The sequence below is a fragment of the Streptomyces sp. NPDC056347 genome, assembly GCF_042262625.1.
GTDB lineage: Bacteria > Actinomycetota > Actinomycetes > Streptomycetales > Streptomycetaceae > Streptomyces.
In genome coordinates, this window is record NZ_JBHJQP010000050.1 from 1 (window position 1) to 45,986 (window position 45,986).

At 71.7% G+C, this 45,986-nt stretch carries 42 protein-coding genes, 1 pseudogene and 1 riboswitch; of the genes and pseudogenes, 27 read left to right on the plus strand and 16 right to left on the minus strand.

Annotation, left to right across the window (positions count from 1 at the left end; translation table 11 throughout):
* Positions 1 to 360 precede the first annotated feature (360 nt).
* Positions 361 to 527, plus strand: a riboswitch (cyclic di-AMP (ydaO/yuaA leader).
* Positions 528 to 530: 3 nt separating this feature from the next.
* Positions 531 to 1,004: a C40 family peptidase gene (locus ACFCV8_RS14235; RefSeq protein ID WP_376685612.1), complete on the plus strand. Its 474-nt coding sequence runs from the start codon at positions 531 to 533 to the stop codon at positions 1,002 to 1,004.
* Between the two features lie 26 nt (positions 1,005 to 1,030).
* Here ACFCV8_RS14235 and ACFCV8_RS14240 read toward each other — a convergent pair whose 3' ends face one another.
* On the minus strand, positions 1,031 to 1,462 hold the full coding sequence (locus ACFCV8_RS14240; RefSeq protein WP_376685652.1) for an ATP-binding protein: 432 nt from the start codon (positions 1,460 to 1,462) through the stop codon (positions 1,031 to 1,033).
* Between the two features lie 202 nt (positions 1,463 to 1,664).
* Here ACFCV8_RS14240 and ACFCV8_RS14245 point away from each other — a divergent pair, with 202 nt between their 5' ends.
* Both ACFCV8_RS14245 and ACFCV8_RS14250 read left to right on the plus strand, forming a co-directional pair.
* Positions 1,665 to 2,525 (plus strand): helix-turn-helix domain-containing protein, encoded by an 861-nt coding sequence (locus tag ACFCV8_RS14245; protein WP_376685613.1) that lies wholly within the window; start codon positions 1,665 to 1,667, stop codon positions 2,523 to 2,525.
* 23 nt (positions 2,526 to 2,548) lie between these two features.
* Entirely contained in the window at positions 2,549 to 2,755 is a 207-nt protein-coding gene (locus ACFCV8_RS14250) for a DUF397 domain-containing protein (RefSeq protein ID WP_376685614.1), read from the plus strand.
* Between the two features lie 50 nt (positions 2,756 to 2,805).
* On the opposite strand, the gene ACFCV8_RS14255 is transcribed toward ACFCV8_RS14250, so the two are convergent.
* Positions 2,806 to 3,948: an 8-amino-7-oxononanoate synthase gene (locus ACFCV8_RS14255; protein WP_376685615.1), complete on the minus strand. Its 1,143-nt coding sequence runs from the start codon at positions 3,946 to 3,948 to the stop codon at positions 2,806 to 2,808.
* A 142-nt stretch (positions 3,949 to 4,090) separates the two neighbouring features.
* Here ACFCV8_RS14255 and bioB point away from each other — a divergent pair, with 142 nt between their 5' ends.
* The 3 genes from bioB to bioD are packed head-to-tail and all read left to right on the plus strand — an operon-like array spanning position 4,091 to position 7,237.
* Positions 4,091 to 5,257, plus strand: coding sequence for a biotin synthase BioB (gene bioB / locus ACFCV8_RS14260; RefSeq protein ID WP_376685616.1), 1,167 nt, complete (start codon positions 4,091 to 4,093; stop codon positions 5,255 to 5,257).
* Positions 5,250 to 6,554: an adenosylmethionine--8-amino-7-oxononanoate transaminase gene (locus ACFCV8_RS14265; protein ID WP_376685617.1), complete on the plus strand. Its 1,305-nt coding sequence runs from the start codon at positions 5,250 to 5,252 to the stop codon at positions 6,552 to 6,554. The genes bioB and ACFCV8_RS14265 overlap by 8 nt, the downstream gene beginning before the upstream one ends.
* 2 nt (positions 6,555 to 6,556) lie before the next feature.
* Positions 6,557 to 7,237: a dethiobiotin synthase gene (gene bioD / locus ACFCV8_RS14270; protein ID WP_376685653.1), complete on the plus strand. Its 681-nt coding sequence runs from the start codon at positions 6,557 to 6,559 to the stop codon at positions 7,235 to 7,237.
* Between the two features lie 63 nt (positions 7,238 to 7,300).
* Here bioD and ACFCV8_RS14275 read toward each other — a convergent pair whose 3' ends face one another.
* Together ACFCV8_RS14275 and ACFCV8_RS14280 are read right to left on the minus strand one after the other, a co-directional pair.
* Positions 7,301 to 7,672, minus strand: a complete 372-nt coding sequence (locus tag ACFCV8_RS14275; RefSeq protein WP_376685618.1) for a fic family toxin-antitoxin system, toxin component — start codon at positions 7,670 to 7,672, stop codon at positions 7,301 to 7,303.
* Positions 7,669 to 7,896: an antitoxin gene (locus tag ACFCV8_RS14280; protein WP_376685619.1), complete on the minus strand. Its 228-nt coding sequence runs from the start codon at positions 7,894 to 7,896 to the stop codon at positions 7,669 to 7,671. Before ACFCV8_RS14280 ends, ACFCV8_RS14275 begins: the two co-directional genes overlap by 4 nt.
* Before the next feature lie 482 nt (positions 7,897 to 8,378).
* Here ACFCV8_RS14280 and ACFCV8_RS14285 point away from each other — a divergent pair, with 482 nt between their 5' ends.
* The 7 genes from ACFCV8_RS14285 (at position 8,379) to mug (ending at position 15,047) form a co-directional block, all read left to right on the plus strand.
* Entirely contained in the window at positions 8,379 to 8,888 is a 510-nt protein-coding gene (locus ACFCV8_RS14285) for a transglycosylase SLT domain-containing protein (protein ID WP_376685620.1), read from the plus strand.
* 111 nt (positions 8,889 to 8,999) lie between these two features.
* Positions 9,000 to 9,425, plus strand: a complete 426-nt coding sequence (locus tag ACFCV8_RS14290) for a GNAT family N-acetyltransferase (protein ID WP_376685621.1) — start codon at positions 9,000 to 9,002, stop codon at positions 9,423 to 9,425.
* A gap of 190 nt (positions 9,426 to 9,615) precedes the next feature.
* The gene (locus tag ACFCV8_RS14295; protein ID WP_376685622.1) at positions 9,616 to 10,953 is read left to right on the plus strand and encodes a hemolysin family protein; all 1,338 of its coding nucleotides are present in this window, start codon (positions 9,616 to 9,618) and stop codon (positions 10,951 to 10,953) included.
* Positions 10,950 to 11,969, plus strand: a complete 1,020-nt coding sequence (locus ACFCV8_RS14300; protein ID WP_376685623.1) for a hemolysin family protein — start codon at positions 10,950 to 10,952, stop codon at positions 11,967 to 11,969. Before ACFCV8_RS14295 ends, ACFCV8_RS14300 begins: the two co-directional genes overlap by 4 nt.
* A 105-nt stretch (positions 11,970 to 12,074) precedes the next feature.
* Positions 12,075 to 12,923, plus strand: coding sequence for an SGNH/GDSL hydrolase family protein (locus ACFCV8_RS14305; protein ID WP_376685624.1), 849 nt, complete (start codon positions 12,075 to 12,077; stop codon positions 12,921 to 12,923).
* A gap of 96 nt (positions 12,924 to 13,019) precedes the next feature.
* Positions 13,020 to 14,462: an adenylosuccinate lyase gene (purB, locus tag ACFCV8_RS14310; RefSeq protein ID WP_376685625.1), complete on the plus strand. Its 1,443-nt coding sequence runs from the start codon at positions 13,020 to 13,022 to the stop codon at positions 14,460 to 14,462.
* A gap of 21 nt (positions 14,463 to 14,483) precedes the next feature.
* Positions 14,484 to 15,047 carry a G/U mismatch-specific DNA glycosylase gene (mug, locus tag ACFCV8_RS14315; protein ID WP_376685626.1) on the plus strand — a complete coding sequence of 188 codons (564 nt, stop codon included), beginning with the start codon at positions 14,484 to 14,486 and terminating at the stop codon, positions 15,045 to 15,047.
* Between the two features lie 70 nt (positions 15,048 to 15,117).
* Here the strand turns inward: mug and ACFCV8_RS14320 are convergent, their stop codons facing one another.
* From ACFCV8_RS14320 to ACFCV8_RS14330, 3 genes are all read right to left on the minus strand, one after another.
* Entirely contained in the window at positions 15,118 to 15,555 is a 438-nt protein-coding gene (locus tag ACFCV8_RS14320) for a hypothetical protein (protein WP_376685627.1), read from the minus strand.
* A gap of 100 nt (positions 15,556 to 15,655) precedes the next feature.
* Positions 15,656 to 16,393 (minus strand): ABC transporter permease, encoded by a 738-nt coding sequence (locus ACFCV8_RS14325; protein ID WP_376685628.1) that lies wholly within the window; start codon positions 16,391 to 16,393, stop codon positions 15,656 to 15,658.
* 2 nt (positions 16,394 to 16,395) lie between these two features.
* Positions 16,396 to 17,334, minus strand: coding sequence for an ATP-binding cassette domain-containing protein (locus ACFCV8_RS14330; protein WP_376685629.1), 939 nt, complete (start codon positions 17,332 to 17,334; stop codon positions 16,396 to 16,398).
* 108 nt (positions 17,335 to 17,442) lie between these two features.
* On the opposite strand from ACFCV8_RS14330, the gene ACFCV8_RS14335 reads away from it, so the two are divergent.
* The 3 genes from ACFCV8_RS14335 (at position 17,443) to ACFCV8_RS14345 (ending at position 20,638) form a co-directional block, all read left to right on the plus strand.
* On the plus strand, positions 17,443 to 18,624 hold the full coding sequence (locus tag ACFCV8_RS14335) for a sensor histidine kinase (protein WP_376685630.1): 1,182 nt from the start codon (positions 17,443 to 17,445) through the stop codon (positions 18,622 to 18,624).
* A 108-nt stretch (positions 18,625 to 18,732) separates the two neighbouring features.
* A complete protein-coding gene (locus tag ACFCV8_RS14340; RefSeq protein ID WP_376685631.1) occupies positions 18,733 to 19,383 on the plus strand; it encodes a response regulator in 651 nt (216 codons plus the stop codon).
* Positions 19,384 to 19,480: 97 nt separating this feature from the next.
* Positions 19,481 to 20,638, plus strand: coding sequence for an ROK family transcriptional regulator (locus ACFCV8_RS14345; protein WP_376685632.1), 1,158 nt, complete (start codon positions 19,481 to 19,483; stop codon positions 20,636 to 20,638).
* Positions 20,639 to 20,681: 43 nt separating this feature from the next.
* Here the strand turns inward: ACFCV8_RS14345 and ACFCV8_RS14350 are convergent, their stop codons facing one another.
* Positions 20,682 to 21,449, minus strand: coding sequence for a GntR family transcriptional regulator (locus ACFCV8_RS14350; RefSeq protein WP_376685633.1), 768 nt, complete (start codon positions 21,447 to 21,449; stop codon positions 20,682 to 20,684).
* Between the two features lie 610 nt (positions 21,450 to 22,059).
* On the minus strand, positions 22,060 to 22,953 hold the full coding sequence (sigJ, locus tag ACFCV8_RS14355; RefSeq protein WP_376685634.1) for an RNA polymerase sigma factor SigJ: 894 nt from the start codon (positions 22,951 to 22,953) through the stop codon (positions 22,060 to 22,062).
* Between the two features lie 152 nt (positions 22,954 to 23,105).
* On the opposite strand from sigJ, the gene ACFCV8_RS14360 reads away from it, so the two are divergent.
* The gene (locus tag ACFCV8_RS14360) at positions 23,106 to 23,936 is read left to right on the plus strand and encodes an alpha/beta fold hydrolase (RefSeq protein ID WP_376685635.1); all 831 of its coding nucleotides are present in this window, start codon (positions 23,106 to 23,108) and stop codon (positions 23,934 to 23,936) included.
* Positions 23,937 to 24,077: 141 nt separating this feature from the next.
* Here the strand turns inward: ACFCV8_RS14360 and ACFCV8_RS14365 are convergent.
* Positions 24,078 to 24,878: pseudogene (locus tag ACFCV8_RS14365) on the minus strand (DMT family transporter); the annotation flags it as partial.
* A gap of 47 nt (positions 24,879 to 24,925) precedes the next feature.
* Here ACFCV8_RS14365 and ACFCV8_RS14370 point away from each other — a divergent pair.
* The 5 genes from ACFCV8_RS14370 to ACFCV8_RS14390 all read left to right on the plus strand — a co-directional run bounded on the left by ACFCV8_RS14370 (position 24,926) and on the right by ACFCV8_RS14390 (position 33,785).
* The gene (locus ACFCV8_RS14370; protein ID WP_376685636.1) at positions 24,926 to 26,413 is read left to right on the plus strand and encodes a PLP-dependent aminotransferase family protein; all 1,488 of its coding nucleotides are present in this window, start codon (positions 24,926 to 24,928) and stop codon (positions 26,411 to 26,413) included.
* Between the two features lie 93 nt (positions 26,414 to 26,506).
* Entirely contained in the window at positions 26,507 to 28,087 is a 1,581-nt protein-coding gene (locus tag ACFCV8_RS14375) for an alkaline phosphatase D family protein (protein WP_376685637.1), read from the plus strand.
* Positions 28,088 to 28,159: 72 nt separating this feature from the next.
* Positions 28,160 to 29,533, plus strand: a complete 1,374-nt coding sequence (locus ACFCV8_RS14380; protein WP_376685638.1) for an SWIM zinc finger family protein — start codon at positions 28,160 to 28,162, stop codon at positions 29,531 to 29,533.
* Positions 29,530 to 32,199, plus strand: coding sequence for a DUF6493 family protein (locus ACFCV8_RS14385; RefSeq protein ID WP_376685639.1), 2,670 nt, complete (start codon positions 29,530 to 29,532; stop codon positions 32,197 to 32,199). The genes ACFCV8_RS14380 and ACFCV8_RS14385 overlap by 4 nt, the downstream gene beginning before the upstream one ends.
* Positions 32,200 to 32,351: 152 nt before the next feature.
* Positions 32,352 to 33,785 carry a GNAT family N-acetyltransferase gene (locus tag ACFCV8_RS14390; protein ID WP_376685640.1) on the plus strand — a complete coding sequence of 478 codons (1,434 nt, stop codon included), beginning with the start codon at positions 32,352 to 32,354 and terminating at the stop codon, positions 33,783 to 33,785.
* On the opposite strand, the gene ACFCV8_RS14395 is transcribed toward ACFCV8_RS14390, so the two are convergent.
* Positions 33,756 to 34,976 (minus strand): trans-sulfuration enzyme family protein, encoded by a 1,221-nt coding sequence (locus ACFCV8_RS14395; RefSeq protein ID WP_376685641.1) that lies wholly within the window; start codon positions 34,974 to 34,976, stop codon positions 33,756 to 33,758. The genes ACFCV8_RS14390 and ACFCV8_RS14395 overlap by 30 nt on opposite strands.
* Before the next feature lie 59 nt (positions 34,977 to 35,035).
* Here ACFCV8_RS14395 and ACFCV8_RS14400 point away from each other — a divergent pair, with 59 nt between their 5' ends.
* Together ACFCV8_RS14400 and ACFCV8_RS14405 are read left to right on the plus strand one after the other, a co-directional pair.
* Positions 35,036 to 35,533, plus strand: coding sequence for an Lrp/AsnC family transcriptional regulator (locus tag ACFCV8_RS14400; protein WP_376685642.1), 498 nt, complete (start codon positions 35,036 to 35,038; stop codon positions 35,531 to 35,533).
* A 47-nt stretch (positions 35,534 to 35,580) separates the two neighbouring features.
* Complete coding sequence (locus tag ACFCV8_RS14405) at positions 35,581 to 37,266, plus strand: DUF885 domain-containing protein (protein WP_376685643.1); 1,686 nt, start codon at positions 35,581 to 35,583, stop codon at positions 37,264 to 37,266.
* Positions 37,267 to 37,399: 133 nt separating this feature from the next.
* On the opposite strand, the gene ACFCV8_RS14410 is transcribed toward ACFCV8_RS14405, so the two are convergent.
* From ACFCV8_RS14410 to ACFCV8_RS14420, 3 genes are all read right to left on the minus strand, one after another.
* Positions 37,400 to 40,438 carry an AAA family ATPase gene (locus tag ACFCV8_RS14410; protein WP_376685644.1) on the minus strand — a complete coding sequence of 1,013 codons (3,039 nt, stop codon included), beginning with the start codon at positions 40,436 to 40,438 and terminating at the stop codon, positions 37,400 to 37,402.
* Positions 40,435 to 41,601, minus strand: a complete 1,167-nt coding sequence (locus ACFCV8_RS14415; protein ID WP_376685645.1) for an exonuclease SbcCD subunit D — start codon at positions 41,599 to 41,601, stop codon at positions 40,435 to 40,437. The genes ACFCV8_RS14410 and ACFCV8_RS14415 overlap by 4 nt, the downstream gene beginning before the upstream one ends.
* Positions 41,602 to 41,794: 193 nt before the next feature.
* On the minus strand, positions 41,795 to 42,421 hold the full coding sequence (locus tag ACFCV8_RS14420) for a YigZ family protein (protein WP_376685646.1): 627 nt from the start codon (positions 42,419 to 42,421) through the stop codon (positions 41,795 to 41,797).
* A 58-nt stretch (positions 42,422 to 42,479) separates the two neighbouring features.
* Between ACFCV8_RS14420 and ACFCV8_RS14425 the strand changes: the two genes are divergently transcribed.
* Positions 42,480 to 42,890: a CoA-binding protein gene (locus ACFCV8_RS14425; RefSeq protein WP_376685647.1), complete on the plus strand. Its 411-nt coding sequence runs from the start codon at positions 42,480 to 42,482 to the stop codon at positions 42,888 to 42,890.
* A gap of 73 nt (positions 42,891 to 42,963) precedes the next feature.
* Entirely contained in the window at positions 42,964 to 43,812 is an 849-nt protein-coding gene (locus ACFCV8_RS14430) for an aminoglycoside N(3)-acetyltransferase (RefSeq protein ID WP_376685648.1), read from the plus strand.
* A 27-nt stretch (positions 43,813 to 43,839) separates the two neighbouring features.
* Here the strand turns inward: ACFCV8_RS14430 and ACFCV8_RS14435 are convergent, their stop codons facing one another.
* The gene (locus tag ACFCV8_RS14435; RefSeq protein ID WP_376685649.1) at positions 43,840 to 44,412 is read right to left on the minus strand and encodes a helix-turn-helix domain-containing protein; all 573 of its coding nucleotides are present in this window, start codon (positions 44,410 to 44,412) and stop codon (positions 43,840 to 43,842) included.
* 55 nt (positions 44,413 to 44,467) lie between these two features.
* The gene (locus tag ACFCV8_RS14440) at positions 44,468 to 45,223 is read right to left on the minus strand and encodes an acyltransferase (protein ID WP_376685650.1); all 756 of its coding nucleotides are present in this window, start codon (positions 45,221 to 45,223) and stop codon (positions 44,468 to 44,470) included.
* Positions 45,224 to 45,407: 184 nt separating this feature from the next.
* Between ACFCV8_RS14440 and ACFCV8_RS14445 the strand changes: the two genes are divergently transcribed.
* The gene (locus ACFCV8_RS14445) at positions 45,408 to 45,938 is read left to right on the plus strand and encodes a gamma carbonic anhydrase family protein (RefSeq protein WP_376685651.1); all 531 of its coding nucleotides are present in this window, start codon (positions 45,408 to 45,410) and stop codon (positions 45,936 to 45,938) included.
* The last annotated feature ends 48 nt before the right edge of the window (positions 45,939 to 45,986 follow it).

Below are 45,986 nucleotides of genomic sequence, written 5' to 3' on the forward strand. Positions count from 1 at the left end.
CGACCGCACCGCCCACGGCCTTCACCCCGCTCCCGTAACCGACACACCCGACACGGTGATCGGTTTTCCTCGCTCGTTCGGCGTAGGAAGTCCCTCTCGCGAGGGACCGCTCAACTTGCGTGTTTCGCGCGGACAGTGTTCGGAATCAGTGCTTCCGCCGCTGGTACGGCACCGGCCCGGCACTTCGACAAAGGCCCGGGAAGCACCATGTCCACCTGAATGGATCAGTCGTGAGGAGCCTCACATATCCCTTTTTCAGCTCGGAAATCCGTCGGTCCGTGAGTCAAGATCCCTGGGACGACAAGCCCCCGCCACCGCGGCGGGGCGGTCCGGGCGGACGCCGAGTCCTGCCGCCGCCCGGATGTCTGGTCGACGAAAGTGGATCGGCAGGAGTGGAGGACCCGAGCACAACGGGTCGGCCCGGACACACCGGACGACCCTCGGGGTGAAGCCGCACCACGCGGCCGGGCGACTTCGCAGGCCCGAACCCGACAGGTCATCCTTCACAGGCGGCTGACGAAGGGTTGCGCATGTCTGCGCAGGTTCATGTCCCGTCTCTGCTCGTCCGGGCCGGAACGGCCTCGGTTCTCACACTCGCCGCCGTCGGCAGCACCGTGTTCGCCCCGGGTGTCCAGGCGGACGCCCAGGCCGCCACCGTGTCGATGAAGGCGCTCGGCATCGCGGCGTCGAAGAAGGGGTCACCGTACCGCTGGGGCGCCGCCGGACCCCACCGCTTCGACTGCTCGGGCCTGACGCTCTACGCGTTCAAGAAGGCGGGCAGGAAGCTCCCTCGTACGACGCAGCAGCAGTACAACCGGACCCGCCACATCTCGGCCTCCCGCCGCCAACGCGGCGACCTGGTCTTCTTCCATTACGGCAGCAGCATCTACCACGTCGGGATCTACGCCGGGGACGGCAGGATCTGGCACTCGCCGAGGACCGGCGCGGTGGTGCGGCTGGAGAAGATCTGGACCAGAAGCGTCTACTACGGCCGGGTCGGCTGAGCCGGGCCGGCCCCCGAAGGTCCTGGTCAACGCTGCACGGGCACCTGCCACGGCAGCGTGACCCTCACCGTCTTGCCGCCGTCGGCGGTGGCGGTGACCGTGAGCCGCCCGCCGCGCTGCTGGGCCAGGCAACGGATGATTCCCATGCCGCGTCCGTTGTCCTGCCGCACCGCGGCGGGCAGTCGCCTGGGCCGCTGCGGATGGCTGTCCGTCACCCCCACATGGAGTCCCCCCTCCTGATCCAGCCGGAGATCCACCGTGAAGGTGGGCGACTGCCCGAAGGTGTGCTGCACGGCATTGGTCGCGAGCTCGGAGACGATGAGCCGGATGCCGTCGACGAAATCGGCGTCGGCGGCCAGGCCCCAATCGCCGAGCACCCCGGCCACGTATCTGCGCGCGGCCGGAACCGAGACCGGCTCGCTCGGCAGGGTGATGCGTGCCTTCTGATGGTCTGCCACGGCGAGCCGTCCCTTCCCGCCCGGGCCGAACCGAGATCGGACCGGGTCGCGCTTGGCGCCGGATTGCCCCTGATGCTGCCGTCTGTGACGGTGCTGCACCACGATATGCATATATCTATCGCTCAATGCGGTGAACCCTGCCACATATGCCCGTGAACGGCGGCACACTGTCCGGTCGGCGGAACACGGAGGGAGGCCGCGCATGCAGCACGGCCCTGCGGTACGGCGCCGCAAGCTCGGGGAAGAACTGCGGAGCCTGCGCCACGCGTCGGGGCTCACCAGCCGGGAGGCGGCCCGGGTGCTCGGCTGGCACCAGTCGAAGGTGAGCCGGATCGAGACCGGGGTGAGCGGGGTGCGGCCCGCCGACGTCACCCGGCTGCTGGACACGTACGGCGTGGACGACCCCCGGCTCCGCGACCTCCTGGCCGCGCTGGCGGGCTCGGCCGGCGGGGGCGGTACGGGCTGGTGGCACGCCTATCGCGGCCTGCTTCCCTCCCAGTACCGCGACTTCATCAGCCTGGAGTCGCAGGCGCGCACCGCACGCACGCTGGAGACCTCCGTGGTGCCGGGACTCCTGCAGACCGCCGACTACGCGCGTGCGGTGACCCGGGCGTCGCTCGACGGGCTGCCCGCCGGTCAACTGGACTCACTGGTGGAGGTGCGGCTGGCCCGCCAGGGGGTGCTGCGGACCGATCCGCCGCTGCGGCTGAGTGCGGTGCTGGACGAAGCGGTACTTCGGCGCGAGGTCGGGGGCCGCCGGGTGATGCGGGAACAGCTGCGCCATCTGACCAGGGTCGCCCAGCTGCCCCATGTCCGGCTCCAGTTGCTGCCGTTCTCGATGGGCGGCTACACCGGACTCACGGGACCTTTCGTTATCTTCTCTTTTCCGAACACTTCAGATCTAGATGTGGTCGTTCTTGACCATTTGACGAGTAGCCTTTACCTGGAGCGGAAAGAAGACCTCGAGGCGTACAGCTCGGCCTTCCGCACCATGCAGGCGCACGCGCTGTCGCCGGAGCACTCGTTGGATCTCATCGCCGCGGTCAACCGTGGCGCACAGTGACCCGGACCGCCCGGAGGGGACCCATGTCGGACTGCCTGGCACAGCACGACTCGTACTGGCGGCGCAGTAGCCGCAGCACAGGTATGAACAACTGCGTGGAGACCGCGCCCTTCTCCGACGGGCGGCTCGCCGTGCGGGACTCCAAGGACCTGTCCAGGGCGCCGCTGAGGTTCTCCGCGACGGCCTGGACCGCCTTCGTCACCGGTCTGCACCGGGCTCCGGCCGACTGACGCCCCCGTCTCCCCGTCCGCCGGTCCGTCCGGTCGGTCGGCGGGCGCGGTCAGCCTGCGGGCGCGGTCCGCCGGACGGTCGACACGGCGGTGGTGATCTGCTCCTCGGTCAGGTCGGCGCGCGCGGTCAGCCGGAGCCGGGACACCCCGTCCGGAACCGACGGAGGCCGGAAGCAGCCCACGGCGACACCGGCCGCACGGCAGTCGGCCGCCCAGCGCACCGCCGCGTCCGCCGAGGGCGCCCGCACCGACACCACGGCCGCGTCGGGCCGTACGGCGGCCAGCCCGGCCGCGGTCAACCGCTCGTGGAGCGCGGTGGCCACCGCCCGGGCCCGGCCGGCCCGTTCGGGTTCGCGGCGCAGCAGTCGCAGACTCGCCAGGGCGGCACCCGCGGCGGCCGGGGCGAGGCCGGTGTCGAAGATGAACGTCCGGCCCGTGTTGACGATGTGCTCGATGACCCGGGCCGGCCCGAGGACGGCTCCGCCCTGGCTGCCGAGGGACTTGGAGAGGGTCAGCGTGGTCACGACCCCGGCGGCGCCGGCGAGTCCGGCGGCGGCCGGCGCGCCCCGGCCGCCCGCTCCGAGCACGCCCAGTCCGTGCGCGTCGTCCACGAGCAGCGCGGCGTTCTCCGTACGGCAGATCTCGGCCAGTTCGGCCAGTGGTGCCGCGTCGCCGTCGACCGAGAAGACCGAGTCCGTGACGGTGAGCGCCCGCCCGTCCCGCGTCCGCAGGGCCTTGCGTACGGCCTCGGGTTCGGCGTGCGGCACGACGGCGGTCCGCGCGCGGGAGAGCCGGCATCCGTCCACGATGGAGGCGTGGTTGCCCGCGTCGGAGACGATCAGCGAGCCGTGTCCGGTGAGCGCCGTGACGGCCGCAAGGTTGGCCGCGTAGCCGGAGGACAGCACCAGGGCCGCCTCGAAACCGCAGAACTCGGCCAGTTCCTCTTCGAGTGCGGCGTGGAGTTCGGTGGAGCCGGTGACCAGACGTGAACCGGTCGCGCCCGCACCCCATTCGCGTGCCGCCGCGGCCGCGGCTCCGGTGATGCCGGGGTGTCTGGCCAGCCCCAGGTAGTCGTTGCTCGCGAGGTCCAGGAGCCCGGAGGCGGCGGGCCGGGGGCGGAGGACACGGACGAGTCCGGCGTCGGCACGACGGCGCTCCTCGGCGTCGATCCAGCCGAACGGGTCGAAGGGCATGAGCAGTCCCTTTTGTAGGCAGCTCACAGAGCCTAACCGGGAGCACCACAGGTCATGGTGTGGCAATACACACACCATCGACAGGCACTGTTGTCCGGTTCCTCCTTGGCTGTGTGGCGTGTGTTAGGACAGGATCTTGGCCATGGACCTCCTGACCACGCTGGTGGACAAGGGCCTGCGGCGCGAGCTGCCGACCCGTGAAGAAGCCCTCGCCGTGCTGGCGACCTCGAACGACGATCTGCTCGAAGTGGTGGCCGCGGCCGGGAAGGTGCGCCGCCAGTGGTTCGGGCGTCGCGTGAAGCTGAACTACCTGGTCAACCTCAAGTCCGGCCTGTGCCCCGAGGACTGCTCGTACTGCTCGCAGCGGCTCGGCTCGAAGGCCGGGATCCTCAAGTACACCTGGCTGAAGCCCGACGAGGCCTCGAAGGTCGCCGCCGCCGGAGTGGCGGGCGGGGCGAAGCGGGTGTGCCTGGTGGCGAGCGGGCGCGGCCCCACGGACCGCGACGTCGACCGGGTCTCGGAGACCATCGAGGCGATCAAGGAGCAGAACGAGGGCGTCGAGGTGTGCGCCTGCCTCGGCCTGCTCTCCGACGGCCAGGCCGAGCGGCTGCGGTCGGCGGGCGCCGACGCCTACAACCACAACCTCAACACGTCCGAGGGGACGTACGGGGAGATCACCACCACCCACACCTACGCGGACCGGGTGGCGACGGTGCGCCAGGCCCAGTCCGCGGGGCTGTCGGCGTGCTCCGGGCTGATCGCGGGCATGGGCGAGAGCGATGCCGACCTGGTCGACGTCGTCTTCGCGCTGCGCGAACTGGACCCGGACTCGGTGCCGGTGAACTTCCTGATCCCGTTCGAGGGAACGCCGCTGGCCAAGGAGTGGAACCTCACCCCGCAGCACTGCCTGCGCATCCTGGCGATGGTCCGGTTCGTCTGCCCGGACGTGGAGGTGCGGCTTTCGGGCGGGCGCGAGGTACATCTGCGCTCGATGCAGCCACTGGCCCTGCACCTGGTGAACTCGATCTTCCTGGGCGACTACCTCACCAGCGAGGGCCAGGCCGGTCAGGTGGATCTGGACATGATCGCGGACGCCGGTTTCGAGGTGGAGGGCGCGGGCACGACGACGCTGCCCGCGCACCGGGCGGATCGGAGTGGCGGATGCGGCTCGCACGACGGCGGATGCGCCCCCTGCGGTGACGCGCCCGAGGCGGAGCCGGCCAGGACCGCCGAGGTTCCGGACGCGCGCACCGACCTGGTGGCGGTCCGCCGTCGCGGCGCGGGAACGGATCTCGCCCCCAATGCCTGACGCGCTCTCCCCGGCCGAGCTGCGTGCGCTGGACCGGGCCCATGTCTGGCATCCGTACGGCCCGATGCCGGGCCGTACGGAGCCGCTGGTCGTGGAGTCCGCGTCCGGGGTACGGCTCAGACTGGCCGAACCGGCTTACGGACGGACCGAGTTGGTCGACGGCATGTCGTCCTGGTGGTCCGCGGTGCACGGCTACAACCACCCGGTCCTCAACGAGGCGGCCCGCGAGCAGCTGGACCGGATGAGCCATGTGATGTTCGGCGGACTCACCCATGAGCCCGCCGTGCGGCTGGCCACCCGGCTGGTCGCGATCACCCCGGAGCCGCTGAGGCACGTCTTCCTCTCCGACTCGGGGTCGGTCTCCGTCGAGGTCGCGGTCAAGATGTGCCTGCAGTACTGGCGTTCGGCCGGCCGGCCCGCCAAGCAGCGGCTGCTGACCTGGCGCGGCGGCTATCACGGGGACACCTGGCAGCCGATGTCGGTGTGCGACCCCGAGGGCGGCATGCACGAGCTGTGGTCGGGCGTCCTGCCCCGCCAGATCTTCGCCGACGAGCCGCCGTCCGGTTTCGACGCGGAGCCGGACGCCGCCTACGCGCGGCATCTGCGGGAGTTGATCGCCGGGCATGCCGATCAGCTGGCGGCGGTCATCGTGGAGCCGGTGGTCCAGGGCGCGGGCGGGATGCGCTTCCACTCCCCCGCGTATCTGCGGGTGCTTCGCGAGGCGTGCGACGCGAACGACGTGCTGCTGGTGTTCGACGAGATCGCCACCGGGTTCGGCCGGACCGGGAAACTGTTCGCCGCGGAGCACTCCGGCGTCTCGCCCGATGTGATGTGCGTGGGCAAGGCGCTGACCGGCGGCTATCTGACGATGGCGGCGACGCTGTGCACCTCCGGGGTGGCGGAGGGCATCTCACGGGGTGAGGTGCCGGTGCTCGCGCACGGCCCGACGTTCATGGGCAATCCGCTCGCCGCCGCGGTGGCGTGCGCCTCGATCGACCTGCTGCTCGGCCAGGACTGGGAGCGAGAGGTGAAGCGGATCGGGGCGGGGCTGCAGGAGGGCCTCGCCCCGGCGTCCGGGCTGCCCGGGGTGCGGGACGTGCGGGTCCTGGGCGCGATCGGCGTCGTGCAGCTCGATCACGAGGTGGACATGACGGCCGCGACCCGGGCGGCGGTACGGGAAGGGGTGTGGCTGCGGCCGTTCCGCGATCTGGTCTACACGATGCCGCCGTATGTGACGGGCGACGAGGACGTGGCGCGGATCTGCCGGGCCGTGTGCGCGGCCGCGCGGGAGGGATGAGAGTGACGATTCTGGTGGTGACAGGTACGGGCACCGAGATCGGCAAGACGATCGTGACCGCGGCCGTGGCGGCGGCGCACGCGGACCGCCGCGTCGCGGTCCTCAAACCGGCTCAGACCGGCCTGGCCCCCGGCGAGCCCGGCGATGCCGCCGAGGTGGCGCGGCTGGCCGGTGATCATGTCACGGCGGTCGAGCTGGCCCGCTTCCCCGAGCCGCTGGCCCCGGCGACCGCTGCCCGCCGGTCCGGGCTCCCGCCGGTGCGGCCGTACGACGTCGCCGACGCGGCGCGGAAGCTGGCGACGGAGCACGATCTGGTCCTGGTGGAGGGGGCGGGCGGGCTGCTCGTCCGGTTCGACGACGAGGGTTCGACGCTCGCCGACGCCGCCCGGCTGCTGGCCGCGCCGGTGCTGGTCGTGACGCCCGCGGGGCTCGGCACGCTCAACTCCGCGGCGCTGACCTCGGAGGCCCTGAGGTCCCGGGGGCTGGAGTGCCGGGGCGTGGTGGTGGGCAGCATGCCCGCCGAGCCTGATCTCGCGGCGCGCTGCAATCTGGCGGACCTTCCCGTGGTGACGGGTGCCCCGCTGCTGGGCTCGGTGCCGGCCGGCGCGGGGGCTCTGGACCCCGCAGACTTCCGGGCGCGGGCCCGGGGCTGGCTCTCGGTGGAACTGGGCGGGGAGCGCTGAGCAGGGCCGTCGGCGCCGGACGGCCGTATCACCGGGCCGCGGACCGCACGGCTCCCATCCGTGTCACAGGCTCCACTGGCGGAGCTCGTCGGCGATGGCCCGTACGTCGGCCTTGCCCTCCTTCACCAGTCTGGCCAGGTCACGGACCTGCTCGGGCGAGGTGACGACCTTGAGCCCGGAGGCGACGAGATACCCGTACGCGACGGCCGAGGAGAACATCGCGTTGGAGTGTTCGAGCGCCGGGACGTGAAGCAGCAGCTGGAGGAGTGCGGCGGCCCGGGAATGCGGGTCGCTGTACACGGGACTGCCGAAGATCTCGGCCTCGTGACGGGCCACCGCGGCCACGAGCGCGCCCCAGTCGACGACCTGCGGATCACCGGGGGTCTTGTGCTCGGCCACCATGAGCAGCCAGGAGAGGTCGATCTGCAGGTTCAACGCGTGCCTCTGCGCTCCGGGCCGAACTCCTCGGCGAACACCGACTCGTACTGCTTCATGAAATCGGCCGCTGCCTCGACGAAGGTGTGGCCTGCCTCGCCCGCGTCCTGCCGTACGAGCTCCTCTATATAGCGGTTCACGCTCATCCCCCTCTGCAGCGCGCGTTGCCGCGCGGCCTCGGCGGTGGCCTCGTCCACTCTCACGTTCAGCTGAGTCTTGGGCACATCACCACGCTAGCGCCGGGCCGCTAGCACCGGCAAGAGGAGCCCGCCGGTGCTCCGTACACAGGGTCCGGGGCACGGGGTCCGGGGCACGGGGTCCGGGGCACGGGACCGGACCCGAGGACGCGCCCGGGATCGCTCTCCGACGGGCCGCGAACGGGCCCGAAACGGCCCGTTCCATGTGACGCCACCCATAGGGGCCAGATCACATACGAGGCCGGATAGTAGCTGCCCGGGTCCATGGAAAGCGGGAAAGAACTATTCCGAAACGGATCATTTCGGACATTACTCCGTATTGGGGTAGTACGTCACATCATTGACCCCTGGCCGGGGCGCCGCTAACCATGGTTGTCATCACGGGGAGCCACGGCAGGCCCGGACACACCACCGGCCCCGCCCGCCCCGTACCGCATCCCGCGGATCCGCCCCATCGCCGACACCGGCACCCGGGCGGCCTCGTCCCACCCCACAGGAGTTACTTCCGCATGACCGCTCGCGCCCTGAACCGCACCAGCCGCATCCGCAACCTGGCCATCACCGCCCTCACCACCACCGCCGCCGCGGCGGCAGCCCTCACCCTGACCCCCGCCTCCGCCCACGCCGCGGAGACCAAGCAGATCGCCGCCGCGGTCACGACCGGTGACAGCCAGAGCCAGCAGACCGGCAAGGCCTACGCGAACAACCTCGACGGCTGGATCAAGGAATCCCTGGACATCATGAAGGCCAAGGGCATCCCCGGCAGCTACGAGGGCCTGCACCGCAACATCATGCGCGAGTCCAGCGGCAACCCCAACGCCGAGAACGGCTGGGACGTCAACGCCCAGAACGGCACCCCGTCCAAGGGCCTGCTCCAGGTCATCCAGCCGACCTTCAACGCCTACCACGTCGCCGGCACGGCCCACAGCCTCACCGACCCGGTCGCCAACATCACCGCCGCGGCCAACTACGCCGCCAACCGCTACGGCTCCATCGACAACGTCAACTCGGCCTACTGAGCCGGGTATCCACACCGGCACGCGCAGCCGTGACGCGTCCGCACCACAGCGGACCGTCCACAGCGCGAAACACGCTCGCCCGGCCGACCCCCGCTCTGCTTGGCTCGGCCCATGAGCGATCTCCACATCCGCCACGCCGACCTCAGTGACATCGACGCCGTACTGGACTTCTGGCGCGAAGCCGCGGAGGGAACGAGCATCAGCGACGACCACGACGGGGTGACCCGGCTCATCGGCCGGGACCCCGAGGCCCTGCTCCTCGCGGAGCACGACGGCCGCCTCGTGGGAACCGTCATCGCGGGCTTCGACGGCTGGCGGTGCTCGGCCTACCGACTGGCCGTGCACCCCGACTTCCGCCGCAAGGGCATCGCCACGGCCCTGACGCAAGCGGCGGAGCAACGCTTCCTGGCCCTCGACGGGCGACGCGTCGACGCCATGGTCCTTCAGACCAATGAACGCGCGCACCGCACCTGGGGCACGAACGGCTACCGGCGCGAGGACCACTGGCGGCGCTGGGTCAAGCCGCTCACCGACTGACATCCCGGCCACCGGGCCGGACGGATCACTGGAGGATCGGGGAACTTTGCCGATCCTTTACTATGGGTACTTCCCTGTCCGATCCTTCCGAAAGGTGTGAGCGTCCGCCCATGGGCGAGCCTCCCAGTCGACACAACCGGCACCGAGCGGTCCTTCTGTCCCTGCCCGATCATGGGACGGAGGTGAACCGATGACCGAAGTGCTCCTGCTGCTCGTGGCCGTACTGCTCTCCCTGGCCTGCGGCGCCTTCGTCGCGGCCGAGTTCTCGCTGACGACGGTCGAGCGCGGCCAGCTGGAACGGGCCGTCGAGCGTGGTGAACGGGGCGCCGCCGGCGCCATGAAGGCCGTACGCAGCCTCACCTTCCAGCTCTCCGGCGCGCAGCTCGGCATCACCGTCACCAACCTGGTGGTCGGCATGCTGTCCGAACCGTCCATCGCCAAGCTCATCCGTGGCCCGGTGGAGGCGGTCGGACTCTCCCCGAGCGTGGCCTCCTCGGTCGCACTCGTCCTGGGCACGGCGCTGTCCACCGTGTTCCTGATGATCGTCGGCGAGCTCGTCCCCAAGAACTGGGCGATCTCCTCGCCGCTCGCCGTGGCGAAGGCCGTGGCCACCCCGCAGCGCATCTTCACCGCGGTCTTCCGCCCCTTCATCAGCCACCTCAACAACACCGCCAACCGGATCCTGCGCCGCATGGGCCTGGAACCGGCCGAGGAGCTGGCCTCCGCGCGCAGCCCGCAGGAACTCGCGGCGCTGGCCCGGCACAGCGCGAAGCAGGGCGCCCTGGAAGCGGACACGGCGGAGTTGTTCGTCCGCACGCTGAACCTGTCGGAGCTGACGGCGGAGAACGTGATGACGCCCCGAGTCCAGGTCACCGCCCTGGAAGCGCAGGCCACGGCCGAGGACGTCGCGAACGCCACCCGGGCGACGGGACTGTCCCGCTTCCCCGTGTACCTCGGCAATCTGGACACCGTCGTCGGGGTGGCACACATCAAGGACGTGCTCGCCATCCCCGCCGAGCAGCGCCCCCGTACTCGTGTCTCGGAGATGCTGCGCGAACCCCTGCTGGTCCCGGAGACCCTCACCGTGGACCGGCTCCTCGACCGGCTGAGCGGAAAGCTCGCCATGGCCGTCGTCATCGACGAGTACGGCGGCACCGCCGGGGTCGTGACACTGGAGGACATCGTCGAGGAGGTCGTCGGCGAGGTGCGCGACGAGCACGACCCGCACGAGACCGCGGATCTCGTTCCGGCCGGCGAGGACGCCGACGGACGGATCCTGTGGTCGGCCGACGGCGCCGCCCGCATCGACCAGCTCAAGACGATCGGACTGCGAGTGCCGGACGGACCGTACGAGACGCTCGCCGGGCTCATCGCCACCGACGTCGGCCGGATCCCCGCCGTGGGCGACACCGTGGAACTGGTCGGCTGGCGGATCGACGTGGTCGACGCGTCCGGACGCCGCGCCGCGCGGGCCCTGCTGCACGCGCCGCCGCCTGGTGACGACGATCGGGCGGAGGACGCACGATGATCGCCGTCCAGCTCCTCATCGGCCTGATGACCCTGGTCGTCAACGCCTTCTTCGTCGGGGCGGAGTTCGCCCTGATCTCCGTACGCCGCAGTCAGATCGAACCGGCGGCCGAGGCCGGGAACCGTCGCGCGCGCAGCGTGATCTGGGGCCTCGAACACGTCTCGGCGCTGCTCGCGGCGGCTCAGCTCGGCATCACGCTCTGCACGCTTGTGCTCGGCATCGTCGCCGAACCGGCCATCGCACATCTGCTGGAGCCCGTCTTCGACGCGGTGGGCGTGCCGGTCGGGCTGATCCATCCGATCTCGTTCGTAATCGCGCTGAGCGTGGCGACGTATCTGCACATGCTGCTCGGCGAGATGGTGCCGAAGAACATCGCGCTCGCCGAGCCGGTCCGCGCCGCGTTGCTGCTCGGGCCGCCGCTGGTGACGCTGGCCAGGGCGCTGCGGCCGGTGATCTTCGCGATCAACGCCTTCGCCAACGCCCTGCTCAAGATCCTCCGGGTCGAGACGAAGGACGAGGTGTCCGCCACGTTCTCCGACGACGAACTGGCCCGGCTGGTGACGGACGCGGGGGACGCCGGTCTGGTCGACGACCGCTCGGCCGAGCGCCTGCGCCACGCCCTCGAACTGGGCCGGCGCCCGGTACGGGACGTGGCGATGCCGGTGAACCGGGTCACGTACGCCAGGATCGGGACCACTCCGGAGCAGCTGGAACGGCTCTCGTACGAGACCGGCTTCTCGCGCTTCCCGGTGATGGACGGCGAGGGACGGATACTGGGCTACCTCCACGTGAAGGACGCCCTCGACGCCACGCCGCGCGACGTGCCCTTCCCGGTGACCGCGATGCGGCCCATCGCGCGGGTCCGGGCGGACACTCCGCTCGACGACGTCCTGACCGCATTGCGGCGCAGCCGTACGCATCTGGCGGCGGTGCTCGACGAGGCCGACCGGCCGGCCGGGATGGTCACCATGGAGGACGTGCTCCGCGAGCTGGTGGGGCGTCCGAAGGCCCGTTGACGGGGGCGCGGGCGCGGCCGGATCCGATCCGGTCGCGCCCGCCGTCCGTCCGGCGGCCGCAGGCTCCGGGAGGGGCCCGGCCCACCGCGATACGATCGCTCCGCCATGGAAATGAATGCCTCGTACACCAGTCTTGTCGCGGTCGGCGACTCGTTCACCGAAGGCATGTCGGACCTGCTGCCCGACGGGTCGTACCGCGGCTGGGCCGATGTGCTGGCCGGGCGGCTCGCTTCCCGCACGCCGGGGTTCCGCTACGCGAACCTCGCCGTGCGGGGCAAGCTGATCGGCCAGATCGTCGACGAGCAGGTCGACGCTGCCGCGGCCATGCGCGCCGATGTCGTCACACTGGTCGGCGGGCTCAACGACACGCTGCGGCCCAAGTGCGACATGGGCATGGTCCGCGGGCGTCTCGAAGAGGCCGTGGAGCGTCTCGCGCCCTCGTGCGGAACGCTCGTGCTCATGCGCAGCCCGGGACGCAACGGCCCCGTACTGGAACGCTTCCGTCCGCGGATGGAGGAGCTCTTCTCCCTGGTGGACGATCTGGCGGCCCGGCACGGTGCGGTCGTCGTCGACCTGTACGGGGCACCGGTGCTGGGTGACCCCCGGCTGTGGGACGTCGACCGCCTGCATCTGACGGCCGACGGTCACAGCAGGGTGGCCGAGGCGGTCTGGCAGACGCTGGGGCTGCCGCCCCGGAGCGACTGGCGTACCCCATTGCCGACCGCCGTGCCGCCGAGGTGGGCCACCCGGCGCGTCGAGGACGTCCGCTTCGCCCGCGAGCACCTGATCCCGTGGATCGGCCGTCGCCTGACCGGCCGCTCCTCCGGAGACGGGCGCACGGGCGCCCAGTACAGCGCCGAGCTGGGCCGGGCATTCTGGGTCACCCCCGAGAACGGCCACGCTCCCGGGCCCGTGGCGGCCTGGCGCCGCATCGAGCCGACGCCGCCCGCGTAGCGACACGCGCCCCGGCCGTCGTCGCTGTCCTGACCTGGGCCGTACCGATCGTGGACGCTCAAGAACCGCTGCAGGCGGCAGGTAAACTCTGGACACGTGACTGCTGTGTCTGCGAAGCCTCGCATCCCCAATGTCCTGGCCGGCCGCTATGCCTCCACGGAGCTGGCCGTCCTCTGGTCCCCCGAGCAGAAGGTGAAGCTGGAGCGCCGGCTGTGGCTGGCGGTGCTGCGCGCTCAGAAGGACCTCGGGATCGAGGTACCGGACGCCGCCCTGACCGACTACGAACGCGTCGTCGACCAGGTCGACCTGGCCTCGATCGCCGAGCGCGAGAAGATCACCCGGCACGACGTCAAGGCCCGGATCGAGGAGTTCAACGCGCTCGCCGGCCACGAGCAGGTCCACAAGGGCATGACCTCGCGGGACCTCACGGAGAACGTCGAGCAGCTCCAGATCCGACTCTCCCTGGAACTGATGCGGGACCGCACGGTGGCGGTCCTGGCCAGGCTCGGCAAGCTGGCGGGCGAGTACCGCGAGCTGGTCATGGCCGGCCGCTCCCACAATGTCGCCGCTCAGGCGACCACGCTCGGCAAGCGGTTCGCAACCGCTGCCGACGAGCTCCTGGTGGCGTACGGGCGGCTCGAGGATCTGCTGACCCGCTACCCGCTTCGGGGCATCAAGGGCCCCGTGGGCACTGCTCAGGACATGCTCGACCTGCTGGGCGGCGACGCCGACAAGCTCGCCGACCTCGAGCAGCGCATCGCGGTGCACCTCGGTTTCACCCAGGCCTTCACCTCTGTCGGCCAGGTGTACCCCCGTTCCCTCGACTACGACGTGGTGACCGCGCTGGTCCAGCTGGCCGCCGCGCCCTCGTCGGTCGCCAAGACGATCCGGCTGATGGCCGGGCACGAGCTGGTGACCGAGGGCTTCAAGCCGGGCCAGGTCGGCTCGTCCGCGATGCCGCACAAGATGAACACCCGGTCCTGCGAGCGTGTCAACGGCCTGATGGTGATCCTCCGCGGCTACGCGTCGATGACCGGCGAGCTCGCCGGCGACCAGTGGAACGAGGGCGACGTGTCCTGCTCCGTGGTCCGCCGGGTGGCGCTCCCGGATGCCTTCTTCGCCTTCGACGGTCTGCTGGAGACGTTCCTGACGGTGCTCGACGAATTCGGCGCGTTCCCCGCCGTCGTCGCCCGTGAGCTGGACCGTTACCTGCCGTTCCTCGCCACGACCAAGGTCCTCATGGGTGCGGTGCGTGCCGGCGTCGGCCGCGAGGTTGCCCACGAGGCGATCAAGGAGAACGCGGTCGCCTCGGCCCTGGCCATGCGCGAGCAGGGCGCAGAGCGCAATGAGCTGCTCGACAAGCTGGCCGCCGACGACCGCATCCCGCTTGACCGGGCGCAGCTCGACGCTCTGATGGCCGACAAGCTCTCCTTCACCGGTGCGGCAGGTGACCAGGTCACCTCGGTGGTCTCTCGCATCGAGGAGATCGTCAAGCAGCACCCCGAAGCAGCCGCGTACGCTCCGGGATCCATCCTCTGACGGCCTCGGCCTCCTGATCGGATGACACCCGAAGAACTCCAGGCCGCCCGTGACCGCACCGTTCCCGATGTGGTTTCGGGTGGCCTGCGCGTGTTGTTCTGCGGAATCAACCCGAGTCTGATGACGGGGGCCACCGGCCACCACTTCGCCCACCCCGGCAATCGTTTCTGGCCTGTTCTTCATCGGTCCGGTTTCACCCCCCGCCAGTTGAATCCCGCCGAACAGGGCGAGCTGCTGAAGTACGGTCTCGGCATCACCAATGTGGTCGCCCGGGCCACCGCTCGCGCGGACGAACTGTCCGCCGAGGAGTTCCGGGAGGGCGGACGGATTCTCGCCGCCAAGGTCGAAAGCCTGCAGCCTCAGTGGCTGGCGATCGTGGGCGTCACGGCCTATCGCACGGCCTTCGGCAGGCGGACCGCCCGGATCGGTCCGCAGGACCACACGGTCGGCGGCGCGCGCGTCTGGGCCCTGCCCAACCCGAGTGGGCTGAACGCTCACTGGACCATTCGGACGATGGCGGAGGAGTACGGGCGTCTGCTCGCCCGTGTCGAGCAGAACACCCTGCATACCTCGGAAGTGTCCTGACAGCTCCTGTCCACACGCCCCGGTATTCCGTTCCCTTCTTCACCATGGCAATCCGTCGTTCTCTGCGCTCTCACGGCGGGTCGACCTCCGTGACCACGACGCACAGTTCGCATCCGGGCCCGTCTTCTTCCAGGTAGAGGCCGAGTGCCGCCCATCGGTCCTCGATCCTCCACAGCTGGAGGAACTCGCACCCCGCGACCGTCTCGGCCCATGCCTCCGGGATCTCCTCCCCCGTGGCCATCCGCTCCTGCGCACTCCACAGACTGATCATCTGCGGCTCGCCCCAGCGTCCGGTAAGCAGTGTCAGCAGTGCATCATGCTCCGCCAGGCACTGCGCGCGATGCTCCAGTCTGCGTGCCTCGTCCTCGTCCCAGTGATCGACATCCGCATGCAGCGACACCCTGTGGTACCCCGGGCCGCTGGTTCTCGAGCCGGACCGGATGCGTTCCGCGGGGAACTCCACGGTACGCAACGCTTCGATGAGGCGAAGATGATGTGCGGTGGTCATGCCGTCAGTAAACCGTCCGGCACTGACAAACCGCCCCTGTCCTCGGTTCTGACCTGCCTTCGGCCATACGCGTGGAAGGATCACCGTGAGGTTTTCCCGGCTACGCGTCCCGGCGCCGTACCGCCCACCAGCCTGCCAGCAGGGCGACCAGCGCCCAGGCCGCTGTCACAGCAAGTCCGCTCCACGGTCCGAGGCTTCCCTGCGGGCTCTGATGAAGCACCACCTGCCCAGCGCGGTCCGGCAGATAGTCCGCGGCACTGCCCGCGACGTCACCGATCACGAACGGGACGATGAGCACGAACGGAATGAGCAGACTGAGTGCTGCAACGGCGCTGCGCAACAGTACGGTCAATCCGGCCGCGAGGAGAGCCATCAGCGCAAGATAGATCCCACCGCCGAACGCCGCCCGCAGAGCGCCCGGATCCCCCAGGTCTATCGTGTACTTGCCCATGAACAGCTGGCCCACCAGAAACGTGCTGAAGCTCGTGACCAGGCCGACGACGACCGCCGACGCCCCGACGACCGCGATCTTCGCGGTGTAGAAGAGTGTTCTGCGCGGAACGGCGGCGAGTGATATCCGCAGAGCGCTGTTGAGGAACTCGCAGGAGAGCGCCGTCGCTCCGAAGCTGATGGCCGCGAGCTGGCCGAAGTTCAGCGCGTAGAAGGCACCGAAGACCGGATCTGCGCCGGCATTGTCCGCCTCGGCCTGACCGACGGTCGGGAAGACGAGCAACGTGACGGCAAGTGTCACTACCACGACTGCGATCAGCGATCCCGCTGCGGAACGGAGTGATCTCATCTTGATCCACTCGGAACGCAGCACTGCGACGGTCGACATGGTCAGGCCTCCTGGTGGTGGGTGGAAGGGGTCGGCACCGACGCGAATTCGGCTGCGTTGGCGGTGAGGTCGAGGTAGGCCTGCTCCAATGTGGCCTGTTCGTCGGCAAGCTCCAGGATCGGAATGCCTTCGGCGGCGGCGAGCGCACCTATCTCTCCCGCTTTCGCGCCATCGATGGTCCAGCGACCGTCGTCGCCCTGTGTCGGGGTAAAGCCCTTGCGGGTCAGTAGGTCGCGGAGTCTCGTGGACTCGGTCGTGCGCACTCGGGCCCTGGGCCTGCTGCGGGAGTCCAGGAACTCCTGCATGGGCACGTCGGCCAGGAGCCTTCCGCGGCCGAGGATCACCAGGTGATCGGCGAATGACGAGGTTTCGTTCATCAGGTGACTGGAGACCAGGACTGTGCGTCCTTCGCGGGCCAGCCGCTTCATCAGCTCACGGATCCAGATGATGCCTTCCGGATCGAGGCCGTTCGACGGCTCGTCCAGCATCACGATCTCCGGGTCGCCCAGCAGGGCGGCCGCTATGCCCAGCCGCTGACGCATGCCGAGCGAGAAGGTCTTGATGCGGGCACCGCCGACCTGGCCGAGGCCGGCCTCTTCCAGGACTTCCTCCACTCTTCGTGCGCCGATGCCGTTGCTGACTGCGAGGGCCAGCAGGTGGTTCCGTGCGGTGCGCGAGCCGTGGGCGGCCTGAGCATCCAGCAGGGCGCCCACCCTGCGCAGGGGTTCACCGAGCTCGGCGTAGGGCTGTCCGCCGATCGTCGCGCTGCCGCCGGTGGGCCGGTCGAGGCCGAGCACGAGTCGCATGGTCGTGGACTTGCCCGCCCCGTTCGGGCCCAGAAATCCCGTGACGCGTCCCGGGCGCACGCTGAAGGTGAGGTTGTCCACGGCACGCTTCGTGCCGTACAGCTTGGTGAGTGCTTGGACGTCGATGCTGGTCATGTCCTCAGCATCGCGCCGTTGCCGGGTCGCCCGCCTCACTCGCGGGTGGGTTTCCCCTCCCTCTCACGGGGGAGCCGCCGCGCCCCGGTGAGCTGGCACGATGTCCGCATGTTCCGTCTCCTGCGGCCGCTCGCCGCGTCCGTCACCTACACCCGATGGCTTCATCTGCTCATCCCGGGTGCGGGCTACAGCGTGTGGGTCTTCATCTCGCCGGATTCGCCGTGGGTGCCGATGCTCTTCGCCGTGCCGATCGGTCTGTTGCCCGGGATGCGGCTCGCCGAAGGGGTACAGGCACAGCTGCTGCTCTCGCCGGAGGATCGTGGCAGAGCGGATCCTTCCATCTCCACGGCGTCGGCGAGTACCTGGGTCGACCGCTGGAGAACCGTGCTGTGGCTGGAGATGCGCCTGCTCCTCGCCGCTCCGGTATGGCTCGCCACGGTGTGGTTGCCGGTGACCGCGGTGGAGCTTTCTCTCGCCGCCTTCGGCCGGAGCCCGAGCAGTGAATGGCTCGTCCCCGGAGGGGAGCCGCACTGGTGGTTCGGGCTGTTCGTACCACTGCCCCTTCTGGCGCTGCTCTCCGTCGTCGTGGTGAGCGGCCGTCTGATCACCGCGGGCGCCCGGTGGCTGCTCGGGCCTTCGCAGGTGCAGCGGCTGACCGCCCTGGAGGAGCGCACGGAGCAGTTGCTGGAACGCAATCGCATCGCGCGTGAGCTGCACGACTCGATCGGCCACGCGTTGACGGTGGCGGTCGTACAGGCAGGCGCGGCCCGTGCGGCACAGGATCCGGCGTTCACCGAGCGGGCCCTCGCTGCCATCGAGGAGACCGGCCGGGACGCACTCGATGACCTGGAGCGGGTTCTGCGGGTTCTCCGCGAGTCGGAGGCGCCGGCCGGTCAGCGGCCGACGCTCGTGGAGGCGGACCGGCTCCTGGACTCCGCACGCGGCTCGGGGGCGAAGATCGACGCGGACATGTCGGGTCCTCTGGGGCAGGTTCCGGGCGCGATCTCCCGTGAGGGGTACCGGATCCTCCAGGAGTCCCTCACCAATGTGCTGAGACATTCGGGGTCGGTCCCCGTCCGTGTGCGGATCGCCGTCACCGAGGGTCGCCTGGAACTGGAAGTCACAAATCCGCTCGGGGACGCTGCCGCGGCCCCGGGCGGTGGCAGCGGGCTGCGTGGTATCCGGGAACGGGCGGCGCTGCTCGGCGGGAGGGCCACCACCGGCCCGTGCGAGGGGGAATGGCGGGTGCACGCGATTCTTCCGTTGGACGGGCTCCGGATCGCTCCGTAGCTACCGAACACCTGGCCTGGCTCGCAAGGCCGCATCCCTGCGGGGTCGCGGGCCGGCACCAGGCGAGGACCGCACGCCGAGCAACGTGGAACCCCCTAGGCTGTGCCAATGGCGGTCAGCGTACTTCTGGTAGACGACGAACCTCTCGTCCGCGCGGGGTTGCGCGCGATCCTCGATGCTCAACCCGATATCGAGGTCGTGGGCGAGGCCGGTGACGGCGCCGCGGTGATCCCGCTGCTGCATCAGCTGCGTCCCGATGTGGTGGCCATGGACGTCAGGATGCCGTTGATGGACGGGATCGAGGCCACACGCGTGGTGCTGCGCACGGTGCCCGACCCGCCGAAGATCCTTGTGGTGACGACGTTCGAGAACGACGAGTACGTCTATGAGGCGCTGCGTGCCGGGGCGGACGGTTTCCTCATCAAGCGGGCCCGGCCCACCGAAATCGTGAACGCGGTACGTCTGGTCGCCGAGGGCGAGTCCCTGCTCTTCCCCGCGGCAGTCCGGCAGCTCGCCGCCGAGTACGGGACCAGCAAGGCCCGCGCCGCCATGGAGCGGGCGGCTCTCACCGAGCGGGAGTCCGTGGTCCTCCGGCTCATGGCCCGTGGCCTGTCGAACGCGGAGATCGCCACCAAACTCCTGGTCGGCGTCGAGACGGTGAAGACCCATGTCAGCTCCGTACTGGCCAAGTTGGGTGCGAGGGACCGTACCCAAGCGGTGATCGCGGCATACGAGTCCGGGTTCGTCGCCCCGGGCTGAGATCGCCTTCCGGGAAACCGCCCCATCCCGTGGTCGCCCGACACCCGGGCAACGAGTACCATCCGCCTGACATGCGCTTGAGCTGGGAGGACACACCGTGGGCCGGCTGACCGGCGGGGATCCGTCACTGTTGCGACGCATCAATTCCGCAGTGGTGCTGCACGCGCTGCGTGGTGCCGGCTCCCCCACTCTGACGGATCTGACCAGGATCACCGGCCTGTCCCGGCCGACGGTCGAGGGGGTCGTGGAGGGACTCTTCGAGGCCGGGCTGGTCGTCGAATCGGTACCCGACGAGGGCGAGGCCCGGCGCCAGGGACGGCCGGCCCGCCGGTTCCGGTTCCGTGCCGAGGCCGGTCATCTGCTCGGCATCGAGATCGGTCCGCACCGCGTCTCCGCGCTGCTGTCGGGGCTGGACGGCCGGATCATCGGTGCGGGTGCCCGCGATGTGTCGGAGACCGCTTCCGCCGACGACCGGCTCGACAAGGTCAGGGCTGTGGTGGCCGACGTGCTGCGGCGGACCGGGGTCGCCCGGAGCAGTCTGCGCGCGGTGGGAGTTGGGAGCCCCGGCATCGTGGAGGCGGACGGGACGGTACGGCTCGGCACAGCGCTGCCGGGCTGGACGGGTCTCGCGCTGGGCGAGCGGCTGCGGCGCTCATTCCGCTGCCCGGTTCTGGTGGAGAACGATGCCAATGCGGCGGCGGTCGCGGAGCACTGGAAGGGCGCGGCCACCGAGTCCGACGACATCGTGTTCGTTCTGGCCGGGCTGAGTCCGGGGGCCGGATCGTTGATCGGCGGGCGGCTGCATCGCGGCTTCGGCGGCGCGGCGGGCGAGATCGGAGCGCTGCACCTGCTGGGGAGGGAGGCGACTCCGGAGCGGTTGCTGTCCACGACGGACACCCCCTTGGATCCGTTGGACGAGCCGGCCGTGGCTGACGTGTTCGCTCAGGCCCGGCGGGGCGACGTCCGGGCGCAGGAGGCGGTCGAGCGGTTCATTCAGCGGCTGGTGCACGATGTCGCTGCCCTGGTTCTGGCCCTGGACCCCGAGCTCGTCGTGGTGGGCGGTTGGGCCACCGGCCTCGACGACCTGCTCGATCCGCTCCGCAGCGAGCTGGCCCGCTACTGTCTGCGCCCGCCGCGGGTCGCGCTGTCGCTGCTCGGTGAGGCGGCGGTGGCCACCGGTGCGTTGCGGCTGGCTCTCGACCATGTGGAGGAGCAGTTGTTCGCGGTGGAGGGAACGGTGACGGCCCGCCGCTGAGAGCGACGGGCCGTACGGCTCCGGTCGGCACCACCGGTCGGGGTCAGGAGGCCTGGCGCTCCGGTCCGTGGTGGCTGATCTCCACCTTGCCCGCGTCACCGAAGGTGAGCCGGCAGGTGTCGGCCCGGTACGTGGCGACGGAGAGCGCGGCGGTTCCGCCCGCCACCAGGTAGCGGGTGGTGACGACCAGCACGGGAGCACCGGGGAGCCGGTCGAGTTCCTTGGCGTCGTCCGCCCGCGCCGAGCCCAGCTCGACGGAGCGGTCCTGCCCGTCGAGGCCGAGACGGTGCAGCTCGCGCAGGACCGCGCGGGCGCGGGCGGGCCCGGACGGTGCGTCGATCGCGGAGAGTTCGGGTACGGAGGACGACGGAACGTAGAGGAACTCCGCCGCGACCGTCTGGCCGTGGCTCGTCCGGATCCGGCGCACGACGTGCACCGGATCCGCGGCATCCACTTCGAGTACGGACGCGACCGATGACGGGGCAGGGGCCGCCGTGGCGTCCACCGCCTGCCAGGCCTCCGCCGCACCGTCGCCGGTCCAGTCCCGCTGCGCCGTGGAGACAGCCACGCCGACGCGCGGTGGGGCGACGGTCGTACCGACGCCGCGGCGGCGCTGGAGCCTGCCTTCAAGTTCGAGCTGCTCCAGCGCCTGCCGGAGCGTGGCCCTGGCGACTCCGAAACGGGCGGCGAGCTCACGCTCGTTGGGCAGGATCTCGCCCACCGCAAAGTCCGAGTCGAGTGCCTCACTGAGCACGGTCTTGAGGTGCCAGTACTTCGGCTCCTGCACCGATTCCAGCTGCGTGGTCCCCACCCTGTCCTCCGCAATCGCCCAGCGGATATTCCGCGACGTTATTTATTAAAGGTTCTTGCCTTAACGGTGAGACCATAGGACGGTACACACCCTTGGTCAAGACCAATCCTCCGTCGGTCACGCAGCGGAACGAACCCCTGCCGCAGAGCGTTCACAGGACGTTCGTGATGCCGTGAGACGCGCGCAGCACAAAGCCCCACGACCAGGGACTCCTGGTTCTGGTGGTTGTCGCGGCACCTCAGCCGGGGGCGGGATGAGCTCCAGGACGCGCGGGAACCGAGGCCGACAGGCAGCCGGGCAGCCGACCGCCTGCCGTCTGAGCGGGTGGCGGATCGCCGCCTCGCACGGCGAGGCGCGGCACCGGGGCATGCGGGTCCGGCCCGATCCAAACGAAAGCCCTCACAGTCGCCGCGAGCCCGTCGAACCGATTTCCCCCATCGGCCGCAGACGCACGCGTGGCGGCCCGCCACGCCCTCCGTGGCCAACGCCTTGGCCGGGAACTCTGGCAGAGCGTCTCACCGAGCCCCTCACCGCAGCCGGCGGATCACCCATTCCGCGACGCCCCTGGATTCCGCCCTGGAAGTGGAGCCACGGACTCGCCCGCGAGACGCTACGACCGACCTGCAGTGGAGAATTGATGGAGTTTGTCGGGATTACGAACGATATACACGCAATGAACTACTCCGTCCAGAATTCCGAGCTGCACGACCGAGTCGACCTCGTCCTCGATGAGGAGCAACAGCGCCGGGCCGCCGTTGAGTTCCAGGATCCGGGCATCCAGGCGCCCGGACTGTTCGCGGGCGACCGCGAGCAGGAAGCGGCCGACCTTGTCGGCACTGTCGATGATCCGCAGCGGGGCCCTGGACTTCCCGCCGCCGTCCCCGACGAGCCGCACGTCGGGCGCGAGCAGTGCCAGCAGCCCCTCGATATCCCCTCCTGCCGCCGCGGCGAGAAACCGTTCGGTGAGGTCGCGGCACTGGGCCGGGTCGACGTCGTAGCGCGGTTTGCGCTCCTCCACATGACGTCGCGCGCGCCCCGCCAGCTGACGCACGGCCGGCTCGCCCCGGTCGAGTGCGACAGCGATCTCCGCGTACGGAAAGCCGAACGCCTCGCGCAGCACGAACACGGCCCGCTCCAGGGGCGACAGGGACTCCAGGACGACGAGCACGGCGACCGATACGGAGTCGGCCAGCACAGCCTTTTCCGCGGTGTCGGGCACGGCCGGTCCGAAGTGGGTGACGACCGGATCCGGCAGCCATGGCCCGACATACGCCTCACGGCGCGACCGCACCTGCCGGAGCCGGTCGACGGCGAGGCGGGTGACGATCCGCACGAGGAAGGCGCGCGGCTCGCGTACGTCCTCGCGCGGCGCGGCGGACCAGCGGAGCCAGGCCTCCTGCACCACGTCCTCGGCGTCCGTGATCCGGCCCAGCATGCGATAGGCGACGCCGGTGAGGACGGAACGGTGGTTCTCGAAGACGTCGGTCGCGGTGTCGGCTGTCACTCCCCCATCCCAGCCCACACGCTCCGCCCTGTCCAGCGTGAGCGGGCCGCCCCCTTGAACTGCGCGCTACTCGACGGTAATTGTTGTTGACGAAACGTCTAAGCCGCTTACCGGCATGGCCCGTTCATGCCGGATCACCCCAGGAGCCCAGCATGGCCAGCACGGCGTCGTTCAGCGTCGAATCGCCCCAGGGACCCCGGACCGTCTCCGTGGCGTACGAGCGGACCGGCACCGGTGAACCACTGCTCCTGCTCCACGGCATCGGCCACCACCACCAGGCCTGGGACCCGGTGCTGTCCGCGCTGTCCGCGGAGCGGGATGTGCTGGCCGTCGACCTGCCCGGCTTCGGTGAATCACCGGAGCTCCCCGAGGGGTTGTCGTACGATCTGCCGACCGTGGTCGCGGTCCTCGACGCGTTCTGCGTGGAGACGGGCCTGGCGCGGCCTCATGTGGCGGGCAATTCGCTGGGCGGTCTGCTGGCCCTGGAGCTCGGGCGGCAGAAGCTGGTGCGATCGGTGACCGCACTCTCGCCCGGCGGATTCTGGACCGGGAGCGAGCGGCTCCTGGCGTTCGGCACGCTGCGGGCCATGCGACGGGCCGCACGCTCAATGCCGGTCGGGCTGATCGAACGGCTCTCCCGTAGTACGGCCGGGCGCACCGCTCTGACCAGCAGCATCTACGCCCGGCCCGGCCGCCGTTCACCCGAGGCCGTCGTCGCGGAGACCTTCGCTCTGCGGCAGGCCGCCGGATTCGACCAGACGCTCGCCGCCGGGCGGAGCGCCGCGTTCACCCATGACGTACCGGGACTGCCCGTGACGGTCGCCTGGGGCAGCCGCGACCGGATACTGCTGCGGCGGCAGGGGGTCAGGGCCAAGCACACCATCCCCGACGCCCGGCTGGTTCGTCTGCCCGGCTGCGGTCATGTGCCGATGAACGACGATCCGGCGATGGTGGCCCGCGTCATCCTCGACACCAGCCGCTGAACTCGCGACGGCCCGTGCGCTCGCGACGGCCGCCGGCTCCGCGCCACGCGCCGCCGCATGCCTTTGCAGGACCCCGGATCCGAGGGCGACCCCGAGCCCGACGAGCAGGCTGCCGCACGTCTGGGCGAACCCGTACGAGCCGGTGCCGACGAGTGGTGCGGTGAGCGCGGCGGATACCGGGATCAGACCGGAGAAGAGGGTGGCACGCTCGGTGCCGATGCGCTGCATGCCCATGTACCAGCAGACGAAACCGACGACCGTGACCACGGCCGCCTGCCACAGCAGCGCGACCGCCTCGGCCCCGGTGGGTGTGCGCAGCGCGGCGTCGCCGTCCAGGGCCACCCCGAGCGCCGCCGACTCGACGGCCGCGACGCCGCACACGACGGCCGAGAGCAGTTTCGGCCCGAGCGGCCTCAGTACCGGCGCCGCCAGAACGGCGAAGCCGACCTCGCCCGCCAGTGCGCCCGCCGAGCACAGGATGCCGGCCAGGTCCGCGCGGCCCCACCCCTGGACGGTGAAGGCCCCGGCGGCGACCAGTCCGGCCGCGCACAGCACCGTACGCGTGGGTCTGCGGCCGTCCGTCAGCGGAACGAGCACGGCGACGACGATCGGCGCGCAGCCGACGAACACCCCGGGAACCGCGGGTTCGGCCGATCGTTCCGCACCGAGCACGGCCAGGTTGAAGCCGACCATGCCGACGGCGGCCAGCAGCGCGAGCCGCCCCCATTGGCGCGGGGTGAGGGTGCGCAGCACGGCGAACGGACGGGGCCGGCCCTCGCGGACCAGGACCGGTACGAGCAGGAGTGCCGCCAGGCCGTAGCGCAGCGCCTGGCCGCCCGCGTACGGATAGTCGCCCAGCACACTGTTGGCGGTGAAGGAGGCACCCACGAGGATGCAGGCGAAGGCGGCCAGGAATGCCCCGCGCAGCGAGTCGACGTTCATGGGACCGACGCTAGGCAGCCGGGCGGACCGGGTTAAGGTCCACTTCCATGACGTCTTCGGGGACCAATCCGGGAACCGGCTCACACACCGGCGGCCCGTCGGCCGGCGGTGCACGGAGCAGTGGTTTCGGCTCCGCCGCCTGGGAGTTGCTGCTTCCGGCCGCCGGGGCTCCGGCACGTCGGCGTGGTCGCGCGCTGCAGTCGGCCCTGCGTGAGGCCGTGCGGTCCGGCCGTCTCGCTCCGGGCACCCGGCTGCCGTCGAGCCGGGCGCTCGCCGCCGATCTGCGGGTGTCGCGGGGGCTGGTGACCGAGGCGTACGAGCAGCTCGCGGCCGAAGGCTATCTGCGCAGCGGGCGCGGTGCGGGCACCTGGGTGAGCGAGTCGGTCCGGGCTCCGGTCCCCGGGGCGCGTGATCTGGCGCCGCGCGCCGCGGGCGTGCGCGTCGACTTCCGGCCCGGCACACCCGATCTGTCGCTGTTCCCGCGCGCCGCCTGGGCCGCCGCGCACCGCTCGGTGCTCGGTCGGCTGCCGCACGGCGCGCTCGGCTACCCCGACCCTCGTGGGCTGCCGGCGCTGCGGGACGCCCTGGCCGCGCTGCTGGCCCGACGTCGCGGAGTGGTCGCCGATCCGGAGCGCCTGGTGGTGTGCTCCGGCGTGGCGCAGGCGACGACGCTGCTGGGATTCGTGCTGCGGGGGAGAGGTATCCGGACCGTCGGTGTGGAGGACCCGGGAAGTCCCGAGCACTCCGAGCTGTTCGGGTCGGCAGGGATCACCGCCGTCGATCTGCCGCTCGATGCCGAGGGGCTCGCGGTCGATCCCCTCGTACGCTCGGGCGTACGCGCGGTCCTGACCACGCCCGCCCACCAGTTCCCCACCGGAATCGCCTACTCCGCACAGCGTCGCAGCCGGCTCCTGGACTGGGCCCGCGAGGTGGACGGGCTGATCGTCGAGGACGACTACGACGGTGACTTCCGCTACGACCGGGCGGCCGTCGGAGCACTCCAGGGGCTCGACCCCGAGCACGTCGCCTACACCGGCTCCGTCAGCAAGTCGCTGGCTCCCGGACTGCGTCTGGGCTGGCTGCTGGCGCCCGCGGCCATGACCGAGGAGATCATCGCCCGTAAACGCACGATGGATCTCGGCAATCCGGCCGTCGACCAGGCGGTCCTCGCCGACTTCGTCGTCCGGGGCGGTTACGACCGGCAGTTGCGCCGCTGCCAGCGCGCCTATCGTGAGCGCCGGGACACCCTCACATCGGCGCTGGCGAAGCACTTCCCGGGTACCGAGGTGACCGGGATCGCCGCCGGCCTCCACGCCATCGCCGCGCTGCCCGAGCGGTACGGCCCCGAGCCGGCGCTCCTGGCACGCGCGGCCGCGGCCGGAATCGCCCTGCGACCGCTCAGCGCCTGCGGTACCGCGCCGGCCGAGGACGGGGCCGTCCGCCTGGTCCTCGGCTACGCCCACCTGGCTCCGCCGGAGATCGAGGCGGGGGTACGGATGCTGGCCGATTCTCGAGGGTGCCGGGTGTTCATCTGAGGTTGGCGTGTCCGCCGCCGGGGGGCACGAGGGTGGAAGCGACCGACGAGCCCTCCGTTCGTTTCGCCGACCGCTGCCCCGAAAGGCGCCTCGATGTCGAACCGTCCCCCCTTCCCGCCCCCCGCCCGCCGCAGTGTGCTGCGCGGTTCGCTCGCCGTGTCGGCCGCGCTCGCCGTCCCCGCGGTGGGCTCCGCCGCCCCCGCCTTCGCGCTGTCCGGCCGGCCGCGCGCGGAGTGGGGTGTGCAGGTGGGCGACGTGACCTCCTCGTCCGCGCTGGTCTGGGTGCGGTCGGACCGTCCGGCCCGGATGACCGTGGAGACGTCGGCGACGGAGTCGTTCCGGCGGGCCCGTACCTGGCACGGCCCGCTCGTCGGCCCCGGCACCGACTTCACCGGGACGACGCCGCTGTACGGGCTGCCGCCGGGCGAGCAGGTGCACTACCGGGTGACCCTCGCCGACCCCCATGACCCCCGCCGCACCGGCAAGCCGGTGTACGGGACCTTCCGGACGGCGCCCGCCCGGCGCCGGGACGGGGTGCGCTTCCTGTGGTCCGGGGACATCGCGGGACAGGGCTGGGGCATCAATCCGGACATCGGCGGCTACGTGGTGTACGACGAGATGCGCCGTCTCGACCCGGATTTCTTCCTCTGCAGCGGTGACAACATCTATGCGGACGGGGTGATCGAGCCGAGCGTGACGCTGCCCGACGGACGGGTCTGGCGCAATGTCACCACCGAGGAGAAGGCGAAGGTCGCCGAGACCCTCGCCGAGTACCGCGGGAACTTCCGCTACAACCTGCTGGACCACAATCTCCGCGCGTTCAACGCCCAGGTGCCGTCGATCGTTCAGTGGGACGACCACGAGGTGCGCAACAACTGGTACCCGGGGCAGATTCTCGACGACACCCGGTACACGGAGAAGAACGTGGACGTGCTCGCGGCACGTTCGATGCGGGCGTTCCGCGAGTACTTCCCGGTGTCGACGCCGCAGTCCCGGTCCGGGGAGGGGCGGATGCACCGGGTGGTCCGCCACGGCCCGCTGCTCGACGTGTTCGTCCTCGACATGCGGTCGTTCCGCAACGCCAACTCCCCCGGCCGGCAGCCCGACGACACGACCGGCATCCTCGGTGCCGAGCAGCTCACCTGGCTCAAGCACGAGCTGTCCCGGTCCCGCGCGGTGTGGAAGGTGATCGCCGCCGACATGCCGCTGGGCCTGGTGGTCACCGACGGCGCCACGGACTTCGAGGCGGTGGCGCAGGGCGATCCCGGGAAGCCGCTCGGGCGCGAACTGCAGATCGCGGAACTGCTGCGGTTCGTCAAGCACCGGCGGATCACCGGCACGGTCTGGCTGACGGCCGATGTGCACTACACCTCCGCGCAGCACTACGCGCCGGAGCGCGCGGCGTTCAAGGACTTCGCGCCGTTCTGGGAGTTCGTCTCCGGTCCGCTGGCGGCAGGCCAGTTCCAGGCGAACGACCTCGACGCGACCTTCGGCCCCGACCGCGTCTTCGTGCGCGCCCCCGACCGGGCGAACGTGTCGCCGATGGAGGCGCCGCAGTACTTCGGCGAGGTCGACATCGACGGCGACAGTGGTGAGCTGACCGTGCGTCTGCGGGCCCAGGGCGGCTCCGTCCTGTTCACCAAGGTGCTGCAACCGGGGCGCGTCGGGCAGTGATCCGCTGACCGCCGATCGGCCCCCGTGCACCGGCGGGGGCCGATTGTCAGTGGTGGGTTCTACGGTTTTTCCATGACCCGATCCGTTCAGGCCTTGGCCTACGTACGCTCGTCCGCCGTGGAGTCCTCGCAGGCCGGGCCGCTCCTCGGCCTGGAAACCGCAGGCGGCCTCACACCGCGCGGGGCGGAGCCCCATCCCCGCTTCTTCTCGGGCTTCCTCACCTCCGCGGCGATCGCCGCCCGGGGGCTGCTCGCCGTGGCGGACGTGGCGTCCACACGGTATTACCAGCGCACCCTCGCGTCGTCGCTCGACCCGGTCGTGACGGGCAACGGCGACCGTCTGCGCTTCGAGTCGTTCTCCGGCTGCTGCGGGGTGTACGCGCGCCTGGATGTGCTCCAGGAGGGCCTGGACGGCGGGCGGACGGACCACGGCACCACCAATGTGGATGTCAACAACCCGCTGCGCGAGGCGCTGTCGCGGATATCGGGGGACGATCCGCTGCATCTGCGGGTGGGCCCGGAGGAATTGGCAGTGACCACGCTGGACGGCCCGGTCGTGGAGAAAAAGGTGCCGCTGCCCGACCGGTGGCTGCGCGGCTTCGCGGAGGCGCAGGTGGTCTCGGCCGGGTTCGATCTGCGGGCCGAGCTGTCCGCCGCCGAGGCCGTGCGGTTCCTGCGCTCGCTGCCTCGTTCGTCGGGCAACGCCTCGCGCGGTGCCCGGTGGGTGGTGCCCGCCGGGAAGACGCTCCGGCCGACGACCCGGCCGGTGCCCGGGGCCGTGTGCCTGCCGGGACCGGAACGGCTGGTCGCGCTGCAGCGGGTGCTGCGCCATGCGATCGCCCTGCGTGTGTACGGGCCGGTCGGCGACGGGGCGGCGACCGCGAGCGCCTGGGAGGCCGTGCTGCCGGGCATGCGGCTCACGCTGACGCTCTCGCCGGATGCCGCCCGCGGGTTCTCCGGCGAGGGCGGGGTGCTGGACGCGCTGGCCACCGACGACGCGGCGGCCGATGCCGAGCTGGTGTCCGTGTTGCTGGCCTGGGAGCCCCGGATCGACACCGCGGACCTGGCCGCCCGGTCCGGCCTCTCGGTGGAGCGGGTCCGGGCGGCGCTGACCCGGCTGGGCACGGCGGGCCGGGTCGGCTACGACCTCGCGGACGCGGCGTACTTCCACCGCGAGCTGCCGTACGACGCGGACCGGGCCGAGCGGCACAACCCCCGTCTGGTGGCGGCCCGGCAGCTCGCCGGTTCGGGCGCAGTCGTGCTCGATGCGGACATGGCGGCCGTGACATCGGGCGATCATCGGTACCAGGTGAGGGAGAAGGACGGCATGCTGAGTTGTACCTGCAAGTGGTGGGCGGACTACCAGGGCCGACGCGGCCCGTGCAAACACGCGCTGGCCGTCCGGATGGTCCGGCGCGGGGCACTGGTCGCCGGGGGTGTGCGATGAGCGAGCTGATGACCGCCGTGCGGGAGTCGCGCACGCACGAACTGCCGGCTCTGCTGGCCAAGATGGACACGGCAGAACGCCGGGCGGCGCTGGTCGAGCTGAAGACCCTCCGCAAGGAGGTTCGGGGCTGGAGCTGGGACAGCCAGAGAAAGATCATCAGGCCGCTGCTCGTGGCCGGTGCGGGCTGTCACACCGGAGCGGCGGCGTGTGCCACCTGGATCGCGGGCCGGGATCTGCTGGGCTGGGACCGCCCTCCCTTCACCTTGGTCGTCGCAGCCATGGCGGACCGTGACCCGGAGTGGCTCGGCGATGTCGCGCACCGGCTGGCGGCCCGGCCCGCAACGGCGGAGACCACCTACGACCTGATCTCCCGGCTGGTGCGGAAGTCCCAGTGCGCGGTGCCCACGACGGACGGCTTCGTGCGGGGCTGGCTCCAGACGGTGTCGACCTACCAGTGGCAGCGGGAGAAGAGGAAGCCGTTCATCGACATGCTCCGGGCCGACCCGTTCGCATCGGTGCTGCTGCCGCGGATCTTCGAAGTGCAGGAGCTGCCGCCGCAGATGCTCTGGTCCTACGAGACGGACGACGAGCGCCGCTGGGACGTCACCCTGGCCGCGCTTCCCCAGACGGGTCTGCTGGAGCGCGCGGCGCTCGTCGACGGCTGCGTGAGCCGGCTGCTCCGTGGTGGAAAGCCGGGTGAGCAGCGCTTCTTCCTCAGTACGCTGCGCCTTCTCGACCTGACCGAGCAGGAGGAGGCGGAGCGGGTCCCGGACTGGATCGGGATGGCCGCGGACGCCATGTCCACCGTCGCCGCTCATGCCCAGCAGGTGCTCGGCCGGCTGGACGAGCGCGGCAGGCTCTCCGCGCGGACGCTGGCGGAGGTGTCGGGTGCCGTGCTGTTCCGCACCGAGAAGAAGCTGGTCCGGTCCCAGCTCGTGCTGCTCGGCAAGGCGCTGCGCCGTGATCCGTCGGCCGCCGACGAACTGCTGCCCGTGGTGGTGGGAGCCTTCGAGCACGAGGACATGGACGTGCAGGAGCGGGCGCTCAGTCTCGTGGGCCGCTATCTTTCGGCCACCGGAGCCGGGGTGCGGGAGGAACTCGCCCTGTCGGCATCGTTGCTCGGCCCGGCGCACCGCACGCTGGTGACCGAGGTGTTCGGTGTCTCGGCGGTCGGGGAGCCGGAGCCGGAGGAGTACGAGGAAGTGCTGCCCCCGGAGCCCGTCGCCCGGCGTCTCGACCCGGCGCCCTTGTCGCTTCCCGAGCTGGTCGAGGACGTGGTGGTGCTGGGCCGCGCCTCCGCTCCGGAGATCCCGGTCTTCGAGCGGGTACTGGACGGCCTGGTGCGCCATGCCCACACCGACCGGTCGGCGCTGACCGGGGCGTTGCGCGAAGCACTGACGGGCGAGTGGTGGATGACCGGCGGATCGGGGGAGGGCGATCTGCCGCACTGGTCCGCACGGCAGATCCGCACGGCGGAAGGGATCGAGCCGGTCCTGGCCGTACTGCTCGGACATCTGTCGCCCCAGGTCGTGGCGGACGAGCTCGCCTCCTGGACTGGTACGGAGTCCTGCGTCCATGCCTCACTGCAGGGAATTCTGCGGGCCCGGGTGTGGGATGCCGCCGAGGCCGTGCTGACCGGCGATCGCCCGTTCCTGGTGGCGACCCCGACCTGGCACACCGGCTCGCTCGACCCCTCGGTACTGGTCGACCGGCTGCGGGAGTACCAGCGGCTCGGTCTGCGGCCCGGTCAGACCGACTTCGCCCAGGCCGTGCTGCGGGTGCGGCGTCATGGGCAGGACGGGGCTGCGGCTGCGGCCGAGGGGCTGGGAACGCCCGAGGGCGAGCGGCTGGCCAGCTGGCTGCGGGCCGACGAACCGCTCGCCGAGGTGTACCGCTTCGACCTGGAGAAGAAGACCAGACGCGGGCAGACGGTCGAGCGGACGCATCGGATCCTGATGGCCACCAGGGAACGGCCGTTCATCAAGGAGGTGCTCCCGCGCTCCTTCCACTGGCTCGGGCAGCCGCAGATCCCGACGCACAACCCGTGCTACCACTGGGGCGAGCGCCCCGAGCACTGGGTCGCCACCCTGCCGGAGGACGCCGAGACCCTGGCCGCCCGGCTGCTGCCGAACACGGCGAACAACGTGATCGAGGAGATACAGAACGCCGCCCGGCCGCTCACGCTGCTGGCCGAGCTCGACGGCCCCGTGGGCGAGGCCCTTCATCTGACGCTGGCGTACGGGCTGGGCGCCCGGCATCCCGAGGACCGTCTGGCGGCGGTGGACGCCCTGCTGATCCTCGCCACCCGGCAGCGGCTCGACGCGACGCTGCTCGGTGAGCGGATCGCGGCCCTGCTCGACTGCGGTCTGATCAAGCCCGTCCGCCTCGCCGACTCCGTCCGCACCGCCGCCGTGACCGGGGCGTACCGGACGGTGCTCTCCGTGCTGACCGGGGTGCTGCCGGGGGTGCTGGCGCACGAGAAGGCGCCACGTGGAGCGGGTGATCTGCTCGCCGTGGCCGCCGAGTGCGTCGAGCACTGCGGCACGACGGAGACCGAGGAGATATCCGGGCTCTCGAGGACCGCGGCGCGCGGTGGGTCCTCGCAGCTGGTCCGTCAGGCGAAGCGGCTGGCGGAGGCGTGGAAGGCCGGCGCCCCACGCGGATAAGGGCACCGCACACCCGGAGCACCTCCGGAGCGCGCCCGGAACACACCTGGAACCAATGGCCGAAAACAACCTGAAAGGGATCAGCTTCGCATGTAACCCATCGGTCACAGGGCGTTCGTGATCAGGCAACAACACTCGGTCAGAGTGAGTGCATGACTGATACGACACCCGAGAAGTCCGCCCGCCGCCCCCATCACTGGCGGCGGGACGTGACCGAACTGGCCGCCCTGTTCACCGCGGTCGCGGTGGCCGACGCCGTCGCGAACCTGATCGGCCACCAGCCGGGCGGGCCGTACCTGTTGATCGTCTCGGCGCTGGCGCTGGCCGTGACGGCCGGGTTCCACACCTGGTGGGCCCGCCGCCACAGCCACGCACCGCCACCGCGCGACGACACCGGCACGGCCCCGGATCCCGGCACCGGCTCGGGCACCGGGTCCGGCACCGGCGCCGCCGCCCGGACGGCGGCCGGTGCGGGTGCGGCGCCGTCCGCCAAGGACACGGTGCTATGGCAGATGCGGACCACGGTGCGCGACGCCCCGGGAAGTCTGGCGGTGGTGTGCGGCGCCCTCGCCCGGCACGGAGTGGACATCCTCACCCTCCAGACCCACCCGCTGGGCCGGGGCACGGTGGACGAGTTCCTGCTGCGCGCGCCCGCCCGGCTTCCGGCACGGGAGCTGAGCCGGGCGGTCTCCGCCGCCGGCGGAGGTTCGACGTGGATCGAGCGGGCCGACACCCACGATCTGGTCGACGCCCCGACCCGCGTCCTGGGCCTCGCCACCCGCACCGCACTGGACGCCGCGGAACTCCCCCTCGCCCTGAGGCAGTTGCTCGGCCGCTGCACCATCCATTCGCTCCCCGCCGTCTCGGTCACCGGCCGGGAGACCGGTGCGAGCGCCCCCGTCGAAGGAGTGCTGGAGGCAACGGTGATGCGGCTGCGTGACCCCTCGGGGGGCGCCCTCACGATCGAGCGGCCGCATCTTCCGTTCACACCGACCGAGTTCGCCCGGGCACGCGCCCTGGTCGAGCTCGATGCCCGGCTCGGTCCTCGCGTCCCGCGCGGCGCCCAGGTCCTCACCCTGCCCGAGGGCAACGAGATCACCGTACGCCGCGCCGATCCGGACGACCTGCCCGCCGCACGCGCGATGCACGGCCGGTGCTCCGAGCGGACGCTGCGGCTGCGCTACCACGGGCCGGTACTCGACGCCGACCGCTACCTCGACCATCTGCTCGGCCCCCGCTTCGGCCGCACCCTGGCCGTGCAGACGGCCTCGGGCCGGCTGGTCGCCCTCGGACACCTGCTCTGGGACGGTGACGAGACCGAGGTGGCCCTCCTCGTCGAGGACGACTGGCAGCGCCGCGGCATCGGCTCCGAACTGCTGCGCCGACTGGTCGCACTCGCGATCGAGGCGGGCTGCGAGAGCGTCTACGCCGTCACCCAGGCATCGAACACCGGCATGGTCGCGGCCATGCGTTCGCTGGCCCTGCCGCTGGACTACCAGATCGAGGAGGGCACCCTCGTCATCACGGCACGGCTGGACGCGACCCCGGTGCGCTCACTACCCCCGTACGAGCAGGTCGGCCGCTGATTCACCGGCCCCTGCGGCCGGGTGCTCGGCGTCCTGCGCGCCGAGTGCCCGGTGCAGGTCGGCCCACAGGTCCTCGACGTCCTCCAGGCCCACCGACATCCGCAGCAACCGGTCCCCGACACCGGAGGCATGCCGGTCCCCCTCGTCCACGATGCGGTGGCTGATGGAGGCCGGGTGCTGGATCAGGGTGTCCACGCTGCCCAGACTGACCGCCGGTGTGATGAGGCGGACCGCCGAGATCACCCGATGCGGGTCGCCATGCACCTCGAACGAGACCATCGCGCCGCCCAGTTCCGGGTAATGGACCCGGGCGACACGCGGATCCGCCGTCAGCCTGCGGGACAGTTCGGCGGCGCTCGCGGACGCCGCCCGTACCCGTACCGGAAGGGTGGACAGACCACGCAGCAGAAGGAATCCGGCCATCGGGTGCAGCACCCCGCCGGTGGCGAAGCGCACCTTCCGCAGAACGGACGCGAACTCCTCGTCGCAGGCGACGACCCCGCCCATCACGTCGCCGTGCCCGCCGAGGTACTTGGTGGCGCTGTGCAGCACGATCCGGGCGCCGTCCTCGACGGGCCGCTGGAGCACCGGCGTGGCGAAGGTGTTGTCGACGAGCAGGGGTACGGAACCGCAGGAGTGCGCGATCGCCCGGATGTCGACCTCGGCGAGGGTGGGATTGGCGGGGGTCTCCACCATCACCAGCCCGGTCTCCGGACGGATGGCCTCCGCGATGCCCGCCGGATCGGTCCAGGTCACCTCCGTACCCAGCAGTCCCGCGCCCAGCAGGTGGTCGCTGCATCCGTAGAGCGGGCGGACCGCGACCACATGGCGCAGGCCCATGCTGGCGCGGGCCAGCAGCACGGCGGTCAGGGCCGCCATTCCGCTGGCGAACGCGACGGCGCTCTCGGTGCCCTCGAGCCGCGCGAGGGCGGTCTCGAACCGGGCGGTCGTCGGGTTGTCCAGCCGTGCGTAGACCGGCGGGCCCTCGAGCCGGGCACCGGTGGCGGCGAAGGTGTCGATCCGCTCCGCCTCGGCCCTGGAGTCGTACGACGGATAGGTGGTGGACAGATCGATCGGCGGCGTATGCAGTCCGAGGGCGGCGAGATCGTCACGGCCCGCGTGCACGGCTTCGGTGGCCAGCGCCCTGGGCCGGTGGGTGACCGGGGGCGCGGTCGGGGTTTCGGTGTCCATGGCCCCACTCTGAACATTCACCGGCCAGTCCGGTGGAACACCCGTGCTACGTTCGGCCGATGGCTGAATCTGTCGCTCTCGACCCGGTGGATCTGCACATTCTGCGGCTGCTGCAGAACGATGCCCGGACCACGTACCGCGAGCTGGCCGCCGAGGTCGGTGTCGCGCCGTCGACGTGTCTGGACCGGGTGACCCGGCTCCGCCGGTCGGGCGTCATTCTCGGCCACCAGCTGCGACTGGACCCGGCACGGCTCGGCAGGGGTCTGGAGGCGCTGCTCTCCGTGCAGGTCCGTCCGCACCGCAGGGAGCTCATCGGTCCGTTCGTCGAGCGCATCAGGGCGCTGCCGGAGTCCCGCGCACTGTTCCATCTGACCGGCCCCGACGATTATCTGGTCCATGTCGCCGTCACCGGCACGGCCGATCTGCAGCGCCTCGTGCTCGACGAATTCACCTCCCGCCGCGAAGTGGCCCGGGTCGAGACCCGGCTGATATTCCAGCAGTGGGAATGCGGCCCCATGCTGCCGCCCGCCGCGTTTTCGTCGGAGCAGGGCCGCTGAGGCCGAATGATGTGACGCGGAGGCCGTCTCCGTACGAGGATGTCCGCATGTCAGACACTTCCAGCAACGCGCTGCCCCGTCAGGTCGCCGACGCCTACGTCGACGCGTTCGTCGCACTCGATCCGGTCTCCGGAACATATCTCGGTGTCGCGGAGAGCTCGCGCCGCCTTCCCGATTTCTCGCCGGCCGGGCAGGACGCCCTTGCCGAACTCGCCCGTACCACCCTGGTGAAGCTCGACGCTGCAGAGCAGCTGCCCGGTGCGGACAGCGAGGCCGAGCGCCGCTGCGGCCGCCTGCTGCGCGAGCGCCTCATGGCGGAGCTCGCCGTTCACGAGGCCGAGGAGGGACTGCGCACCGTCTCCAACCTCTCCTCCCCGGCGCACAGCATCCGCGACGTGTTCACGGTGACGCCCACCGAGACCGATGAGGACTGGGCCGCGATCGTGGACCGGCTCCACGCGGTGCCGGCCGCTCTCGAGGGCTACCGCGCCTCGCTCGCGCTCGGTCTGGAGCGCAAGCTGTACGGCGGCCCGCGCGCCGCGGCCACGTTCATCGGCCAGCTCGACGAATGGGCGGGCCAGGGCGGGAACGGCTTCTTCCAGGAGTTCGCGGCCCAGGGCCCGGAGGGGGCGCGCACCGCCCTGGACGAGGGCGCCCGGCTGGCCACGGAGGCGGTGGCGGCCCTCCGCGACTGGATGCGCGACGTGTACGCCCCGGCCGTCCAGGGCGCGCCGGACACGGTGGGCCGCGAACGCTACGCCCGCTGGGTTCGTTACTTCAACGGCACCGACCTGGATCTCGACGAGGCGTACGCGTACGGCTGGTCCGAGTACCACCGTCTGCTCGGCGAGATGCGGGCCGAGGCCGAGAAGGTGCTGCCGGGCGCCGGTCCCTGGGAGGCGCTGGCCCATCTCGACGTGCACGGCACGCACATCGAGGGCGTCGACGAGGTGCAGGCCTGGCTGCAGAAGCTGATGGACGAGGCGGTCGAGGCGCTCGACGGCACCCACTTCGAACTCGCCGAGCGGGTACGGAAGGTGGAGTCCCGGATCGCCCCGCCCGGCGGAGCCGCCGCCCCGTACTACACGGGCCCCTCCGAGGACTTCTCCCGCCCCGGCCGCACCTGGCTCCCCACGATGGGCGAGACCCGTTTCCCGGTGTACGACCTGGTGTCGACCTGGTACCACGAGGGTGTGCCGGGTCATCACCTTCAGATCGCGCAGTGGGCCCACGTGGCCGACAGCCTGTCCCGCTACCAGGCGTCGATCGGCGGGGTCAGCGCCAACTGCGAGGGCTGGGCGCTCTACGCGGAGCGGCTGATGGACGAGCTGGGCTTCCTGCCGGACGCGGAACGCCGTCTGGGCTACCTGGACGCGCAGATGATGCGGGCCTGCCGGGTGATCGTGGACATCGGCATGCACGCGGGCATGGAGATCCCGGCCGACTCCCCCTTCCACCCGGGCGAGCGCTGGACCCCGGACCTGGCTCAGGAGTTCTTCGGCAACCACAGCGGCCGTCCCGCCGACTTCGTGGAGAGCGAACTGACCCGCTACCTCTCGATGCCGGGGCAGGCCATCGGCTACAAGCTGGGCGAGCGGGCCTGGCTGCTGGGCCGGGAGAACGCCCGCAAGGCGCACGGCGACGCCTTCGACGCCAAGGCCTGGCACATGGCGGCGCTGTCGCAGGGGCCGCTCGGGCTCGACGACCTCGTCGAGGAACTGTCCCGGCTCTGATCCCCGTGCCGGCGGCCGGCCCCGGTCCCTCGGACCGCGGGCCCGGCCGCTCCCCGGGGCGCCGCCACCGGCCGGCTCGATCCGCGGCGGTACGGAGCTGCCGACGGGCGCGATCCGCGGCGGTACGCGGTCGTCAGCCGGTGTGCTCCCCGTCGGTGCGGTGCCGTACCGCCGAGCCCTGACGCTCCTTGACCACTTCGAGCTGGGCGGGGATACGGCGGCGCAGATCGGCGACATGGCTGACGATGCCGACGCTGCGGTCCCGTTCGCGCAGCGAGTCCAGTACGTCGAGCACTTCGTCGAGGGTCTGGTCGTCGAGGCTGCCGAAGCCCTCGTCGATGAAGAGGGTGTCCAGTCGTACGCCTCCGGCCTCGTCGGTGACGACATCGGCGAGGCCGAGTGCCAGGGCGAGCGAGGCGAAGAAGGTCTCGCCGCCCGAGAGCGTCGCCGTGTCCCGTTCACGGCCGGTCCAGGCGTCGACGACGTGGAGGCCCAGACCCGACCTGCGGCCTCCCGTGCGGGCGTCGGAGTGCACCAGCGTGTAGCGCCCGGACGACATGCGCCGGAGCCGGGCGGTGGCCGCCGCGGCGACCTGCTCGAGCCGGGCGGCGAGCACGTACGACTCCAGCCGCATCTTGCGCTCGTTGTCGGCGGAGGTGCCCGCGGTGAGCCCGGCCAGCCGTGCCACCCGGTCGTACTCCTCGCGCAGCGGGCCGAGTCCGCGCACCTCGCGCCCGGCCTCCCGGGAGAGCCGGGCGAGTTCGGCGCGGCGTTCGCGCGCGGCGGCCAGCGCGGCGGTGGCGTCCCGCAGCGACCGCTCGGCCGTGTCGTACGCGGCCTGCGCCCCGGCCACGTCGGCCCGCGGGCGGTCGGCGGCGGCCCGGGTCCCGGGCTCGGCCAGCCGGTCGGCCACCGCCGCCTCCTCGGCCTGCCAGGCGTCGACGAGACGCTGGAGCTCGCGCTGCGCGGCGTCGTCGAGCAGGGCCCCGGCGGCGGCGTGCGGGGTGTCGAACCCGGCCCGGAACGCGGCGTCGGCGAGCCGGCCGTCGGCGTCCTTGCGGCGCCGCGCGGCCGTCTCCTCCTCGCGTACCGCCTCGGCTGCCGTGGCCAGCAGCGCGACCCGGCGCTCCAGCAGCGCGGCGTGTTCGGTGACGCTCGCGGCCTCGCCCCGGGCGGTCGCCAGCTCGGCCTCCAGGGCCGCCTGTTCGCGGTCCAGGGCCTCGCGCTGGGAGGTGCGGGCCGCGGCGCGGCGTTCGGCGAGGCGGCGTCCGTCGAGACGTTCGGCCTGTTCCCGCTCGGCGGCGGCAAGTGCTTCGCGTGCGGCGTGCGTGCCGGACGCGGTGCGGTGGGCCTCGGCGTGCTGGGCTGCCAGCCGGTCGACGAGGACGGTGAGTTCGGCGGCCGCGGGGTCGGCCCGCTCCCCCGGCTCCTGCTCCGGCGCCCTCGCGGCCGCGCGGGCCACCGTGTGCCGCTCGCGTACGGCCGCGAGTTCGCGGTCGGCCCGGGTGCGCGCGTCCTCGGCGTGCCGGTACGTGTCGAGCGCCTGCTCCTCGGCCGCTTTGTCGACATGTCCATCGGCGGCGCGGGCCGGTCGGGGGTGCTCGGCCGAGCCACAGACCTGGCACTCCTTGCCGTCCACCAGTTCGGCGGCCAGCTCCGCGGCGATGTCGCGGAGCCGTCGCTCGCGGAGGTCCAGCCAGGTCTCACGGGCCGTCGCGGCCCGGTCGCGGGCCTCGGTCAACTGCCCGTCGGCTGCCGAGACCAGGGCGGCGAGGGAGTCGCGGCGAAGGGCGGCGGCCAGCCGGGCGCGGGCGGGCTCCAGCCGTCCCGCGAGCTGCTCCGCGCGGGTGGCGGCGTCCTGGGCCGCCTCGATGCGGGCCCGCAGTCCGTCGCGGGTGGTCTCCCAGTCGGCGAGCCAGGTCTCCGCCTCGCGGATCAGCTCGTCGTCGGCCCGCGCCTGATGCTCCAGCGCGGCCCGCTCGGTGTCGATGCGTGCGCTGCGCCGTTCGGCCCGCCGGGCGGCCTCCAGGGCGCCGAGCTCCTGGCGCAGCCGCCGCTCCAGTTCCGCCAGCTGTTCGGCACCGGCCTCGGTGAGGCTGCCGGGCAGCGCGGCGCGGGCGTGGTCGCGGTTCCGGCCGGCCTCGCGGTGGGCTCGCTCGGCCTCCTCGCACAGCTCCAGGGCGGGCGCGACGAGCTCCGCCTTGCGGGCCCGGGCGAGGCGTTCGCGGTGCCGGTCGTGGTCGGGGCGGCGGTCTTCCAGGGCGGCGGAGCGCCGGAGCGTCTCGGCGTGGCGCTGCTGGAGTACGGCGAGTTCACGGCTGCGGTCGAGGGCCTGGCGGGCCGCCGACTGGCGCTCCTCGGCCGCCTCCAGGAGGCAGGCGGCGATGTCGAGCCGTTCGCGGGCGGCGCTGCGGGCCGTCGCCGCCCACGCCAGCACACCGTCGGCGAGCCCCGGATCACCGGCCCGGAGTTCGGGGAGCGGAACCTCGCGCCCGGCGGGGCCGGCGGCCTGGGCGATCCGCTGGGCGACCGCGAGGACGCGTTCGTCGCCGGCCCTGACCTCGGTCTCGGCGCCTCGGCGCAGCTCGGCCAGGCGGTCCTCCACGGCGGCGAAGCGGTGGGTGTCGAAGAGTCTGCCGAGCAGCTTGCCGCGGGCCTCGGCGTCGGCCCGCAGAAAACGCGCGAAATCGCCCTGTGGCAACAGCACCACCTGGCAGAACTGCTCCCGGCTCATCCCGATGAGCCGGGTGATCTCCTCGCCGATCTCCTGGTGCGAGCGGCTGAGGGGCCGCCAGCCGTGGTCGGGGTCGTACGCGCGCAGGTGGCTCTGTGCCCGCTCGGTGGTGAAGCCGCTGCCCTTCTTCTTGGGCCGCGGCTGGGCGGGGCGCCGGGTCACCTCGAGGCGGCGGCCGCCGACGGTCAGCTCCAGCGTGATCTCGGTGACGAGATCCGTCGGGGCGTGGTCGCTGCGCAGGGAGGTGCCGGGGCTCTGGCGGGCGCCGGGCACGGCGCCGTACAGGGCGTAGCAGACGGCGTCGAGGACCGAGGTCTTCCCGGCACCGGTGGGGCCGTGCAGCAGGAAGAGCCCGGCCGACGAGAGGGCGTCGAAGTCGATCTCCTGGGTGGTGCCGAACGGCCCGAAGGCGGTGACGGCGAGCCGGTGCAGCCTCAATGGTCCACCTCGCGCCGGCCGTCCGTCACGCGGACGTGGTCGAAGGCGCCGCGCAGCACGGTGCGTTCCTGTTCGTCGGCCGCGGCGCCGCCGCGTACATGGGCCACGAAGTCCTCCGCGATCTGCTGGTCGTCGCGTCCCCTGAGGCGCTGGGCGTAGGAGGCGTGCGGGTCCTCGGGGGCCCGGTCGGGCTCGAAGACGAGGCTGAGCGTGTGCGGGAACCGTTCGGCCAGCCGGGCCATCGGCTCGTCCGGGCGGACCGGGTCGGTGAGGGTGGCCTCGACCCAGGACTCCCGGTGCCGTTCCAGCGCGGGATCGTCGAGGAGCCGGTCGAGGTGTCCGCGGAGCCGGGCGAGCGGGCGGGGCACCGGGCAGCCGACGCGCTCGGCGGTGACGGCGCCCATGGCGTCCAGTTCGATCAGCCACATGGTCTTGCGGTGGGCGGCCTCGGAGAAGGAGTACGCGAGCGGCGAGCCCGAGTAGCGGACGCGCTCGGTGAGGGTCTGGCTGCCGTGCAGGTGCCCGAGGGCCACGTAGTCGACGCCGTCGAAGACCCCGGCGGGTACGGCGGCCACCCCGCCGACGGTGATGTCTCGCTCGCTGTCGCTGGGCTCGCCGCCCGCGACGAAGGCGTGCGCGAGTACCACGGACCGGGTGCCGTCGGGGCGGGCCGCCAGATCCGCGCGGACCCGTTCCATGGCCGCGGCGAGCACCGCTTCGTGGCCCGCCCGGTCCGCCTTGAGGACGTCCTTCACCAGGGCGGGTTCCAGGTACGGCAGCCCGTAGAAGGCCACCTCGCCGTGGGCGTCGCGCAGGACGACGGGGGTGGCGCAGTCGGCGGGGTCGGTGCGCAGATGGATCCCGGCCCGCCCGATGAGGCCCGCGCCGACGCCGAGCCGGCGCGCCGAGTCGTGGTTCCCGGAGATCATCACGGTGGGTACGCTCTCGGCGGCGAGCCGGTGCAGCGCGTCGTCGAAGAGCTCGACGGCGGCGAGCGACGGCACGGCCCTGTCGTACACGTCGCCCGCGACGACGACCGCGTCCACCTCGCGCTCGCGCACCGTCGCCACCAGATGGTCCAGGTAGGCGGCCTGCGCGTCGAGCAGCGGGACCCGGTGGAACGATCGGCCCAGGTGCCAGTCCGACGTGTGCAGAATTCTCAAGACCCGGCTCCGACCCGCATCGTTCTCTTCCTCCGCCCCGGGACCCGGCCGCCGCGCACCACGACCGGCCCCTCACAGTCTCGCATCACCGCCGGCCGTGTCCGGGCCACGGCCACAATCCGGTCCGCGGACCGCTCCGGGAACGGGTCCGCAAGACCCGGTCCGCTTCCGCCGCCCCGCGGACCGGTGGCGGTCAGGCGTCCCCGTACGCCTCTCCGCCCAGTTCCAGCTCGGCCTCGCCCGCCGTCGCGTCGGCCAGCCAGCCCCGGAATGCCTCGACGTCGGCGTCCGGCAGCCCGATCTCGATGACGACGGCCTCCGCGTAGCGGACCTCGCGCACGGAGCGGCCGGTGGCGCGGAGGTCGTTCTCCAGCCTGCCCGCGCGCTGGTGGCCGACGGTGATCGTGGCGAGGCGGAACCGGCGGCGGGTGACGGTGCCGAGTGCGTCGATGGCCTCGCCGACCACTCCCCCATAGGCCCTGATCAGTCCGCCCGCACCGAGCTTGACCCCGCCGTAGTAGCGGGTCACGACAGCGACGACGTAACGCATCTCCCGGCGGGTCAGCATCTGGAGCATGGGCACGCCCGCGGTGCCGCCGGGCTCCCCGTCGTCACTCGCCTTCTGTACGGAGGCGTCGGCGCCGATCACGTACGCGAAGCAGTTGTGGGTGGCGGTCGGGTGCTCGGCGCGGATGCGTGCGACGAATTCCTGCGCCTCCCGCTCGGTGGCGGCGGGGGCGAGCGCGCAGATGAACCGCGATCGGTTGATCTCGGTCTCGTGCACGCCCGCTTCGGCGACTGTCCGGTACTGCTCCTGCATCCGGCCACCCTATGCCCCGGGCGGGAATGGTCCGGGGCCGCCGTCCGTTGTCCGGATCATGTACGCAGACGACGAGACGATCCGCCGGATTCTCCGGGACACCGGCGACACCTGGGCCGTGGTGGGCCTGTCCGACAACCGCTCGCGCGCGGCCTACCGGGTCGCGGAGGTGCTCCAGCGCTTCGGCAAGCGGGTGGTCCCGGTGCACCCGAAGGCCGAGCGGGTGCACGGCGAGGACGGCTACGCATCGCTGGCCGACATCCCCTTCCCGGTCGATGTGGTGGATGTGTTCGTCAACAGCGAGCTGGCGGGCGGGGTGGCCGACGAGGCGGTCGCGGCGGGCGCCAAGGCCGTCTGGTTCCAGCTCGGTGTGATCGACGCGGCGGCGTACGACCGTACCCGGGCGGCCGGGCTGGACATGGTCATGGACCGGTGCCCCGCGATCGAGATCCCGGCCCTGAACGGCTGACGCCGGAGCACGCGCGCTTCGTCCGGATGTGCGCGGTGTCGCGGCGGGCACCCGGCTGGGACAATGACCTGCTGTGACTACTTCGACCGCACCTGCCGTCACCCACAGTCGTGCCGGGCTCGCCGGGCAGCTGGCGGCGCTCGGTGTGGAGCCGGGCGGGGTCCTTCTGGTGCACGCCTCGATGCGTGCGGTGGGCCCGGTGTCCGGTGGGGCCGGTGCGGTGGCCGGCGCGCTGCGGGATGCCCTCGGGGCGGACGGCACGATCGTCGTCCCCGCCTTCACCCCGGAGAATTCCGACACCTCGCCGCACTACCTCGACCGGGTGCGCGGCCTGGACGACCGGGGCCGGGAGGCGGTGCGGGCGGGCATGCCGCCGTTCGACGCGGCGGCCTCGCCCGCGCCGTCCATGGGCCGCCTGGCGGAGGCCGTACGGCTCGGTCCGGGCGCGGTGCGCAGCGGGCACCCGCAGACGTCCTTCGCCGCCGTCGGCCCGTGGGCCCCGAATCTGCTGGCGAACCACCGCCCCGACTGCCACCTGGGTGAGGACTCGCCCCTGGCCCGGCTCTACGAGTCACGGGCCCAGGTCCTGCTGCTGGGCACGGGCTTCGGCACCTGCACGGCCTTCCACCTCGGCGAGTACCGCGTACCCGCCCCGCCCCGCCGGACCTACCGCTGCGTGGTGACGGCCGGGGGCCTGCGCCAGTGGTGGGAGTACGAGGACGTCGCGCTGGACGACAGCGACTTCGCGGCCCTGGGCGCGGACTTCACCCGTGCCTGCGGCCCCCTGGTACGCACCGGCCCGGTGGGCTCCTCGACGAGCCGCCTCTTCCGCATCACCGACGCCGTGGACTTCGCCACCCACTGGCTTCCGCCCCACCGCACTCCCGCCCCGCTCCGGGCCCTCTGTTCCGAGCACGGCTGAGCCTTTCCCGCGTCGGCTCCGGCCGCCTCAGCGTGGGGGTGGGACGGAGACCGTCATCGTGATCTCGGCCGGTCCGGGGCCGTCGTTGCGGTAGGTGTGCGGGTGGTGTGCCTCGAAGGAGGCGGAGTCGCCGGCCGGGACGGCGTAGGCGGTGCCGTCGACGATCAGGGTGAGCTCGCCGGCGGTGACGTGGAGCAGTTCGACGGTGCCCTCGGGGTGCGGGTCGGAGGTGGTGCCCTCGCCGGGCATGAGGCGCCAGGACCAGAGTTCGAGCGGTCCGCGCGCTTCCGCGCCGATGTGGAGGATGCCGGAGCTGCCCGCCTCGGTGGACCACAGGCACACCGCCTGGTTCCCGGGCACCAGCTGGACCGGTGAGCCCTGTTCGTGGTCGAGGAGTGTCGTGATGCTGACGCCCAGCGCGTCGGCCAGCTTGACCGTGGTGCCGACGCTCGGGTTGGTGCGGGCCTGCTCGATCTGGATGATCATGCCGCGGCTGACCCCGGCGCGGGCGGCGAGCACGTCCAGGGTGAAGCCGCGCTCCCCCCGCCACCGCTTGAGATTGCGGGCCAGCGCCTGGGTGAGCTGATCGAGATCTGCCACATTCCGTCCAAGGCTCTGGATGAAAAGGTCAAGGGAATCGCACTGTACTGCGCGATCAACCGGCGGGCGGGTTCTCCGGCTCGGTCGCTTCCGCCAGGGCCAGCAACTGCTCCGGGGTGGCATCCGCCGGTATCGGGACCGGCGCGGGGGTGCGCAGGGGCGGCTGCCAGCCCTTCTCGGGGTCCCAGCTGCGTACGACGCGGGCGGGGGCACCGGCCACCACCGCGTGATCGGGCACCGTGCCCCGTACCACCGCGCCGGCGGCCACCACCACGTTGCGCCCGAGTACGGCACCGGGGAGGATCACCGCCCCGGTGCCGATCCAGCAGCCGGGGCCGATGGCTACGGGTTCCATCCGGGGCCACTGCCGGCCGACCGGTTCGTCGGGGTCGTCGTAACTGTGGTTCGTGGACGTGATGTAGACGTAGGGCCCGCAGTACGTGTCCGGGCCGATGGTCACCCGGGTGTCGGCGACCACGTGGCTGCCGCGGCCGAGCACCACCCCGTCGCCCAGGGTCAGGATCGGGTCGGGGCCGAGGTCCAGGTCGGGCATGAGTCCGGCCGTCAGCGTGACCTGTTCACCGATCACACAGTGCGCGCCCAGTTCGATCCACCGTTCGCCGAAGACCGTGCCCTGCGGAAAGGCCAGCCGGGTGCCCTCGCCGATCCGTCGGAAGCGCAGCGTGCCGGGGCGGTCCGCGGTGACCGCGCCCGTCTCCCGTACCCAGCGCCAGCCGCGGTGCACGGCCCGGGACAGGGCACGGCGCCGCCAGGCGGCAAGGGAGGAGAACGTGTTCCAGGTCGTCGGCACTCGCTCACGGTAGTCGGCGGTGCCCGCCCCGATCGCCGTGACGGCCTGTGATGTTCACCCCACTCAGCCATCTCCCGCGGCCCGTCGCATACCGTTCCCCTGCCGCGGCCGGACGGCCGCGGCCGCACATGAAGCCGAGCACGAAGACCCGAGCACGAAGACCTGACCACGAAAGGAGCGCGCCATGGCTGAACAGGCGTTGATCACGGGGCTGGGCGGCAAGGAGCCCGACATCGACGCGGAGGCCTTCACGGCGCCGACCTCGGTGGTCGTCGGCGAGGTCACACTGGCCGCGGGTGCCAGCGTCTGGTACCAGGCCGTGCTGCGCGCCGACTGCGCCCCGATCAGCATCGGGGCCGGCAGCAATGTCCAGGACAACTGCAGTGTCCACGGCGACCCCGGCTTTCCCGTCACGGTCGGTGAGCGTGTCTCGGTCGGGCACAACGCCGTGCTCCACGGCTGCGCGGTGGAGGACGACGTCCTGGTGGGCATGGGCGCGACCGTCCTCAACGGCGCCCGAATCGGCGCGGGTTCGCTGATCGCGGCGCAGGCACTGGTCCCGCAGGGGATGCAGGTGCCCCCGGGTTCGCTGGTCGCCGGGGTCCCCGCCAAGGTCAAGCGGCAGCTGACCGAGGAGGAGCTCGAGGGCATCCGGTTCAACGCGGTGGGGTACGTGGAGCTCGCCAAGGCCCACCGCCGCGCCCACGAAGGCTGAGCGGGCAGGCCGGAGACGTGTGACGGGCGCGGCCGGTGCGGCCGCGCC

Coding starts and splice junctions, on each gene's coding strand:
- ACFCV8_RS14235 (WP_376685612.1), top strand. CDS start 531: ATGTCTGCGCAGGTTCATGTCCCGTCTCTGCTCGTCCGGGCCGGAACG.
- ACFCV8_RS14245 (WP_376685613.1), top strand. CDS start 1,665: ATGCAGCACGGCCCTGCGGTACGGCGCCGCAAGCTCGGGGAAGAACTG.
- ACFCV8_RS14250 (WP_376685614.1), top strand. CDS start 2,549: ATGTCGGACTGCCTGGCACAGCACGACTCGTACTGGCGGCGCAGTAGC.
- ACFCV8_RS14255 (WP_376685615.1), bottom strand. CDS start 3,948: ATGCCCTTCGACCCGTTCGGCTGGATCGACGCCGAGGAGCGCCGTCGT.
- bioB (WP_376685616.1), top strand. CDS start 4,091: ATGGACCTCCTGACCACGCTGGTGGACAAGGGCCTGCGGCGCGAGCTG.
- ACFCV8_RS14265 (WP_376685617.1), top strand. CDS start 5,250: ATGCCTGACGCGCTCTCCCCGGCCGAGCTGCGTGCGCTGGACCGGGCC.
- ACFCV8_RS14285 (WP_376685620.1), top strand. CDS start 8,379: ATGACCGCTCGCGCCCTGAACCGCACCAGCCGCATCCGCAACCTGGCC.
- ACFCV8_RS14290 (WP_376685621.1), top strand. CDS start 9,000: ATGAGCGATCTCCACATCCGCCACGCCGACCTCAGTGACATCGACGCC.
- ACFCV8_RS14295 (WP_376685622.1), top strand. CDS start 9,616: ATGACCGAAGTGCTCCTGCTGCTCGTGGCCGTACTGCTCTCCCTGGCC.
- ACFCV8_RS14300 (WP_376685623.1), top strand. CDS start 10,950: ATGATCGCCGTCCAGCTCCTCATCGGCCTGATGACCCTGGTCGTCAAC.
- ACFCV8_RS14305 (WP_376685624.1), top strand. CDS start 12,075: ATGGAAATGAATGCCTCGTACACCAGTCTTGTCGCGGTCGGCGACTCG.
- mug (WP_376685626.1), top strand. CDS start 14,484: ATGACACCCGAAGAACTCCAGGCCGCCCGTGACCGCACCGTTCCCGAT.
- ACFCV8_RS14320 (WP_376685627.1), bottom strand. CDS start 15,555: ATGACCACCGCACATCATCTTCGCCTCATCGAAGCGTTGCGTACCGTG.
- ACFCV8_RS14325 (WP_376685628.1), bottom strand. CDS start 16,393: ATGTCGACCGTCGCAGTGCTGCGTTCCGAGTGGATCAAGATGAGATCA.
- ACFCV8_RS14330 (WP_376685629.1), bottom strand. CDS start 17,334: ATGACCAGCATCGACGTCCAAGCACTCACCAAGCTGTACGGCACGAAG.
- ACFCV8_RS14335 (WP_376685630.1), top strand. CDS start 17,443: ATGTTCCGTCTCCTGCGGCCGCTCGCCGCGTCCGTCACCTACACCCGA.
- ACFCV8_RS14340 (WP_376685631.1), top strand. CDS start 18,733: ATGGCGGTCAGCGTACTTCTGGTAGACGACGAACCTCTCGTCCGCGCG.
- ACFCV8_RS14360 (WP_376685635.1), top strand. CDS start 23,106: ATGGCCAGCACGGCGTCGTTCAGCGTCGAATCGCCCCAGGGACCCCGG.
- ACFCV8_RS14370 (WP_376685636.1), top strand. CDS start 24,926: ATGACGTCTTCGGGGACCAATCCGGGAACCGGCTCACACACCGGCGGC.
- ACFCV8_RS14375 (WP_376685637.1), top strand. CDS start 26,507: ATGTCGAACCGTCCCCCCTTCCCGCCCCCCGCCCGCCGCAGTGTGCTG.
- ACFCV8_RS14380 (WP_376685638.1), top strand. CDS start 28,160: ATGACCCGATCCGTTCAGGCCTTGGCCTACGTACGCTCGTCCGCCGTG.
- ACFCV8_RS14385 (WP_376685639.1), top strand. CDS start 29,530: ATGAGCGAGCTGATGACCGCCGTGCGGGAGTCGCGCACGCACGAACTG.
- ACFCV8_RS14390 (WP_376685640.1), top strand. CDS start 32,352: ATGACTGATACGACACCCGAGAAGTCCGCCCGCCGCCCCCATCACTGG.
- ACFCV8_RS14395 (WP_376685641.1), bottom strand. CDS start 34,976: ATGGACACCGAAACCCCGACCGCGCCCCCGGTCACCCACCGGCCCAGG.
- ACFCV8_RS14400 (WP_376685642.1), top strand. CDS start 35,036: ATGGCTGAATCTGTCGCTCTCGACCCGGTGGATCTGCACATTCTGCGG.
- ACFCV8_RS14405 (WP_376685643.1), top strand. CDS start 35,581: ATGTCAGACACTTCCAGCAACGCGCTGCCCCGTCAGGTCGCCGACGCC.
- ACFCV8_RS14420 (WP_376685646.1), bottom strand. CDS start 42,421: ATGCAGGAGCAGTACCGGACAGTCGCCGAAGCGGGCGTGCACGAGACC.
- ACFCV8_RS14425 (WP_376685647.1), top strand. CDS start 42,480: ATGTACGCAGACGACGAGACGATCCGCCGGATTCTCCGGGACACCGGC.
- ACFCV8_RS14445 (WP_376685651.1), top strand. CDS start 45,408: ATGGCTGAACAGGCGTTGATCACGGGGCTGGGCGGCAAGGAGCCCGAC.